Source organism: Mastigocoleus testarum BC008, assembly GCF_001456025.1.
GTDB lineage: Bacteria > Cyanobacteriota > Cyanobacteriia > Cyanobacteriales > Nostocaceae > Mastigocoleus > Mastigocoleus testarum.
This window is the reverse complement of sequence record NZ_LMTZ01000130.1, coordinates 1-57,671: the sequence shown is the minus strand read 5'-3', so window position 1 is coordinate 57,671 and position 57,671 is coordinate 1. Positions and strand designations below refer to the sequence as shown.

General features: G+C 37.6%; 36 protein-coding genes and 1 pseudogene (1 of these 37 running past the window's edge). 18 read left to right on the top strand and 19 right to left on the bottom strand.

All coding sequences use genetic code 11. The annotated features are described in order from the left end of the window. On the top strand, positions 1 to 101 hold the 3' end of the coding sequence (locus tag BC008_RS34565) for a 16S rRNA (cytosine(967)-C(5))-methyltransferase (protein ID WP_027843266.1). Its footprint begins 1,240 nt before the window's first position; only the last 101 of its 1,341 coding nucleotides appear in the window; the start codon falls outside the window, past its left edge; it ends in the stop codon at positions 99 to 101. 155 nt (positions 102 to 256) lie between these two features. Further along, a complete protein-coding gene (locus tag BC008_RS34560) occupies positions 257 to 682 on the top strand; it encodes a tellurite resistance TerB family protein (protein ID WP_027843267.1) in 426 nt (141 codons plus the stop codon). A 346-nt stretch (positions 683 to 1,028) separates the two neighbouring features. Here BC008_RS34560 and psb35 read toward each other — a convergent pair whose 3' ends face one another. Both psb35 and BC008_RS34550 read right to left on the bottom strand, forming a co-directional pair. Beyond that, positions 1,029 to 1,247 carry a photosystem II assembly protein Psb35 gene (gene psb35 / locus BC008_RS34555; protein ID WP_027843268.1) on the bottom strand — a complete coding sequence of 73 codons (219 nt, stop codon included), beginning with the start codon at positions 1,245 to 1,247 and terminating at the stop codon, positions 1,029 to 1,031. Positions 1,248 to 1,331: 84 nt separating this feature from the next. Continuing rightward, a complete protein-coding gene (locus tag BC008_RS34550; protein ID WP_058184237.1) occupies positions 1,332 to 2,786 on the bottom strand; it encodes a BamA/TamA family outer membrane protein in 1,455 nt (484 codons plus the stop codon). 176 nt (positions 2,787 to 2,962) lie between these two features. On the opposite strand from BC008_RS34550, the gene BC008_RS34545 reads away from it, so the two are divergent. Then, complete coding sequence (locus BC008_RS34545) at positions 2,963 to 3,616, top strand: HD domain-containing protein (RefSeq protein ID WP_027843269.1); 654 nt, start codon at positions 2,963 to 2,965, stop codon at positions 3,614 to 3,616. A 775-nt stretch (positions 3,617 to 4,391) separates the two neighbouring features. Then, positions 4,392 to 7,115, top strand: a complete 2,724-nt coding sequence (locus BC008_RS52285; RefSeq protein WP_082650699.1) for an expansin EXLX1 family cellulose-binding protein — start codon at positions 4,392 to 4,394, stop codon at positions 7,113 to 7,115. 126 nt (positions 7,116 to 7,241) lie between these two features. Here BC008_RS52285 and BC008_RS34535 read toward each other — a convergent pair whose 3' ends face one another. Further along, complete coding sequence (locus BC008_RS34535; RefSeq protein ID WP_027846965.1) at positions 7,242 to 8,105, bottom strand: DUF72 domain-containing protein; 864 nt, start codon at positions 8,103 to 8,105, stop codon at positions 7,242 to 7,244. A 305-nt stretch (positions 8,106 to 8,410) separates the two neighbouring features. On the opposite strand from BC008_RS34535, the gene BC008_RS34530 reads away from it, so the two are divergent. Further along, positions 8,411 to 9,175 (top strand): M50 family metallopeptidase, encoded by a 765-nt coding sequence (locus BC008_RS34530; protein ID WP_058184234.1) that lies wholly within the window; start codon positions 8,411 to 8,413, stop codon positions 9,173 to 9,175. Between the two features lie 114 nt (positions 9,176 to 9,289). On the opposite strand, the gene msrA is transcribed toward BC008_RS34530, so the two are convergent. After that, complete coding sequence (msrA, locus tag BC008_RS34525; protein ID WP_027844270.1) at positions 9,290 to 9,763, bottom strand: peptide-methionine (S)-S-oxide reductase MsrA; 474 nt, start codon at positions 9,761 to 9,763, stop codon at positions 9,290 to 9,292. Positions 9,764 to 10,735: 972 nt separating this feature from the next. Between msrA and BC008_RS34520 the strand changes: the two genes are divergently transcribed. Both BC008_RS34520 and BC008_RS49915 read left to right on the top strand, forming a co-directional pair. Further along, positions 10,736 to 12,400 carry a response regulator gene (locus BC008_RS34520; protein ID WP_027844269.1) on the top strand — a complete coding sequence of 555 codons (1,665 nt, stop codon included), beginning with the start codon at positions 10,736 to 10,738 and terminating at the stop codon, positions 12,398 to 12,400. A gap of 501 nt (positions 12,401 to 12,901) precedes the next feature. Next, positions 12,902 to 13,069 carry a hypothetical protein gene (locus BC008_RS49915; protein WP_161938194.1) on the top strand — a complete coding sequence of 56 codons (168 nt, stop codon included), beginning with the start codon at positions 12,902 to 12,904 and terminating at the stop codon, positions 13,067 to 13,069. Between the two features lie 103 nt (positions 13,070 to 13,172). On the opposite strand, the gene BC008_RS34515 is transcribed toward BC008_RS49915, so the two are convergent. Together BC008_RS34515 and BC008_RS34510 are read right to left on the bottom strand one after the other, a co-directional pair. Then, positions 13,173 to 13,742, bottom strand: coding sequence for a superoxide dismutase family protein (locus BC008_RS34515; protein ID WP_027844268.1), 570 nt, complete (start codon positions 13,740 to 13,742; stop codon positions 13,173 to 13,175). A 295-nt stretch (positions 13,743 to 14,037) separates the two neighbouring features. After that, a complete protein-coding gene (locus BC008_RS34510) occupies positions 14,038 to 15,348 on the bottom strand; it encodes an aminopeptidase P N-terminal domain-containing protein (RefSeq protein ID WP_027844267.1) in 1,311 nt (436 codons plus the stop codon). 626 nt (positions 15,349 to 15,974) lie between these two features. Between BC008_RS34510 and BC008_RS34505 the strand changes: the two genes are divergently transcribed. After that, positions 15,975 to 17,162, top strand: a complete 1,188-nt coding sequence (locus tag BC008_RS34505; RefSeq protein ID WP_036266185.1) for an FG-GAP repeat domain-containing protein — start codon at positions 15,975 to 15,977, stop codon at positions 17,160 to 17,162. 504 nt (positions 17,163 to 17,666) lie between these two features. Next, on the top strand, positions 17,667 to 18,863 hold the full coding sequence (locus tag BC008_RS34500) for an FG-GAP repeat domain-containing protein (RefSeq protein ID WP_027844265.1): 1,197 nt from the start codon (positions 17,667 to 17,669) through the stop codon (positions 18,861 to 18,863). 312 nt (positions 18,864 to 19,175) lie between these two features. Here the strand turns inward: BC008_RS34500 and BC008_RS34495 are convergent, their stop codons facing one another. Together BC008_RS34495 and BC008_RS34490 are read right to left on the bottom strand one after the other, a co-directional pair. Beyond that, positions 19,176 to 20,987 (bottom strand): TIR domain-containing protein, encoded by a 1,812-nt coding sequence (locus BC008_RS34495; RefSeq protein WP_058184231.1) that lies wholly within the window; start codon positions 20,985 to 20,987, stop codon positions 19,176 to 19,178. A 616-nt stretch (positions 20,988 to 21,603) separates the two neighbouring features. After that, positions 21,604 to 26,097, bottom strand: a complete 4,494-nt coding sequence (locus BC008_RS34490; RefSeq protein ID WP_058184229.1) for a WD40 domain-containing protein — start codon at positions 26,095 to 26,097, stop codon at positions 21,604 to 21,606. A 1,428-nt stretch (positions 26,098 to 27,525) separates the two neighbouring features. On the opposite strand from BC008_RS34490, the gene BC008_RS49910 reads away from it, so the two are divergent. The 3 genes from BC008_RS49910 to BC008_RS34480 all read left to right on the top strand — a co-directional run bounded on the left by BC008_RS49910 (position 27,526) and on the right by BC008_RS34480 (position 29,420). Further along, positions 27,526 to 27,693, top strand: a complete 168-nt coding sequence (locus BC008_RS49910; RefSeq protein WP_161938193.1) for a hypothetical protein — start codon at positions 27,526 to 27,528, stop codon at positions 27,691 to 27,693. A gap of 126 nt (positions 27,694 to 27,819) precedes the next feature. Then, on the top strand, positions 27,820 to 28,455 hold the full coding sequence (locus tag BC008_RS34485) for a hypothetical protein (protein ID WP_027845201.1): 636 nt from the start codon (positions 27,820 to 27,822) through the stop codon (positions 28,453 to 28,455). 125 nt (positions 28,456 to 28,580) lie between these two features. Then, the gene (locus tag BC008_RS34480) at positions 28,581 to 29,420 is read left to right on the top strand and encodes a nucleotidyl transferase AbiEii/AbiGii toxin family protein (protein WP_027845200.1); all 840 of its coding nucleotides are present in this window, start codon (positions 28,581 to 28,583) and stop codon (positions 29,418 to 29,420) included. 64 nt (positions 29,421 to 29,484) lie between these two features. Here the strand turns inward: BC008_RS34480 and BC008_RS34475 are convergent, their stop codons facing one another. Next, on the bottom strand, positions 29,485 to 30,063 hold the full coding sequence (locus BC008_RS34475; protein ID WP_027845199.1) for a TetR/AcrR family transcriptional regulator: 579 nt from the start codon (positions 30,061 to 30,063) through the stop codon (positions 29,485 to 29,487). Between the two features lie 185 nt (positions 30,064 to 30,248). Here BC008_RS34475 and BC008_RS34470 point away from each other — a divergent pair, with 185 nt between their 5' ends. Beyond that, complete coding sequence (locus BC008_RS34470; protein ID WP_027845198.1) at positions 30,249 to 30,719, top strand: GNAT family N-acetyltransferase; 471 nt, start codon at positions 30,249 to 30,251, stop codon at positions 30,717 to 30,719. A 142-nt stretch (positions 30,720 to 30,861) separates the two neighbouring features. Continuing rightward, the gene (locus BC008_RS34465; protein ID WP_027845197.1) at positions 30,862 to 31,758 is read left to right on the top strand and encodes an alpha/beta fold hydrolase; all 897 of its coding nucleotides are present in this window, start codon (positions 30,862 to 30,864) and stop codon (positions 31,756 to 31,758) included. Here the strand turns inward: BC008_RS34465 and BC008_RS34460 are convergent. The 3 genes from BC008_RS34460 to BC008_RS34450 form a co-directional block, all read right to left on the bottom strand. Beyond that, the gene (locus BC008_RS34460) at positions 31,739 to 33,979 is read right to left on the bottom strand and encodes a caspase family protein (protein ID WP_027845196.1); all 2,241 of its coding nucleotides are present in this window, start codon (positions 33,977 to 33,979) and stop codon (positions 31,739 to 31,741) included. The genes BC008_RS34465 and BC008_RS34460 overlap by 20 nt on opposite strands. 359 nt (positions 33,980 to 34,338) lie before the next feature. After that, positions 34,339 to 36,573, bottom strand: a complete 2,235-nt coding sequence (locus tag BC008_RS34455; RefSeq protein ID WP_027845195.1) for a S8 family peptidase — start codon at positions 36,571 to 36,573, stop codon at positions 34,339 to 34,341. A gap of 409 nt (positions 36,574 to 36,982) precedes the next feature. Then, positions 36,983 to 39,874 carry a CHAT domain-containing tetratricopeptide repeat protein gene (locus tag BC008_RS34450; RefSeq protein ID WP_058184227.1) on the bottom strand — a complete coding sequence of 964 codons (2,892 nt, stop codon included), beginning with the start codon at positions 39,872 to 39,874 and terminating at the stop codon, positions 36,983 to 36,985. Between the two features lie 298 nt (positions 39,875 to 40,172). On the opposite strand from BC008_RS34450, the gene BC008_RS34445 reads away from it, so the two are divergent. The 4 genes and pseudogenes from BC008_RS34445 (at position 40,173) to BC008_RS34430 (ending at position 46,826) form a co-directional block, all read left to right on the top strand. Continuing rightward, positions 40,173 to 42,386 carry a caspase family protein gene (locus BC008_RS34445; protein WP_235595973.1) on the top strand — a complete coding sequence of 738 codons (2,214 nt, stop codon included), beginning with the start codon at positions 40,173 to 40,175 and terminating at the stop codon, positions 42,384 to 42,386. Positions 42,387 to 42,506: 120 nt separating this feature from the next. Continuing rightward, positions 42,507 to 46,250, top strand: a complete 3,744-nt coding sequence (locus tag BC008_RS34440; protein WP_058184225.1) for a CHAT domain-containing protein — start codon at positions 42,507 to 42,509, stop codon at positions 46,248 to 46,250. 36 nt (positions 46,251 to 46,286) lie between these two features. Then, positions 46,287 to 46,466, top strand: a pseudogene (locus BC008_RS34435) (type II toxin-antitoxin system RelE/ParE family toxin); the annotation flags it as partial. Between the two features lie 9 nt (positions 46,467 to 46,475). Next, positions 46,476 to 46,826: a helix-turn-helix domain-containing protein gene (locus BC008_RS34430; RefSeq protein WP_027846998.1), complete on the top strand. Its 351-nt coding sequence runs from the start codon at positions 46,476 to 46,478 to the stop codon at positions 46,824 to 46,826. Positions 46,827 to 46,949: 123 nt separating this feature from the next. On the opposite strand, the gene BC008_RS34425 is transcribed toward BC008_RS34430, so the two are convergent. The 7 genes from BC008_RS34425 to BC008_RS34400 form a co-directional block, all read right to left on the bottom strand. Next, positions 46,950 to 49,883 (bottom strand): CHAT domain-containing protein, encoded by a 2,934-nt coding sequence (locus tag BC008_RS34425; RefSeq protein ID WP_235595972.1) that lies wholly within the window; start codon positions 49,881 to 49,883, stop codon positions 46,950 to 46,952. Next, entirely contained in the window at positions 49,850 to 51,367 is a 1,518-nt protein-coding gene (locus tag BC008_RS34420; protein WP_082650685.1) for a CHAT domain-containing protein, read from the bottom strand. Before BC008_RS34420 ends, BC008_RS34425 begins: the two co-directional genes overlap by 34 nt. A gap of 130 nt (positions 51,368 to 51,497) precedes the next feature. Next, positions 51,498 to 51,647 (bottom strand): hypothetical protein, encoded by a 150-nt coding sequence (locus BC008_RS49905; protein WP_161938192.1) that lies wholly within the window; start codon positions 51,645 to 51,647, stop codon positions 51,498 to 51,500. Between the two features lie 57 nt (positions 51,648 to 51,704). Continuing rightward, entirely contained in the window at positions 51,705 to 52,034 is a 330-nt protein-coding gene (locus tag BC008_RS34415) for a tetratricopeptide repeat protein (protein WP_027845841.1), read from the bottom strand. Positions 52,035 to 52,299: 265 nt separating this feature from the next. Further along, entirely contained in the window at positions 52,300 to 53,145 is an 846-nt protein-coding gene (locus BC008_RS34410) for a hypothetical protein (RefSeq protein WP_027845840.1), read from the bottom strand. Further along, positions 53,142 to 55,670, bottom strand: coding sequence for a CHASE2 domain-containing protein (locus BC008_RS34405; RefSeq protein WP_027845839.1), 2,529 nt, complete (start codon positions 55,668 to 55,670; stop codon positions 53,142 to 53,144). The genes BC008_RS34410 and BC008_RS34405 overlap by 4 nt, the downstream gene beginning before the upstream one ends. A gap of 10 nt (positions 55,671 to 55,680) precedes the next feature. Next, positions 55,681 to 57,671: CHAT domain-containing protein (locus tag BC008_RS34400; protein ID WP_058184288.1), on the bottom strand; the 1,991-nt coding region annotated here is incomplete at its 5' end.

The following is a 57,671-nucleotide window of genomic DNA, read 5'->3' as shown; positions in this document are numbered from 1 at the left end:
GAACTAGGTACAATACATCACAGGGGTACTTGAAAGTATTGCCACACGAAAACAATATGGATGGGTTTTTTATGACACGCCTAAGAAAAAGTAATAGTTAGGTAATTGGTAATGGCTAATTGGTAATGGGTAATGAGTATTTTTTCTTGATTTCCAATTTCCAATCCCTAGTCGCCAATTTCTAATCCCTATAATCCCTAATCCCCATTGTGCCGTTCAATCTCAAATGGACACATTACTACCATAGGAGGTAGTTATGGCTGCTAATTCCACCAACGTCAAACAATTAGTTAAAATTCTGATGGGAGCTGCCTGGATTGATGGCATAATTCAGCCACAAGAGAGGCAATATATTCGCAAAATAGCTCAAGAACAAGGAATAGAATCTGACCCAGAAATCAAACCTTGGCTGTATGAATTAGTGACGGTCAAGCCAGCGGAATGTTACCAGTGGATCAAAGAGTATTTAGGTGACTCCCCCACTGCTGAAGATTATCAAAATCTACTTCAAGCGATCAGTGGTTTAATTTATAGTGACGGAGAAGTTGCGACCGAGGAAGCAAAGTTTTTGGCTAAACTGCAACAATTATCTGATACTAGTAGTTCAAGTGAAGCTGGTTTTAATGCGATTCTCAAACAAATTCAGAAACTATACCGTAGTTGGGTAGAAGTTAATCGCTGAATCTGATTTTTTTTATTTGGGGCTTAGTAAATCGTATTTACTTTGCCCCTACTGACCTATTTACAACATCTCCGATACCTTTTCCTTTTCTAAATCTGCATGCGATGTTGTATTTACAACAAAGCAGCAACAAGAACTTGGCAAATAAAGGAATCATTGGATGTTTTGAGATGAGTTTTGTTCTAATAAGCACAATCTTATAGCGACAAACTTATAGTGACAAAACACAAAATTTGTTCCCAATCAAAACTTTTTCTCAAAATTTGGTTTTAAAACTTGGTCTTAAAACTTGGTCTTAAAGTTCAGATCTTAAAGCTTAGGATCTCAAAACTTCATATCTTAGAATTTAAGATTTTGGTTCGCTGACGCTGCTTTTATCATCTGTTTCAACTTTAGGTACAAAGTCTGGACGGTCTTTACTTTCCCAACCTGCAGGACGTTTGGAATTGTACCAAGCAATTGACCCAATACCTACAGCAGCAATAAAACCAACTACATATACAGCAGTAAAAGCAAGGGGGAAGTTATGTCCAGTATTTGTTGCGACTTCCATTAGTAAATGCATTTGAGATTTTCTCCTCGAAAAACTTAACAGTACTTAATAATGCTATAAAAATAGCCTACCATTTACTGAGAGCACCTCCTAAAATCAAAACCTTTGACCTGTAGTCACCTCAAATCTCATATCCCCTTCATCATTGATCCCTAAATCTCCCCTCAGCAGTCCAAAAGGAGATAGTACGCGCAAACCAACACCATAACCAAAACCACTTCCAGGTTTACCCCGTTTAACTCCCGGTTCCCCTAAAACACTTCCACTGGAACCAAAATCGGTAGCAAAGTCTGTAAATACAACTCCTCCAACAGATCTGAAAATTGGAAAACGATATTCAACTGAAGCTAGACCATAACTGCGAGCACTTGCAACTTTTCCATTGTCATAACCCCTGACAGAGTTAAGACCACCAAGATTAAAGGAATCAGCAGGGGAAAACGTACCGATAATGGTACCAGTCTGCAAGTTTACTGCTAACATTTCAGTGTTTTTACTAGAACCACGACTGCCAATAAATTTTATCGGTAAATAACGGATATAATTCGCCCGCAAACGGTTACTTTTGATTTTACCCAAGCCAATGGGAATTGCTTGTTCGGTACTCAAAGATAATATAGACCCTTGGGTGGGATAATCCCGGCGATCGCGTTTATCTTGTGTTACTTGCAAAGATAAAGTAACTAAATCATCAATTCCCGTACCGCTCACAGATAGGGGACTATTGGTACTATCAACCCGCGCAACCTGATAATCACTATTACGCAAGCTGATTCTGCTGTAGTTCAAACCTAAAGCCCCATCCCAATCATTGAAAGAACGTAATAAAGCTACTGAAGCGCCAAATCTTCCTTCCCGTGCTGTACTACCATCCTGCAGTCTAATATCATCGCTAAAAGTCTCGGAAAAGTTTCGCTGACGAAAAGCTGCTATTCTGTAACCCAAATGGTTTGGTTTTCCTAAACTGTAACGCTTGGTAAATTCGCCGTTAAATTGAATATCTTTTCCACTGACTTGTAACTCGGTTTTCAGTTTATCATTAAGACCATTGATATTTACATCTCGATAACCAATTTGACCGTAAATTCCAATATCTCCACTATTTCCACCCCCAAACATCCAAGAAGGAGTACTGCTTTCTTTAAGAAAGAAAGTAATCTTTACTCCTGTCTCGTCTTCTTGAAGGGAAACTTTAACTTGATCGAACGACTCGAACTTACGCAGACGCCTTAAATCTGTTTTTAATAGCTTTTCACTGAAGCGATCGCCAGTCTTTAATATTAGATTATCAATAATAAAATCTTTTTGAGTACGCCCTGTTATTGGTTGACCTTTTTTATCCTTTGTTAAACCATCTGTATTTACAAATTTAATTTGAATATTTTTAATTATTTTGGAATCTTCTTCAAGTCTTTCAAAGTATTCTTGAGGTATATTTACTTCATTACCTTTTGCTTTGTTCGTTATGGATTCACATAACAAAAAACCAAAAATAAAAACGAGAATAATTTTAAATCGCATTTGTAAACTGTTATCTATATAATTTTTCATTTTTTATTTGTAAATTATTGTTTTCTTATTTTTCTATTATCACTTATCATCACTAGTTTGTCGTTAGTATAGAATTTATAACTATAAAATATAGTGATTTTAACTTCATTTTTATTTATTTCAGTATCCAAAGAAAGATTTGTAAAATATATCCGAAAACAGAAAAATTATAGATTATGCCAGCCTTAGAAGATTTATTTAGTAAATGGTGTAGTTTACTTTTACAACTTGAAATTAAATCCACAAAAATAACTGAAAATACTTTTGCTTTAATAGCCAAAGAATATTCTCAAACAGGGCGTTACTATCATGATTTGCAGCATATTTTTCACGTTCTAGAAACAATTAAAATTTTGGAAAATTTAACTAATCAATTAACCTCTGTCGAGCTTGCAGCGTGGTTTCATGATGTTGTTTACGATTCTAAAGCTCAAGATAATGAAGAAAAAAGTGCAATGTATGCTACTAATTTAATGAAGTCATTAGAAATTGATTCAAATACCATTGCTAATGTAAATAGCCTCATCTTAAGCACAAAACTTCACCAAGCCGATATAAATGATATTGACAGTCAAATTTTGTTAGATGCAGATTTAGCTATTTTAGGTTCTCCGGTTCAACAATACCTTACATACGCGAAAAATGTTCGTCAGGAATATGCTTGGGTTTCAGATCGGGATTATCAGAACGGTAGACGAAGATTTTTGGAACAATTTTTGCAACGGAAACGTATTTACTATACGGATGCAATGTTTGAAAAGCTAGAACAATCTGCGCGTAGTAATTTAACTGCAGAATTGAGGACTGACACGATAAATTTTTCTATTTAGGAAATTTCTAGTCACATGAGCACATTGGTTTGTGCTGTTACTTATTTTACTCATCAATTCAAATACAAATATTAAGTAGTTAATGATACTTAATTCTTTGATTGGTGAGTTTTATGTATAACTCTTTCACCGAAGCAATCTCAGGATAATAAAAATATTGAAATGATATCTTATTCAAGAAAATAACTGGTATTATTATTCAGTCATAAGAATTACTTTTTACAAATAAGTCTTACAGCCAAATGTAATATTCGATTACCCACTTCAAATTAATTGTCACCTTTTTATCACTTTTGGCACCCATTTTTGTCACTTTTCATCCGTACCATTGACGTAATTCTTATTTGTCTAGGGTTTATGCAAGCTCTTGTTTTATTTGGGATTAGAGTTCGCTGACACTAATCCCTTTTCTTAAGGTTTGAGAAAAATCTAGCATCTCATACCTATTACTTATCTAGAAGATCTAATGATTTTCACTTACTACTAACCAGTTGTTAAGGGTAGGTTTAGCTACATATAAACTTTTCCACTATCATTCTTGCTCCATTGTAGAGACGTTAATTTGAAATGTCTCTGTAGAACTTCTTTATTCATGCTTTTGTGTGACTGAAACCCTACGTTCCCAGTCAATGTCGCTGTTTTTAGTGTTTATGTACAACGATACGCTTCATCACGACTTTCAGAGTACCAAACTCAGTTATAGCCACTAAATTACAAGCTCCGAGCAATTTTGTTTGAAACTTTGAGAATTGAAAACCAGATAATTGGAAACTAAATGATGAATAAAACTCAGACCAAACCTAAATTCAACTATGGCGAAGCTCTACAAAAGTCTAATTTATTCTATGTAGCCCAGCGTTCCGGCGATCTACCTAATGATAATCCTATTCCTTGGCGTGATGATTCTGCTCTCAAAGACGGAGCAGATGTGGGTCGCGATCTAACGGGGGGATATTACGATGCGGGAGATCATGTGAAATTTGGGTTTCCCATGGCTGCTTCAATGACCATGCTCAGTTGGGGTGTCAATGAGTATCGTGATGGTTACAAAAAAGTTGGTCAACTCGATGAAACCCTCGATAACATCAAATGGGGAACAGATTATCTTCTCAAAGCCTACGACGATAAAGGAACTGCAACCACAAAAGATGATGTTTTTTGGGGTCAAGTAGGTAGTGGTCAAGCCGATCATGGTTACTGGGGAGCACCCGAGGACATGACAATGGCTCGTCCAGCATTTAAAGTGGATGCGCAAAATCCCGGTTCAGATTTAACAGGAGAAAGTGCTGCAGCGTTAGCTTCTGCATCTATAGCTTTTCGTGGTACTGATGATGCTTATGCTGACAAACTCTTAGATAAAGCTAAGCAGCTTTATGAGTTTGCTGATAAATATCAAGGTGCTTACACTAATTCAATCCAAGATGCTAGTGCTTTCTATAATTCTTGGAGCGGTTACAAAGATGAACTTGCTTGGGGAGCAGCTTGGTTACACAAAGCTGTTAAAGCTGCTGGTGATAGTGACAGTAAATACTTAGATAAAGCAGAAAGTTATTATAACGGTATAAATAGCGGTTGGACGCAAAACTGGGATGACAAAGCTTATGGTACCGGTATTCTGCTAGCCCAAGAAACGGGTAAAACTAAATATAAACAAGATGTAGAAGCCTGGTTAGACAATTGGTCAGATTCTAACGGTGGGATCAAAAAAACTGAAGGTGGTTTAGCCTGGTTAGACCAATGGGGTTCCCTACGCTATGCAGCAAATACAGCCTTTTTGGCAGGTGTATATGGGGACACAGTAAACGATAAAAGTGGAAAATATACCGACTTTGCTGAAAGTCAAGTTAATTATATTTTAGGAGATAATCCTAGAGATTCCAGCTACATGGTGGGTTTTGGTAAGAATTCTCCCCAGAATCCCCATCATCGAGCAGCATCTGGTACAACTAATATTGGTAATCCCGATCCCAACAAATACACCTTATACGGAGCACTAGTTGGTGGTCCTTCTTCAGCAGATGATAATGCTTACAAAGATGAGCGTACTGACTATGTAGCTAATGAAGTCGCCTTAGACTACAATGCAGGTTTGACTGGTGCTCTTGCAAGGATGACTAAGGAGTTTGGTGGAGAAGCATTAACCAAAATTCCTGGTGTCAACCTTGATGGAACTAGTAATCCAACCGATCCAGTCGGTGGTGGTGGAAATCCCGATGGGGGTGGAAATCCCGATGGGGGTGGAAATCCCGATGGGGGTGGGAACCCCGATGGTGGTGGAAATCCTGATGGTGGTGGGAACCCCGATGGTGGTGGGAACCCAACCGATCCAATAGGTGGAGATGTCAAATTTTCTGTAGCCAACGAATGGAATGATGGCTTCACAGGAAATATTAAGCTTACAAACAACAGCGATAAACCTATGAATGGTTGGGAGTTAGAATTTAAAGCTCCCTTCGAAATCAAAAATCTTTGGAATGGTAATATTGAAAGCCACGAAGGAAACAAATACGTAATAAAAAATGCCGACTGGAATGGCATGATCGCACCAGGTCAATCAATTGAGTTTGGTTTCAATGGCAGCAATTCTGATAATATGCAGTTGGAATTGGGTAATGTGGAACTCAATGGAGTAGCAACTGGCGGTAACCCAACTGACCCAGTAGGTGGTGGAACTGACAACCCAACTGACCCAGTAGGTGGTGGAACTGACAACCCAACTGACCCAGTAGGTGGCGGTACTGACAACCCAACAGACCCAGTAGGTGGTGGTACTGATAATCCAACTGACCCAGTAGGTGGCGGTACTGGTGGTGGAGTTGACCCAATTACGGGTGTTACAGATTCAAAAATCCAAGCCGGTACCGAATATGAAGGTGATGGAACTTTTTATGGTGCAACTGGAGGAGGACATTGTAGCTTTGATCCTGTAAAACCAGGGGAACCATTAATGGTTGCTGCAATGAACCATGAACAATACGATAATTCGGAAGCTTGTGGTGCTTATGTAGAGGTATCTGGACCTAAGCAAGCTGAAGGAGCCGACCCAATCGTTGTCAAAATTGTGGATGAATGTCCTGAATGTAAGCCTGGTGACCTGGATCTAAGTCCTGAAGCGTTTGAGTTGATTGGTAACCCAATTGATGGTCGTATTCCCATAAGTTGGCATTTGGTAAATCCTCAAAGTACAGACCCAATTACATACCATTCTAAGGAAGGAAGTACAAACGAGTATTGGACTGCAATACAAATTCGTGATTCTAATGCTCCGATTTCTAAAGTAGAAATGCAAGAAGCTAACGGTAACTGGTCTGAGCTTGAGCGCAAACCTTATAACTTTTTTGTTGATAGCGATGGTGTTGGTGTGGGAGAACATACCTTCCGAATAACTAACACATTAGGACAAAGCATCATGGACACATTTGAGCCTGCTGTCGGTGGACAGGATGTTGTTGGTCAGGTCCAGTTCCCTACAGACCCATTCCCAACACCCATGGTCTAGTTAGTTTTAACTCTTGGGTTGACCTTTGAAGCTTTCAAACATAAGTCATTAGTCATTTAAATATTGGTGGTGGATAGATGTAGAAAAATGTCTATCTTCCACCTTTTACTTTTGGTGCAGTCAATTTCACCACAAACTTAATTGTTTCGGAGATGTGTCTTGATCGTTCCAACTTGGTAAGGGCGGTATTTGAATTCCGGTCTTTCCTAAAATTTCGTGAAAATGACGGGCATTTCTGGGAGAATATTCTTCTTGAGGACAATGAATAAATAAATATATGCGTTTTTCTTCCTCTAACCATTTTTTAATATAGATTGCCCATTCCTCCATATAAGATTGATTTTCTGGTAAATTAGGGTGGGAAATAAATCGAATCAGGCTGAAAGGTGCGGTCACGCTGAAGTCGACCGGAAGTTGGGGTTTTTTACGTTCGGAATGCAACTGTGGATTATCTTCGCAATTATAAATTGGGCGGGTATCCAATAAAACTCTACCCACGCCAAATTTTTCTAGTAAGGTTGTTAATTCTGTAGTGTGGGGCTCTACAAACCAGTTTTGATTGCGAACTTCTATTGCTAACTCAACTCCAGTTTGCTGCCAAGCTTCGATAAAAGTTCTCAAATCGTCGATCGCAGTTGGTGGATAACTTGGTGGTAACTGAGCAAACACTGGTCCGAGACGCTTTCCATCTGCTAATGGTTTTACTCTATTAACAAAGTTAAGTGCATCGGGAATTTTAGGCGAAAGTAAATTATTGTGGGTGATATCTCTGGGTAATTTGAGACAAAATTCAAACTCTGGGGGAGTTTGTTGCACCCAACGAGTTACGGTATCCTGTTTGGGAACGGCATAAAAGGTAGTATTACCTTCAACGCTGCTAAAGCGACGACTGTAAATCTTGAGAAAATCAGCAGCACGAGTACCTTGGGGATAGAGTGTACCAACCCAATCTTTGTAAGCCCACACAGCACAGCCAATAAAAAAATCCACAATCCGATGCCCCTGTCAATAATTCTTTATTTATCGTAGCTTTCCATGGACAGATATGTGCGTTAACTAGGATTTAATCGGGGTAGTTTATGGAAAAGCTAACTCTTCATCAATTACCAATTACCATATGACGCTTACGCGTCACGCCTTGCTAACACTGCGTTAGCAGTGCGGGCGTATACCAATTACCAATTACCAACTCGTTACTCCAAATTTAGCCCCAAGTTATCAAACATTTCTCTTGACATGGGTTCATTTGCACGCTAAATCACATCTAATATAAAGCATAATATCTAAGCAACACGATGATTATAGGAAAATCATTTGTAGATTATTCATGGAATGATATTGTTCAATGGTTAAAAATTGATACCCTCAGTTCTGCCGATCGCCAAGAACTTTTATTGTTATCTATGATTGCTGTCGTAAGCCTAGCATTATGGCAGTTTAGATTAGGAAGAAGTATTGTTAGACCTTATTTTATTTTAGGTGTTTTCTTCCATGAAGTAGGACATGCCATCGCAATACTAATGTTAGGCGGAAGACCTGTAAAAATACAACTATTTCTTAACGGTGGTGGTGTTACACGGAGTTACTATCAATCTTTCGGTAGATTTCGTAGAGCAATAGTTTCAAGTGCAGGTTTTCTGGGAAGTGCTTTAGCTGGTGGTCTATTGATATTAGCTTCTCGCAATCCTAATATAACTAATAATATTTTGATTATTCTGGGAATATTTTCATTAGTCATAACCATTGTTTGGGTTCGGGAATGGCTTGGATATGGATTTATGACGATGATTTTTTGGGGAATAATCATACTTGTGATCGCATTTAGAACACCTCCAGAAGTTCAGAAGTTAATGATTCAATTTTTAGGTATTCAACTTAGTATGATTAATTTTCTTAATATTTGGTATTTATTTGATATGCGACCATCTTCTGATGTGGGAAAAATTGAAAGATATCTATGGTTACCCTATTGGTTTTGGGGAATAATGATAACTCTTTTGTGTGTAGAAATCCTAGTTCAAAGTATTCGTATTGCTTATTTCTCTAATTATTTTCAGTAGCTATTAAGGTCACTTGATATAAGTTAGTTCGATTTTTTGAGTGTGTTATGTGTGGAATTCATAACACACAAATCTTCAAAATTATGATGTTCCATATTTGATTTCACATATTTACTACTTTTGATTTGCTTCTAAATTAGCTTTCTTTTCCAAGTACTGTTGATGCTCTTCTGATGCTAACCAATAAGCTCCTTTGGGTTTAATTTCGGTGACAATTGGTCGCTCATATTTCCCAGATAATTGCATTTTCTGTTTTGACTGTCTTGCGATTGTTGCTTGCTTGGGAATGTGATAGAAAATTACTGACCTGTATTGTTCTCCTCGATCTGGACCTTGCCGATTTAAACTTGTAGGGTCATGAATATTCCAAAATATTTTTAACAATTCATCATAAGTAACTATATTGGGGTCGTACTCTAGTTGTGCAACTTCTGCATGTCCTGTAATCCTGGAAACCACATCTAGATAAGAAGGGTTTTCAAAATGTCCGCCCATATATCCCACAGAGGTGGAAATAACACCTTTTATTTTCTGAAAAGCTGCTTCTACTCCCCAAAAACATCCTGCTCCAAAAGTTGCTTTTTCCATGGTTGTATTATTTAGGACTCAATAAATATCATATCTTGGAGCTTGAACCATTCGTAGTTGCTAATTGCTAATTGCTGACTGGTAATTGCTAACTGATAAGTCAGTAAAGGTAGGAGATTTATCAAATCCTAATTTCTGAATATCTTCTATAAGCCACTTCCAGTGTTTTTGTTCTTCATATGTATGTATGTTTATTAATTAATTAATTCCTGGATTATGTTATTGGTTGGTTCTTACCGAAAACATATTTACATACTTCTGCAAAACCCATAATTAAAGGAGATAGACAGAGAGCAAAAGCCAATTTTTACTTTGTATCTATACTTTTAGGTTGGAGATATTCAAATAGTGGTAACTGGGCAAATTCTTGCCTTATCTTTTCAATTAATATGAATACTTATTTAATTTGAAAATTTCTTTATTATTTTTTCACCAGTACCAACTTTATAGAGTGAGTTGGGTACCAGTAAAATCAGTATCAAGAACGTATCCTAGTCGAGTTTTATTTTGCATCGGAACATCCAATGATTTTTATTTCGTCCGATAATGAAACATTGATTAAAATTAATATTTAATTACTTAAATATATTGAGTTCTATATAGTAAAGTTTAATATTAACCAAAATATATAAAACTTCTTGCTAAAAATTTGTTAATTTTGCAAGATTTTGAAATAATTCATGAAACTGTGTCAGGTAAGTTGATACACAAAACTTTTAAGTTTTGCTTATTTTTTCTTAATAGTGAATAATTAATATGATCTTTATTTGTCAATAAGTTAAAATACTCAATTAATTGCAATTCAAAGTAACAATTATGTAGGATAAATTTTCTATTTGCTCATCTGTTCTACGTTAGGTGAGACAATCTGTAAATAGAGTTTTGGTATAGCGTTTCTGTGTTGTCGTTGTTCCTATTTAAGGAGATGCTGCACAAAGATAATGAATCGCGATCGCAAAAGGTATATTAATCATGGCGAAGCCAGTCATTTTAACAGTTGATGATGACCCAGTAGTTTTACAAGCTATCGCGCGAGACTTGCGCCAAAAATATGGCGATCGCTTTCGAATTGTCCGTGCTGACTCGGGTGCAAATGCTTTAGATGCACTTTCCAAAGTCAAACTGCGTAATGAAACTGTGGCATTATTATTAGCCGATCAAAGAATGCCACAAATGTCAGGAGTAGAGTTTTTAGAAAATGCGGTAGAAATGTATCCCGACGCGAAACGGGCTTTACTTACTGCTTATGCTGATACTGACGCTGCAATCCGTGCGATTAACAAAACCCGCATTGATTACTATTTAATGAAACCTTGGGATCCTCCTGAGGAAAGATTATATCCAGTACTTAATGATCTACTGGATGATTGGTTAGCAGGATTTATCCCTCCATTTGAAGGTGTTCGGGTTATTGGTAATCGTTGGTCTCCTGATTCTCACAAGGCGAAGGATTTTTTAGCACGAAATCAAGTACCCTACGAATGGTTGAATATTGAAGTCTCCGAAGAAGCCCAAAAGTTAGTGAAGTATGCTGAATGTGAAGAACTCAAACTACCTTTGGTACTTTTCCCTGATGGTTCTTCTTTACAACAACCAAGAAATATTCAAATTGCGGAAAAAATTGGCTTACAAACCCAAGCTGAAAAACCATTTTATGATTTGATTATTATTGGTGGAGGTCCTGCTGGTTTAGCTGCTGCAGTATATGGAGCATCCGAAGGTCTACGAACGGTAATGATTGAGAGGGAAGCACCAGGAGGACAAGCAGGAACTAGTTCCCGAATTGAAAATTACCTTGGGTTCCCTGTAGGTTTGAGTGGTGCTGATTTAGCAAGACGCGCTTTAACTCAAGCACGACGTTTTGGCGTAGAGGTTCTTACACCCCAAGAAGCAAAAGGTATTTCTATTCAAGACCAATATCGCATTATTAAATTAGCTGATGGTAGTGAGATAAGCTCCCATGCTGTGATTCTAGCTTTGGGTGTAGCATGGCGACGTTTGAATGTTCCAGGAATTGACCGTTTAACTGGGGCTGGTATTTATTACGGTGCTGCTCAGACTGAAGCTTTATCTTGTAAAGGTGAGGATGTTTATGTTGTTGGTGGAGCAAATTCAGCCGGACAAGCAGCGATGTATTTTTCCAAATATGCTCGTAAAGTAATTATGTTAGTACGGGGCGAGTCTTTAACTAAAAGTATGTCGCAATATTTGATCGATCAAATTGAAAGTACCCCTAATATTGAAGTTCAAGTAAAAAGTAGCGTTGTAGAGGTCAAAGGTGAAAATAGTTTAGAAGCGATTACTATTCTGAATAGTTTGACTCAAGAACAGCAAACAGTTAATGCGAATTCTTTATTTATATTCATTGGCGCTCAACCCAGCACTGAATGGCTTCAGGATGTAGTTAAAAGAGATGAACGCGGGTTTATTTTAACTGGTCCCGATCTAATGCCTAACGGACGTTGTCCCAAAAATTGGAAACTCGAACGCGATCCGTACTTACTGGAAACTAATATTCCCGGAGTATTTGCTGTGGGGGATGTGCGTCATGGTTCCATCAAGCGAGTTGCTTCTGGTGTGGGTGAAGGCTCAATTTGCGTTCAGTTTATCCATCGACATTTAAGTAACTTTTTGTAAAGATACCTTCATCTTTTCTTAAGGAAATGTAGTAAATTCGAAATAAGAATGTAGAGACATTCCAGAGCTTGCGGTATTGGCTTAGATTCTGGTCGTCTCTACAGGGATTTCCGTTTGTATATGGATAAGATGCAGGAGTAATTCGAAATGGATTTTCGATTTTTGGCATTTTGGCAACTATTTTAGTCACCAACTAAATATCCTATATATATCCATGCGTTCTTGTGCAAGTAATGAATTCTCTTTTCCCCGGCAATTTTGTCGGGGGTTTTTATTATAAACTATTTTCAATATTTTGAGTGCGATTCTAGATGATTTTTGTTAAGGATTTCTTATAGGAGATTGGCGGCTGGGGATTGGCGTTAGCGCAAGCGCGTAAGCGTACCGGGTTGGACGCGGTTTGCGCCGTAAAAGCTCTAGGTATTGCGTGACGCGACAGCGCCATATGGGAATACTTCTATTCCGGAGAAGGTGATTGAGTGATAAGGGAGTGTGGGAAGTGTGGGAAGAGTGGGGAGTGTGGGGAGTGTGGGGAGTGTGGGAAGTGTGAGGAGTGTGGGAAGTGTGGGAAGAGTGGGGAGTGTGGGAAGTGTGGGAAGTGTGGGAAGAGTGGGAAGTGTGGGAAGTGTGAGGAGTGTGGCAAGAGTGGGGAGTGTGGAAAGATCTTAAATACCCAATTACCAATTACCAATTACCAATTACCGATCACCCAGCAATATCTACTGAATAACCCGTAATCGGCATTAATCGGCATATTTTAAAATATCAAATCTCAAGTCTGTATCTCAATTACACCGCAAGCAAGACGTTTACCTGCTTTACCCGTAGGCTGGGATTTGAAATCATCTTCCTGTTGATGAACTATAACTGCTTTACCAACAATTGAGTTCTCACCACTGAGTTTTACTACTTTGTCAACGCGGTTATATTTAGCATTTCCTGAGTTATCAGCGGTTATATTACCCAAATCGCCAACATGTCGTTTATCTGCTGGATTATCTGGCGCACCGTGGGGATTACCGTTTGGTGCGAAATGACCACCTGCAGATTTACCATCGGGTGCACTACAATCACCTTTTTCGTGAATGTGGAAGCCATGTTTACCTGGAGATAAACCTGCTACTTGAGCGGCGATCAGCACGCCGTTACTATCAGGTTTGAAATTAACATAACCGCTAACCTTACTGTCTTCGGTTGGTTCAAGGTTTGCAAATACAATCTTATTAGATGTCTTAGTTGTTTCTACTTTTTCAGGATTTTTTGTTTCTGTTCCAGTCTCACAACCAGCTGCAAAAGAAATACAAAATAAGCAAATAATTAATTTAGTCCAAGAAGTCTTCATTTCTGACAACTTAAAATCATTTTTTAAGGTAGGTAATATATATAGCAGGATTTGGGAGCAATAAGATAGGATATGACCTACCGTCACGCTATGCTAATAGCAGTAGATAATGCCTTAAAGCTGATTTCTAGCTGCTCCAACCTCACTGACCCGAAATTTCCTGTACCTAGCTTTTATGCATTCACTGATAAAATAAACTTTTCAATCTCTTCTCCGCAAATCGGAATTTAGGTTTTTCTGTGGAATATTTTACTTGCATTATGCAAAAAATTAGGAATACTACCCACTTTGATGCTTATTTTTCCATGTCTGCAATTTCTTTGGGAACACCAGCAGTCAAAACTTCATGTCCGTTTGGTGTTACCAATACATCATCTTCAATGCGAATCCCGATTCCAACCCAACGGGGATCGATTTCTGGTTGCTCTTCATCTGGTTCGGTGTCTGGTACGATGTAAAGTCCGGGTTCTACTGTGAGTACTTGACCTGGTTGTAAAATTTGCGGGTTGTCCTCACCATATTTATAAACTCCCACATCATGGACGTCTAAGCCCAACCAATGACCGGTGCTATGCATATAAAATGATTTGTACTTTTGTTCCTCAATTAATTGCTCAACTTCACCCACAAGTAAACCTAATTCCACTAAGCCTTCTGTTAACACCTGTACGGCTGTATCGTGAATTAAATTATATGGATTTCCAGGTTTGACTTGAGCGATCGCTTGTTTTTGTGCTTCTAAAACTAGTTCATATAATGCTTTTTGTTCTGCTGTGAATTTACCACCCACGGGAAATGTCCGAGTAATATCAGAATTGTAGTAGCCGTAGGAACAACCAGCATCAATTAATAATAATTCTCCATCCTGCATTTGCCGATTATTTTCAATATAGTGCAGTATACAGGCATTATCAGCAGAGGCGACAATGGAAGGATAAGCCGGTCCCATCCCACCCCGCAGACGAAATATATGTTCCATTTCTGCTTGAACTTCATATTCATATCGTCCGGGTTGAGTAAATTCCATTGCACGATTATGTGCTTCCACTGAAATATCTGCAGCTTTGCGCATTAATTCCAATTCAGCTTCACTTTTGATTAGTCTCATCCCGTGGAGAATTGGACCAGTATCTTCAATTGCAATTGGTCCGGTACCATGTTTCGGGTATATTCGCATTAAGCGTTGCCAATGGTTAAGGATTTTATCATTGAAATTGCGATCGCGTCCCAAATGACAGTAGATGCGATCAGCTTTTTTCAAATATTCGGGTAATTTTTCATCTAATTCTTCAATGGAATATGCTTCATCTGCACCGTAAATTTCCTTTGCTGTATCCACCCCACAGCGATAACCGGTCCAAATTTCAATCTTTTTATCTTTAGGTTGGACGAATAAAACGTATTTATGTTCTGGATGATGGGGTGCTAAGACTGCAACTGCTGCTGGTTCGTTAAATCCTGTGAGATAAAAGAAATCGCTATCTTGACGAAATACATATTCAACATCATTATGCATCACCGCCATCGGTGCGCTACAAAAAATAGCTGTACCATTACCAATTTTTGACATTAATTGCTGGCGACGTTGCTGATATTCTGTATAGATACTCACGTTAATAACTCAAATTATGATGATACTTATTTTGATATTTTAACTTTGTATTATGAACTTTGTATTGACTGTAAATCTACAAGTCATAACTTGTTTCTTTTCTCTAGCAAGGAGCATCTTATTGAAGGCTCTGTCTAGGCTGTTGACTTTGTTATAATTTCCATATTTTATTCATATAACTTTTCTCTTATCTTTTATCTCGTTCCCAGGCTCAGCCTGGGAACCCATAGGAAGAGGCTCCGTTTCTTATCCAGACTGGAGGCTCCGCCTCCAATGAGGTATTCCTTGCCAGAGACAAGGAACAAATTATATCAAAATTCAATAATCTAGGCTTTACCTCATAATTAATATCACCGAGTTAATATGTCAGCTTGAACTAACTTATCTAGGTATTTTGCTTCATTATTTGTATCTATATATATCAAATTTATTCACTATTTTTGATGATAAATTATGCTGAATTTAAGATGATTTTCAGCAATTAAAACTACAGAATAATATGTAAAATATCAACAGTTATTGGGTTAACTTTAAAGTATTTTTTAGATGTTCCGGTATAACAAAAAAAAATCCAAAATGATTATTAATAGATTTATAGCCAATACTTGTGAAAAAAAATTATGCTGGCATTTGGAAACAACTCTGCGAAAACAAACCAAAAATTGTCAACTTCGATATCAACAAATGGTTTTAATTCTCAGAAAAACGATTTAGTAGACACTACTTTAAATCTAAACGGTTCTTCTCAAGCACTTGTAGGAGGAGAAAATGCAAACTCTTTGCAAAATCCTAATCCTGTTTTAAATAATCCTACTGTTAATCCTGATTTTGATGGTGATGGTAATACTGACCTCGTTGGTCGCAATTCACAGACTGGTGAGGTTGCAATTATATTAGCCGATACAACAACTACAACCGTTGGTACTCTCGGTTCCGAATGGGAATATGAGTTTGCAGATTTTAACGGTGATAGTAAAACTGACCTTTTTTGGTATAACAGTCAAACTGGAGAAAGTACTATTTGGGTCATGGATGGTGCAAATATTACTGAACAGCAAGCTTTGGAGCCTGTGAGTGCAGGTTCTAGAGGTAGAATTGGTGATTTTAATGGCGATGGAATATCTGATATTTTGTGGAATAATCAGCAAGATGGTCAGAATTCTGCTTGGATCATGAATGGAACTACGGTAGTCGAGGCTGCTGCTTTACCGGAAACTGGTGCTTCTTGGACTCCCACTGTGGTTGTTTCTGACTTGAACACTAGTACTGATATTTTTTGGCACAACGAATCTACTGGTGAGAATCAGGTTTGGTTGATGAACGGTACCCAAGCAACTCCTGAGGCTTTACCAACCTATGGTGCTGGATGGACTTATGAAGTAGGGGATTTTAACGGCGATTTGCTTACCGATATCCACTGGCATAATGAAGCTACGGGAGAAAATACTCTTTGGATATTGAATGGTACTAATGTCAGCGAAACACCTTTAACAGCATTGGGTTCGGAATGGGAATCAAGTGTTGCTGACTTTGATGGTGATGGTAAAACTGATATCCTCTGGCATAATACCCAAACAGGTGAAAATACTGTTTGGTTATTCAATGGTTCGGAATTTTCTGAATCTCCTCTAAAAACCCTGGGTACAGGTTGGGAATCAAGTGTTGGTGATTACAACGGTGATGGTAGTTTCGATATTTTGTGGCGTAATAGCGAAACAGGTGAAGATGTCGCTTGGTTGATGAGTGGTGGTCAAATTGCTCAAGAGGTTCCATTACAAACTGCTCCTCCAGAATGGTCTCTTAGCTAGTACCGCTGCGCGGAAGTAAAGTTAATTTGGTCGATTTGTTTTGTTCCAAGGCTCAGCCTTGGAACCCATAGTAAGAGGCTCTCTCTGCCTTGTAATTATACGCGAGGTGGGCGATATATCCCATTAATTTGTTTCCCAGAGAATTCTGGAGAGATGTAACATGTTACGTCTCTACAAGTAATCGCAGATTTATTTATCAACCAATATTCAGTCGCGATATCGCAAAACCTAGAATATAAATTCTGCAAACATTTTGATACTTTCAGGACTTACGCAATTGTCACAATATACTGGTGGTGCGTGACACTAAGAACCTTATTAATACGTTCAAGTTTACTCTAAGTGTCACACACCCTACAAAAAAATGTGCTGGTTGCGTAAATCCTAACTTTTTCTAAGTGACCGAGATAAACATTTTTGTCAAATGGATATATGTTATCAATTTACAGAAATATAAATTCAAAACCTTTAAAAATTTATAACTATCGTCCCTAAAAATACCTGATGTCTTCTCTTATTAAATCCCCTTCTACAAATACTGTTTTATCAACGTCAACAAATTTAAATGATGTTGTTTCCAATAAATCTGCTTTAAATACGGATCTGCATTTGACCGGTGCTTCTCAATCTGGACTGCAGGAAAACAATGTTTCTGCAACTGCAAATCAAAACCCCAATCCAACTTTTAGCGACGTTAGCAACTTTATAGATTTTAATGGTGATGGGAAAAATGATAAGTTTTGGCGCAATACCCAAACCGGTGAAAATACTATTTGGTTAGTTGATAATACTAATATTGATGCTGGTTCCATTTCCGCAATTGGCTTGGAATGGGATTTACAGTTTGCTGATTTTAACGCCGATAATAAAACAGATATTCTCTGGCGTAATACTCAAACTGGTGAGAATTTAATTTGGTTGATTGATGGTAAAAGTATTACTTCAGAAATTGCTTTAGATCGTATCGATCCTACTTGGTCTGCTAGCATTGTTGATTTTAATGGCGATAATAGCAGCGATATATTTTGGCGCAATAATCAAACAGGTGAAAATGCTGTTTGGATTATCGAAAATAGTAATGTAACAACAGCGGCTTTTTTGGAAACAACTGATATTTCCTGGTCTTTTAGCATTGTCGATTTTAACGGTGACGGTAAATCAGATATTTTTTGGCGCAACCAAACTGCTGGTGAGAATGAAATTTGGTTTGTTGATGGTACTGATACTTCGGAATTTTCATTGTCTGATGTAGATTCGCAATGGAATTATACTTTGGGAGACTTCAATGGTGATTCCCGTACTGACCTTTTATGGCGTAATGAAACTACTGGGGAAAATACTATTTGGTTGATGAACGGAATTTTATTCTTGAGTGGTTCTCTAGATAATCTTGATGCTTCTTGGAAACCCAGTGTGGGCGATTTCAATGGCGATGGTCAGACTGATATTTTCTGGCGTAATGAAGTAACCGGGGAAAATACAGCTTGGTTGATGAATGGTACGGAAAAAACTACCTCTGCTTTCTTCCCCAGTAACGATCCTGGGTGGAGTCCTTCCCTTGGGGATTACAACGGTGATGGGAAAACAGATGTTTTTTGGCGTAATTCCCAAACACAACAGAACGATATTTGGTTTGTCGATGGTACAACGATTACGGAAGCACAGATTTCTGAAGTTTCGACTGAGTGGGTGGTTTATTAATAGGACTTAGAAATTAGTGAAGATAAGCAATAAGCATTTAGATGTATGCACTCTGCGCTTATTATTACTGCAAATATTCTGAACTTTTAAAATCGGGACTTAGACATTTTTTTGGAGTAATACAACCTCAAAGCTTAACATGTGAAGATTGTACTTAAATCAATCATATATTTTCCTGGTATATCCAGGTTATGACTAACACCACGCTTTGCTAAGAGCTATTTTTTAGGGTTTGAAGCTAATATCTTGTCATGAGTGGATTTGAGGCTTTTACCTCCTTGTTTTTGTCTGAGTCCGACTAAAAGACACACTTTAATTACTGAGTTGTTGTAAATCTCTACCAATGGTATATTTAGCTTTTTCGGAATTTTCTTCGTTTTGTTCAAAGTCAGTATTAACAATTTTTTGGAGGGGTTCTTTATCAGGTTCTGGCATATTTAATTGGAGGGGTTCTTTATCAGGTTCTGGCATATTTAAGCAGATACAGCGATTTAAAAAAGTTAGAGGTAAATCGCACTCATCGTTACTCGTCAAAATTACAATAGGAAATTCTTCACAAATAATTTCTCCTCCTTCGATATCTACTTCTTCATTCTCATAAGTAAACACTTTTACCTTTGGTTGCTGCTTTTTTATCTGGGCTAACTCAGGAATATAAAATTGTCCTTCTGCAAAAATCTTCAAAAGATTGTTCTGTAAATCAATACTACTATTATCAATTTCATCTATTAGCAAAACTCTGGGTTTATTCCTTTTACTTTGGAAAAAAGCTGTTCCTAATGTCCCTAATCGTACATATTTACCAATATCATCAAACTGTTCATTTTCTTGTTGGTTACATTCTAAATTTTGAAAATACCAACCTATTTCTAATTGCCGCCTTACTGCATCATAACTGTAGAGACCTTCTGTTAAAGTAGAATGAGTTGTAATATTCCATCGCAAGACTTTTCCTAAATTCAAATTATGTGCAATCGCGTAAGCAAAATAACTTTTGCCTACTCCTGGTCTTCCTTTTACTATTAAAGGACGGCGCAGGTAAATGGCTGTATTGATAGAGTCTAATTGCTCATCCTGGAGCCGAAAAGTTTCTCCTCCTTTTTCCTCTTGTGTAGCTTTTGTTTGTTGGTCTTTAATTGTGTTAAAAAAATCAATTTTAAATTGTTTGCTATGACTTGATTCTTCGATATCAGTTGTCAATAAATGCCTACGAGCCTCTTGGTATTCTTTTTGATATTTTTGGATTTCTTCTTCACAATTATAATAAGGATTTTGAGTGATTTCAAATATTTCTTTTATTTCTTCTAATATCTGCTTTGTTTTTATATTTTTTGTTTTTCCTAACTCGAATAAACATCTTAAATAAGCATATAAGCGAAAAATAAATTTATTGACTACAACGTTCTTATCAGGCCAAAGATAAGATAGTTTCATCGTCATACAGAAAGCCTTGAAAAAGTTGTAATCAAAAGCTTTTTTATCAGAGCTATTATGATCTAGAATTTTCCTAGTCTCTATATCCTCCTTTACATCCTTTAAAAAATATTTATATGCATAGTCGGCACATTGCCAAAACAAGGGAGCATCTAATTTAGCTAATATTTTTATTAGTTTTTCAGCAAATTCACCACAATTTGTTGTTTTTGCTTTAGTAAAATGAATACTATTATTTGATGAATCATAGATTTCTGAGATATATTTATCGAGTTTAGTAATACTATCATCCCGCTTATAAATATATTTCACCCAGTCAATAGAAGAAATAGCAGGGTGGAATTCGTTAGGTTTATATTCTTCATCGCCAATATCAAATGGAATAATATTATATATTTTGCTTAAACCACACATCAAATGCCATGCATCAATTTCAGCCCGTACCCATTTGGAATTGTTAGATTTTCCTGAAATTGCAAGGAAAAAGTAATCAGATTTTTGCAGTCCCTTAACAAGTTTGACTACCCATTCTGTATTAATTCTCCCCTCCTCTTTTGATAACCACGGTTTAAAGCCTTTTTTTTTAAACCAACTACACAATTTTTTACGATAGATTCTTTCAAATGCATAATCTTCATTTGAGTGGCTAATAAATAATTGTGGTCTGTGATTTTGACGATAGTTGCCCATAATTTGAAGATTCACGACGATATAAATGTTTAATTGACATTCGTGAGAACTTAAGATACGATGATTACTCGTAAAAGCGAGGTGCATGGCGGCTTAGTCCAGTAGGGCTAAGACAAAGTTGGGATAACTATTTTTTGTTTTCCCTTAAGCACGCATAAGCAATGCTATTAAATCTGACGTGACAGAAAACTGAAAAATCGTGTTTTTCACCTCTATCTCGTCCAAACTTTTAAGCATTATTGCTTATTGACAAATACTTTGTCATCTTAACTTGTCACCACTGAGATCAATCTGATTTGAAGCGTAATCATAGCACGATTCTAAACGAAACGCCCCCCCCGCTAACCCTACTTATCTGTTATGTTTATTTCGTGCTTTTTTGTATCTATTTTTCAACACTGTTTGTGCTGCACGCATTTAAAGTTTCGCCGCTGTCTTCGGTCAAAATTATAATTTTTTTAGAGTCCGCAATCATCAAAAATTATGATTTTGGTCATCTAATACAATAAAAACTTATATTCAAATACTCCTCAAATAATTAACCAATCCTTATCTTCTTTTTCATTACTTTTTCAGCAGACCCTAAGTATCAAATCGGAATTACTGGAATACGAGTTTAATCACCCACTATCGCGCCCAATGCTTTGAGTGTAACAATCTCTGCAGTCGTTAAACCTTTCACACCACTAATATTCATGCCTTCATAGGGTTTCTCACCTTTGAGAATTTTTACACATTTACCTGTGTTCGCATCCCAAAATCTCACTGTACCATCTTCACTACCACTAGCGACAATAGAGCTATTTGGGCCAAAGTCTACGGAGCGCACCCAGTTAGTGTGCCCTTCCAAGGTGTAAAGACATTTGCCAGTGCTAATTTTCCACAGCCGCACTGTTTTATCTTCACTACCACTAGCAAGGATATCACCTTGGGAACTCCATGCCAAAGAACGTACTTTGTTTGTGTGTCCTTCCAAGGTGGAAAGACATTTGCCAGTGCTAATTTCCCACAGTTTTACTGTTTGGTCATCACTACAACTGGCAAGAATTTTTGCGTCTGGGCTAAAATTGACGGAACGTACTATACTGGCATGTCCCTTTAAAATCTGGATGGATTCACCACTATTGAGTTCCCACAGTTGAACTGTTTGGTCATCACTACCACTAGCAAGAATATCACCTCGAGGGCTCCATGCTACAGAACGTATCTTATCAGTGTGTCCTTGCAAAGTGTGGATAGATTCACCACTATTGAGTTTCCAGAGGCGAATAGTTAGATCGTCACTACCACTGGCAAAAGTATCACCTTGAGGACTCCATGCTACAGAACGTACCTTATTGGTGTGTCCCCTCAATATCTGGAGGCATTCACCACTGCTGAGTTCCCATAACCTTACAGTTCGGTCTATGCTACCAACAGCGAGGATATCACCATAAGGACTCCATGCTAGGCAGTATATGGAACTGTTATGCCCCTGCAAGGCTTGGAGACATCTATCACTTTTGAGATCCCACAATTGCACTGTTTGGTTTCCACTGCTACTGGCAAGGGTATCACCTTGAGGACTCCATGCTACAGAATATATCGAACTGGTGTGTCCCTGCAAGGTGTAGAAGCATTTGTAGTTGCTTGGTTCCCACAACCGAATAGTTTGATCCCCACTACTACTGGTAAGGGTATCACCTTGAGGACTCCATGCCACAGAATATATCCAATCAGTATGTCCCTCCAAGGTGTAGAGACATTCCCTACTACTGAGATCCCATAGTCGCAACGTTTCATCCTCACTACCGCTGGCAAGGATACCGCCTTGAGGATTCCATGCTACGGAATATATGGAATTTGCGTGTCCTTTTAATATATGAAGACATTCGCCGTTACTGGGATTCCATAACCGCACCGTTTGATCCCCACTGCCACTGGCGAGGGTATCACCTTGAGGACTCCATCCCACAGAATATATTGAATTGGTGTGCCCCTGTAAGATGTGAAGGCATTCGCCACTGCTGAGATCCCATAATCGTATCGTCCGGTCTCTACTACCACTGGCAAAGGTATTACCTTGAGGACTCCATGCCACAGAGTATACCCAATTGGTGTGCCCTTTCAAGGTGTGAAGGCATTCCCTGCTGCTGAGATTCCACAGTCGCACTGTTTGGTCTCTACTACTACTAGCAAGAATTTTCCCGTCTGGACTAAAAGCGACAGAATATACCCAATCGGTATGTCCCTCAAAGGTGTGGAGGCATTCGCCACTGCTAAGATCCCACAGTCGCACCGTTTGGTCTCTACTTCCACTAGCAAGAATCATCCCGTCCGGACTAAAAGCAATGGAAAATACTGAACTGCTGTGCCCAAAACAGGTGAAAATTTCTCTGCCACTAGTAGCTTCCCATAAACTAATCAGACCATTAATATCAGCAGTCGCAAAAACTGTGCCTATTCCCTGTGGAGACTTTGTGTTAACAGGGCTAAATGCTACAGACAAAACAATACCGAAGATTTTAGTAAAAATACAATCTTTTAGACTTGTCTTGACAAAATTAACATTTCTCAAACTTGCGCCACTAAAATCTGCCCCTTTAATCACTAAGCCGCTTAAGTCTCTGCCCTCCAAGGCTCTCTTATCAACCTTGAGCGCCAATGTCGTCGCATTTCCTCCAACATAACCCACCTCATCTTCACTTTTCTCTCTCTTTCCTTCAAGGACCTTAACCAAGGCTTGATAATCCCCTACCATCGGTACCAACAAATCCATCACTGCTTTTGTCAATGGTCTTCTCCCAACTGTCTCGAGCAATTTTTCCAAGGACTCCCTGACAAATGCTTGTAATGGCGCTATCGAGACAATATTCTCCTTTGCATCAACATGACGGCGAAAATAGGACGACCAAGTATAATAAGTCGGTGGGTTATTGTTTAAATATCTTTGTGCCTGAGCCAATTCAGTAAAATCATCAGCCAAAACTCCGAATTCGGCTGCAAATTTATACGCTACAAAAAACTCTAACAAAGATCGATGTGCCGGAGTATAATCACCATCAGCATTACGAATTAGCATGGTTTGCCCCATCATATCGTAATGCCAATGGTCTAAATCCTTCTGTTCCTGAACGGTCGCACCAAATAACCGGCGAATACGATCAGGAAATTGGCGGTAGTTTAGGCTCATTTGGTCAGTAGAGAGCATTTCCCAGGATAATTCACACAGAAAATACAGTTTATCTGCAAGGGAAGTAAAGGTACGTTCGACTTTGATATCCCTCTGCATTTTTTGCTTTACTGCATATAAATACACCCGGGACATATCTACAGGTTTACCAGCTTCGATATCTGGTAATGCTTCCAAAATTAATTCGGTCATTACCGGACGACGAGCTAAATCTAATAATTCCGAGTTTCCCATCACCTTCTCTACCGTTACATCTTGCGCTTGATGGGATAATAGTTGACGAATTTGCTCCTTGTTGAATTTCTCCAGTTCTAATACTTCAAATTGCGGTGTTTCTCCGCTTAAATGTGCAACAGAAGCTTGTAATTCTGCATTTAACAAAGCCCGTCCTTCCCGTGCTTCTGGGAAATGCTCCGTGCGACAAGTTAGAATCACCTTCGCTCCGGGAACCACAACTTTCGCTAATTCCCAAAAATTATTAATCATCTCCTGACGGTCGATCCGCGAAGCCATTTCGTCAAAACCATCGAAGATCAGCAACAGTTTCCCCATTTGATTGAGTTGCTCAAAAGCTGAATATCCGGGTATAGGTATTTCATGCTGACGAAAGAAAAACCTAGAAAATAAAGATTCCACATCTACCGCTTTTGCGTAATCTCTTAAAGAAATCACTAAAGGTAAGCGGGGAAGTTGAACACCTCTGTGTTTTGCATCTCGATATCGTTGTAATGCGACCCAAGCGTAATGTAAGACAAACCAGGTTTTACCAGTGCCAAACTCACCTAATATTGAAATATGCTCCTTGGCTGGATCATCTAACCAACGATCAATATAACCATCAATCCAACCATCTTCTTCTGTATAATAACTAACTCCAAGGCGAGCCTTAGTAACTGGATCTAATTCTTCTTTCCTACAAGCCAAAGGTACATAGCATTTATCGATTCCCCTTTTTTTGACTTCTGCTTCTAACCAATTGAGATAACAACTAAAATCTGCATCTATTGCTACAAGTTCATCAAAGGTAAAACACTCTAAATTGTGATTTTTTTCTTTTCTAATTTCAGAATGCGCCGCTTTACTAATACGTCTGTCGGTTACCAACCAACCTTCATCAGTACGTTTTTCTTTAACTTTTGAGCTTAAAACCCTTACATCTTTAAGACCTAATTCCCCCGTAATTCCACTTATAAAAACACGGTCATATCGGTTACGTCTGACCGGAATATTAATAATCCACTCAAAATAACTATCTTGCCAAACTTCATGTTTCTCAAAATGATAACCCAAGGTGTCAAACCAACCCCTCATCTGTTGAGCTAAGGTGTTTAAGTTAGAACATAGAATAATCTCCCCGGACATTTTCCCAGAATTGCGAGGTGAAAGTGGAGAATTTTGTTCAGTCCTTGTATTAATTAAATTGCGATCAAGTAAGTAACTTTGTGATGGGGGAATTTCTAGTTTTTTTCTTACCTTTTCCAAATTTTCTTCTAGGGTTCCATTATCCTTGAGATTAATCAACTTAAATGTCCAGTAGGGTGTACCTGCTACTTTACCTTCACGATTTCTTGGACGTTGGTCTTTTAATAATTTTAATTCTTCTAAATATCTAATAGAATTTCGTATGTGTTCAATAATATATCTTTCAATATCTTTCTCACTTTTAGCTTTAATTTTAGCTCTAGTACTAGTTATTAATTGCGGATTATTATTTTGAATTAGGTCTTGTAAAACTTTTAATGTCGTACCTTCACATTTCTTACCTTTTTTATCTATGCTTACTCCAGTCACAAGCAATTGGTTCTTACCAATCCATTCAACTTTAATTTCCTGCATTACAGAATACGATTGGTTTTGCTTTGACGCAAATTGTAGTAAAGCTTCAACGAGATTCTCGGCATATTTTTTAGCTAATAATCCTTTACTAACATTAGTCATATTCTTAATTTTTACCCCCAATAATGTTATTTCGCTGTGCGCAAGTCAAAATTCATTAGCGCAGCGCGTCCGTAGGACATAAGTCAAAATTCAAAAATTTGTTAATCATCGGTGTAAAAGTCTTAAAGTCACAGTACGAGTCGGTGGATGCAAAGTTTTGTTCACCCCCAAAATTTCGGGCTAAGTGTGCTTGCTGTTAACTCTGTGGGTTTTTGGTAGCACCTTCGGTAAAAGGAGATTAAATTTCATACAAAATCTGTGACACAACTTGTTCCTTGTCTCTGCCAAGGAATACAGTATTGGAGGCTCCGCCTCCTATATGATAAAGAGGCAGAGCCTCTTGCTATGGGTCCCCAGGCTGAGCCTTGGAACCAGGTAATACACAAAAATTGTATGAAATAAAAACAAAGATTAACGCGCAGCGTATCGTATCAGTTAGGGGTAGACAATAGCAAAGATTGTAGCTATCTTAAATAATCTCACATAGCTCTTTTTATTCTTACTAACCTACTTAGAATTTAATTTAAGTTTGTATAAGAAAAATTTATATTTTGTCATAGATTAAGTTTTGGAAGTTTTTCCTAAGGGCCCAAAACCTTATTGTAAATCATTTTAGGTAATTGCTTTGCAAATCCTCGGCGTTTTTCCTAGGCAAATTATTCTGTACTCAGCATATCAATCAACTTTCTTTCAAGCTTATATCATCAGGTTTTTGTAAGTTTCTTTAGGGAATAGGTGATGACCCTATTTAAAGATTTGCTTATGAATTTCCGAAGCATGATATTGGAAAACAAAGAGCAAAGATTATAGTCTGATGAGTTCAAGTAATTGCAATCATAAGTGTAATCAAGGTTATTGTCCGTTTACTAGCGATCCTTTAGATCCTTACAGACACGTCTGTGTAAAGTGCGGAAAGGATTATTCCTTTCGCAGACATCGATTTAGTAGTTTTTTAATTTTATGTGCGTTGATTGGTTGCATCTTTCTATTAACTAACAATAATTTCCAAGAAACTGAGTTGCAACCAAACACTCAACCCATTTCCCAAGACTCAAAATCGAAGTCTTGAATTGAGAAATCTTGAACTGAGAAATCCCGGACTTGGAAGTTTTGAATTAAAAGTCCCAGTTTCAACTTGTGCTACTAGACACATTTATTGCAAATAGGGACTGAAAACTCAGAATCAATCAAAATTCATTTACCAACATAGCCCCATGAAAACCACAACTAACGAACACAGTTTATTTTTCAGATGGAGTTATAAATCTCTTAAATACTTCTTTCTAGCAAGCATTGCTTTTATCTTTACTTGCATCATTTCCACAAGTTTTAGTATATCGATCATTTCGATTCCAGTATTCTGGTTTACAATCAATCTGCTATGGCGATTGGGAATCGTAGTCCTATTGATGCTGGGGGTCGCAATTTTTGTTGAGTCTTGGTCTTGGCGGTAAAATGTACGTTTTATCTTCCCTTGAAGCAGCGATCGCTGTACTAAATAGCAGAAGTCAGGAGTCAGAAGTCAGAAGTGTAATCCTTTTGGTAAAAGACTTTCAGCTTTTCAACTTTACCTCACTTACTCACAATCCGTTATAAAAAGCATAATTGGAGATGCTTGCAATTCCATTCTCTACGTAGTATTGTTGTAGTACAAAGATTTTCAGGTAAGTAAAAATGTCATTACCAAACTACAAACTTTGGATACTACCCTTTTACTAGCTAATGCAGCCCAGTTATGCAGGTACATTTGAAGCACATATTACTACCAAAGCAGATGATTTAGCCTCACTGGAAAAATTCAATTCGCTGTGCGAAGCTCTCAAAGTTAAGTGCGTCTCGATTGAGTTACCTCAAGGTGTAACTTGTTCTCAGCCCATGACTGCATCCTATCATCATGGCAGTTTAAAAAACGTACTACAAGAAGTTAATGCGATCGCACAAAAATTAGCAAATAGGAATTTTGAAGTTAATCGCATTAAAATTGAGGCGATGGTGAATAACCGAGATGTTCCAGTTTCGGATATTGAAGCGCAGAGATTACCTAAAAGTAATTATTTTGAGTTTCACGTCAAAGTGATTTTGTCCGCAGATAAGAATTTAGAAGTTCTTAGAAGGTATTGTTTGCAGCACGATGCTCATTTATCTAGAAATACTTTTAAGCGATTGGTTGACGGACAACAAGAACGATTTATTACCATGCGAATATATGGTGTGGGATACAGATCTGCTCAAAAACACTTTGATAATTTACTTAGATTACTCAAATCAAAAGGATTCCAACTTTCTCAACAACAAAGAGAATATACTGTGTATGACAGCAACTTAAGTTTAGATGCTGGTTGGATGCAAGTATCTTAAATCAGCAAAATTCCTGTAGGGGTAAATATCTGCAGTTAATTTTTTCAATTAAATTCAAATAGATACTGGTAATACCCAGCCTTACAGGATTCTAAGAAGTTGAACTGAGTCAAGCAGTATGAACGATGAAAGAAATTAAAGACAAATTATTAAAAATTGCTGATATTACAAGTCGTCCCTCCAGTGAGGTGTTGAATTACCACCTACTTGAAAGTATTTTGCGCCGAGTTTCTGATTCAATTTATGTTGATGAATTAGTTTTACGTGGTGGAATGCTTACCCGACTTTGGGTTGAACCAGGACGACGAATTGCTGAAGATGTTGATTTTCTTGCTTTGTACCCTTTCAGTATTGAAGTTACAGGGGAAAAATTCCGACATGTTTTCCAAAATAACAATTTTGGAGATGGAGTAACATTGGATATTTCTTCCTTGGAGGTTACAGGAATTTGGTTAGAAACTGAATTTCCAGGGGTACGAATTAATATCAACGCAGCGTTCGAAGAATATCAGAAAAACATCCAAATAGATGTTGGTTTTGGAGATCCATTAGTACCAGCAGCACAATGGATCGAGTATCCAATGTTGACTACTGAAAAGGTCAAACTACAGACTGCAAGTCCAGAGATAATGTTTGGCTGGAAACTACATGGTCTGGTGGAACAAGGAATCAAGCGGTGGAGACCTAAAGACTTATACGATCTAATGCTATTTACTAAAAAGATCGAGCTAGATGAAACCATAGTTAAATCAGCAATTGCTACAGCTTTCAGCAGTCGTAATACTACTTTAGAAGAAGTTTATTATCTTTTATCTACGCCGCAGTGGTGGGACAAAAGCAAAAATCGCAGTAAATGGAAATGGTATACTCGTCGCCAGAAAGAACAAATAATGCCAGAAGATTTTCTGTCAATTGTGGCTGTAGTGACGCAAAAATGGGAAAGTATTGTGAAATCAATGATTTAGGGCTGACAAATACCTTATTTGTTAGTCTTAAAAGCCTTTCGAAATTTACTGCCAGCACTCAAATTTATTTCAGTAAAGTATTGATATGTCGCCGTACTAGGTACTCTTGTTGCTCTGCAGAAAACTGCTCGGGGTTGATAACGACTCCGGTACCAATTCCATCCACTAAGGCGATGAGTGCATTGGCTTCCAGGGTTAGATCGAGATCGGCTCGAATAAGTTTGGCTGTTTGTAAGTCGGCTAACTCTTTACAAAGAATTTCCTGTAAAAATTGATAACGTTTTTGGTGTTCCTTAATTAGGCGTTCGCGCCCGGTTGAATAGCCCAAAAATGCGGTCCAAACCTTCCAGTCATCTCTATCATTAGCTTTCAAAGGTAGAGCCGAAAAAATAATTTGCTCTAGCCTTTCAACTCCTTTCCGCCCCTCACCACAAACTTTAATATCCTCTAGAACGCTTGCAAATACTAGTTCTAGGGCAAACAAGGTAAGTTCTTCCTTATCTCGAAAGTAGTGGGTGACAACTCCAGTGGAGGAGCCAAGTTCTTGAGCGATCGCCCGCATGCTGGCGCGATCTAACCCTTCGCGGACAATCACCCGCCATGCGGCTTTAGCAACCTCAATACGGCGATCATCATAACTCATAGTTCTCCTTGGTTTGCAACAATATCAAATAATCATGTTGACGTATTATAGCAACAGTTGTTATGTTTTTATGGCTACATAACAACTGTTGTAATTTTTATTTTTACCTAATTCCTGCTGAAGTTTTTTGCTGACAAGACTTGGATATTCTTTGTTATTAATTTTACACTTATGGGGATTTTGTTATGATTCGACCGACCGTACCCAATGACACGAATGCACTACTCGCTTTAGCTAATGCGGCGATCGGTTTTGAGCCGAACGAACTTGAGGAATTGAGCAAAATGCTAACTGATTACTTCAATAGCGAAAATGAGAGCGGTGATTTCTGGTTGACTGATGATGATAATGGAGTAGTTGCAGCCGCCTACTGTGCGCCGGAAAAGATGACAAATGGAACTTGGAACCTACTCTTTCTCGCTGTCCGACCTGATCGCCAAGGACAAGGATGTGGTACGGCGATGATACGGTATGTCGAGCAAATCTTAAGGGAGCGTGGAGGGCGTTTGCTCTTGATAGAAACATTGGCGAGTTTTGAACGCACACGAGAATTCTATTGTAAGTGCGGTTATGAGGAGGAAGCGCGGATTCGCGACTTTTATGAAGCGGGTTATGACAAGATTGTTTATCGCAAGGTTTTGGGCGACGGGGGGTAATTAGATAGCTTTTTTTAATTACCTTTTACACAAAAAATTATCAAGCAAACTGTAGGGGATCCAAAACATTCCAATATTTTGGAGTGGCATTAATTATACAGCTTAGCTAAATTAGGTAAGTTGTTCAACGCATTTTAAATTAATGCATTTTCAATCCAAGCTTATCCTGTTTTCTCAACATGGGATGACGGATAACAACGAACTTATGGAAGCCTTGGCTTATAGAGTAGCTTCACCTCAATCTCTTATTATTGCTCCAAATCTGGGATATATTAAAACTCTTTTTGAGATTGAACCTCTTATTCGTAAAGTTGAAAAAATTACAGAACAAGCACTTAAGGAATATCCTGATAGGGTTGCTCGAATGGTTGCTACATCACTCGGAGGTGTGATTTGGGTAGAAGTATTATCTAGACATCCAGATTGGTGGAATCGATTTGAGTCTCTAATCTTATTGGGTGTTCCTATAGGTGGTGCAGATTTAGCTCGAATTATTAACCCCTTGGGTTGGGATATTGGTATGGCTAAACACCTTGGAAAAAATCGTCGAATTCTAGCAGAGCAAATTACAGCTGTAATTCCTACATTAGTAGTAGCTAGAAATATAACAGGTGGTGGAGATGGTCTTATTCCTATTGAGTCTACCAAGCTTAAACACGCTTATTTTGTGTGTTTGGATGGTATAAATCACTCTGCACTTAAGACACATTCTGCTGTTGTTAAAGAAATTGAAGAATTTTGGTCCCAACCCAGGGAAGCATTACCCGCGTCAGATAATCTCATTTCAGAACTGGTAGAGTATTTCCGTTCGGTACCAGGTATTACTGATGCTAGCGAGCGTGATTTTCCTAAAGCAAAGACTATATTTTCTTTCGCTGATGGAAGTAGTATCAGGATTTGGAACAATCTAGTTGGGGTTAAACATATATTCATTGCTAACAAAGATGGTAAGTGCAAATACGCAGCTTTTGTTGGTTGGATACATTCTGCAGCCCTCGTAGAGGCGATAGATGTAGCAATCAAGTCATTTTTTGTTTAACAACATCAAATGCAATCGCCATCGCTGCAAGTCTATCGGTATCAACACCACGCACCCCTGCTGGTAACTGTATTCCTTCCACATTTAACCCACCACGGGTAGCAGCATCTAAATCTGTAAGTAATTTATCTGTTATATCTAAAACCTCATCATCATTTGGAGCAACTGGTCCACGTGTTGTACCTCCTCTTTTAGCAATATCCTTAAGCACTTTGAGGGAGTTTCGCAATGGGTCAGTACTAGCAATAATTAATGCTTCTGTCATCCCAAATGGTTTCCCAACAGTTAACTTAAAGCCATCATTTTGGGTCGGGATTATCCGCTTTTCACCAGCTGCTAATAACGCTGCACCTTCGGAAACACTCCAATCATTGGGAAATATTACCGCCATTTCACCTGCTGCATCAATAACTAGAATACTAATGTAAAGGGGCGTAGATTCTTTATTTTCCAGTTCAAATGCTACTTGCGTACCAATAGGTAGTTTAGGAATACCGTTCTCTGTAGTTACTGATAATTTTACAGGTATGCTTTGATTCTTATCTTTGCTTACACCCCTGACTGGAAAAGTTTCGCTGATTACTTTTTGGGTATCTGCAATGTTCATTGAAGCGGTAACTTTTATTTTTGAAGTATTGGTATTACCCAACATTTGTTTAACAATTCGCGCAGCTAAAAGCGATTTAAATTTAGGTGTTAAGCGTTCTATTGCTTTTGTAACTGTTTCTCCTGTGTTTCCGAAAGATTTGGGGACAATTTCATCTAATGTTGCTAAAAATAACCCAAAACTACCGATGGGTGGAAGATTTGGTATGGGACGTTTTTCTAATTCCTGATATCTAGCTTGAGTCATCACACCAAAAATATATTGCACCTCTTGTTGTCGCAGGGGTGAAGCTAGTACGCGGTTAATTCTTTGAAAGGCTTGTTTTGCTTGAGCAAGGGTATAACTGTCAAAAGCATCATCAAGTCCGATATTTAACTTTATATTGGCTGGAATACCCCGTATTTTTTCCTGCAATAAGGTTCCTGTTTGTAATTGTGAGGTGTCAATTAAGGTACCTTTCCCAACCAAACCTTGGCGGGATTCTAATTTTACCAATCCTCTTCCTGTACCGTCCGCAACTGTGAAGATTGCATCTTTCTCAAATGCTGTCAGAGATTGGGAATCTACTCCACCTAGCCATAATTCTACTTGGTTGCCATTGACTTTAGTAACTACAGCTTCGGCATAGTTAGTTTTAAAAGAAGTAAAGTAAAGTGATGGGTTGGGTTGTTTTACATTTAATTCCAACTCTGGAATTTGACTATAACCTTTACGATCGGAATATATATTAGTACTACGACTAACATCAACCAATATTCTTTTAACGGATTGATTTTCTGGTTGTTGCCACAGATACTGAGTAAATAGATAAGTAAATGCACCTGCGGAAAAGTCATCGAAGGAAGCATCAAGCGCCAATTGTTCCCGTTTTGCGGAAGCTATAACAACCCCTTTCGCGATATTTTGACGACGTAATTTAATAAATTCTTGGGGAGAAAGATTCAAGCGTTTTAACCATTGACGCTGATATTCCAATTCGTTGGAACTAACTTGTAATTGTTTCCCACCATCACGGGAGCGAACAGCAAAATTACCACGTTTTGCACCTCCAGAATGGCAGCTATCCAACACAAAAGTAACATTTTCTGTTTTCAATGCATACATGAGTAAAAACAGCGTATGTCCCATTATGTCTTGCACCTTACCACCTTGAGAAGGATATCCTGCAGGGAATCCAGCATCAATAGGAACTAAAGTACTGTTAAGTCCATCGGGAGTATCTTTATCTGGATCTGCAACTTGCGAACCATGTCCGGAAAAGTGAAATACTACTATATCCCCAGGTTTTGCTTGTTTAATTAGATGTTCTTCAAATGCAGTCAGGATACCTTGACGTGTAGCTTGTGTGTCAGTGAGGGTAAGTATATCTTTGGGATTAAATCCAAAACGGTAGGTTAATAATTGTTCCTGTAATCTTACATCATTGACACAACCCTCAAGTGGACTTAATCCATTGTTGTATTGATTAATTCCTACAAGTAGAGCTAATTTGCGTCTGAAATTTTTTGCTAGGGTTTTTGCATATTTATCCCCCTGTTGCATAATATCCAACTGACTGATACCAACTGTGGCTAATGCAGAACTAGCAAATTGGATAAAATTACGGCGTTTCATAGGATTTAGATTATAGATTTTCGATTATTTGATTATTTATATTTCTGGGGATTGTGGGGGATATGCAGTTTTGTAAAGGTAAATGTGATAAATTGCTTAAGTTATATCTTGCACCTGTATAATTTGGCGTAATAATTACTACCATCCAACGCGACTAGCATTCACACCCGCCAGAGAATAAATTCCCTGTCAAATAGCATAAGTCCATTAAAATTGACTAAAGATTTAACACTACCAAACAGTATTTTAGAAACTTTCAAAGAAAAAATATACCACTTGTAAGGGCGCACGGTGCGCCCCTACACTAGGGTGTTAACTCTGTGGGTTTTTGGAAGATGAAATTTCATTCAAAATCTTAATTATTTCTTCACAGCCCTAACTGCTGCATCAGCGTTAACAAGTCCGCTACCAAAGAAAAATTGTTTCTCTGTGACCGAAGAAGGTATCAAACCTTTGTTAACCACAGTACGATATGATTTCTTGTCTGGTTCGGAAATCTTCAAATTATCGTAACTTGCAGTAGATTTCAAAATATTAACTAATTGCTCGCGGTTCAATTTTCCATCGGTGTCTTCACCCTTCATTAAAGCTACAACCCCCGCAACTGCTGGAGAAGAGAAAGAAGTACCTTGCATCCACCAATATTTTCCTTTGAAATCAATTGTAGGAGACCAACGCGAGTTAGGAAAAGCTAAACCGTTCCAGAATTTATCCATCCAAGTTCCTCCGGTGGTGGGTATTCCCCCCAACCATCCAGCTGATGTACTCAAATCTCCACCTGGTGCAACTACATCTAATCCTTTACCATAATTACTGTAATAGGCGCGATCGCCAAATAAATTACTCGCACCAACTGATAAAATTCCACTGTATCCGGAAGGATAAGCAACTTGGGTATAGTTTGAATTACCGGATGATGCAACTATGACTAATTTGGGATTTTGCTGTAGTACTTGTGATAATGCAAATTCTTCCACATCGGTTGGTAGGGTTTTACCTAAACTCAAATTAATTACATCAGCACCACGATTCGCTGCATAACCCACAGCTTCAATATATGAAGAAGGAGAAATACTTCCATTTAATCCAAATACTCGCACGGGTAAAATTTTGGCGTTGGGTGCTACTCCCCATATACCTTGGGAATCTTGACCTTGAGAATTATCAGGTTTTGCAGCAATAACTCCACTAACTAAAGTACCGTGAAATTCACCACCGACTTCAGAACGAATTTTCCGACGCAAATACTCTGCTAACTGTTTCTCAGAGGGTCGAAATCTTATTTGCTGTCGTATTTTTGGTGTTAAATATCGTCTGATTAATTTACGGTCAGATAGCTTGAAAGTATCATGTAATTTCCTTTTTAAAGCATTAAGTTCTAAAGGACTGACACTGGTATCAGAATCACCAATTTCACAAGGCTTCTTACTGCTGCTTGGTTGGGAAAAATCCCATCCATAAACTTCTCCAGGACATTTATCTGCAGCCTCTACTTTATATAAACTATTTCGTAAGTCGGGGTGATCCCATTGGATCAGACTATCAATGACTGCAACGACTACACCTTTTCCACCATTACTATTTTTCCAAGCTTCTGTGACATGTAAATCAGTACGAGATGATTTTGATTTTGAACTTGATTTTGAGCTTGAATTTTCTGTAGTTCGTTGTTTCAGACAGTTTTGCAGAGCATTAAAGCCATTAATTTTTTGCGGTAAACATTCTTTGAGGGGAGTACTATTTAAATGCCACTGTAAGCCTAAATAATCTATTTCAGCCTTCCCAGAATTTGTAACATTGGTAGTTGTTTTGTTAATTGACTGGGTACTCAAATCATCATTGAAACCCTCGGAGTTTTGTTCTTCGATATTTTCGATATTAATGAAGCTAGAAACAGACTGGAGAAAATTAGGTACAGCAGAGGTAATACCTTTTACTCCATCAAGTTTACTAGAAACATTTAATATATCTGTACCGGAAGCAACTGTTGATTTAACAATATAAATATTGGGGAAAAAACGTAGAGGACGAATAATTTCTAGATTCTTTTGTTTAAGAATGGATTCTTTATCGCGATCGGAAATGTTTGCTTCAAAGTTAACGATGATTTCGTTAGGTAAAACAATAGTATCTTGACTGTCAGCACGACTTAATATTGGTAAAGAAGCCTTGACGTAATTTTGATTTTGAATTTTCTTCTTAATATCAAAATTTTGACTACTAGTTAAAGTAACAAGGGCGTAATTTTTACCTAAAGGTTTAACTTGTATCTGGGGATTACCTCCACCGCGAGTACGAGTACCTGTTTGTAAATCTTTTTCCAATTGGAGGTAAAGAGGATCGGGACTGCTACCGCGAGTACGAGTTTTCGGTAAAGGTTTAAATTCAACAGCAATCGCATCTTTTTGTTGAGTTAAAGGAATGCGCTGTCCTTTATAAATGTAAAATAATTGGTTATTGTTTGATTCTACAATTTGAGCAGAGGCAGTTTTATTAGAACCTATATAATAGTTGATTGCAAATGGAAATATATTTGTTGAAGCCAAAATACTAATGGCTAAGAAAATTCTAGATACAGTACCTTTGGGATTCATAAGCGATCGGTTTGTGTTGAATAAGAAATATGAGATATTGATTTACACTTTATTGAACGGAAGAACAAAAGGTTTTAAGGTTTTTGCTCTTCTCAAAAAGTAGAGCTTGAGTAAGTCCTGGGTATATTGGTAGCGAGTGAGTGAATGTTCTTTCCCCGCTGATTTATCTATACTTCTCAGTGATGAAGGGGGTATGCAGTTTTTTGGTGCGAGAAATAAACTTGATACCTCTAAAATTTCTCATATGATTGGTGATTGGTTTGAATCTATATAGACGTACCGTAACGCCATATATGCAGCAGATAACAATCGCCAAAATTCACGATAGACTCATAAAATATTCAGTATATAATTCAACCTAACGCATCACTATCAATAAATTACAAAGTAGCAAATGCTAATTAAAAAATCACTCCGCTTCCCCAATCAAAGTAAAAGCAGCCCATTTCCTGGGAGCTTTGGGATATTGTTCCTTCATCTTCAACATCGCTTGACGTAAAGCCTGTGCTTTATCCAGATTCTTTTGATACAAATTTTGGTAAAATTCCGTCATTAATTCTGCGGTGGGTGCGTCGGGAACTGACCACAATGAAACCACTACGCTGGGAGTACCAGCCAGAAATAACGAACGGGATAAACCAATTACCCCATCACCAGTAATTCGACCTCTACCCGTATTACAAGCGCTCAGCACTACCAAATCTGCATTAAGTTTGATGTCGAGCATTTCGGAAGCAGTCAAAAGACCGTTATCTTGAGAGGAAGGTGCAAGTGCGATGGAACTTTGTAATCCTTGGAAACCATCAAATAAGCCGTGGGTAGCGAAATGAATCACCCCAGCTTCAGGAAGTTTTGTTTTGATAGTGGTTTCTGTGGCTTCGTCACCAGTTAAGACTTTGGTATTGAATAGGGGTGCAATAGCTTCTGCTTCTCGTTTGGCTCCTGGTAGAGATGATAACTGTTTTCCTGGTTCACCATATTCGGTATTAAATTTAGGCATGGTAGGATTGCCTACTATCAGAGCATTTTGGCGAGATTTACCTGGTATCCGTTGCTGACTTTTTATTCGTTGTCGTTGCGAGCGGGTTAGTTCTAATACTTGAATTGCGGGTGCAGTGAGAATAGTGTGTTTTTCAATCAGGTATTTATCTTTAGAGTCCATTAATGCAGGGAAGGGAACCAAGAATAAATCACCTTGGGGTACGAAAGTAACCCGTTGATTGGGGTCAGTTGGTAAGAGGTCAGCAATGGGTTTAACTAACAGTTGATGGAGTTTTTGTAAGCTTTCTCGTTGTATTTTTTCATTCACAGGATTTTTGACTTTGACATCAAAAATGCTGCGTTCATCATCGCTAACACCCAAGGATGTACGGGTGGTGGAAACTAATTCACTTAATGTTGTATTTTCTTTTTGCCACAATGGTTTTAAATCAGCTTTGCGGAAGGTGACTTCACCCGTGGGTTTGATTACCCAGATGTAGAGTTGAGATTCTTTAGTTTTGGGTTTACCTGCGATTTTGAATTCATCGTAGATAATTGAATATTGGACTAAAGTGGAATTTTGCTGTTTGGCAATTTGTTTAATTTCAGTAATATTTGGTGGTTTGGGGGATTGTTCTTGAGGGTTGGTAGATAAGCGGGAAGCTAGTAATTCTACAAAAGCCCGTCCCCGTCCCCGTTCGGATATTTCTAAAGCTGCCGTACTTTTGTTTTGAGCGACTAGGACTTGTTGTAAAAATTTATAGGTATTACTTTGGGTTTCAAAAATCGAGACTTTCTCACTATCCTTTAATTCTCGACCCCGGAGAGATTCGTAAACTTTTATGCCTTCAAATAGGTTACTTTCAGCTAAAGTTAGTTTTCTTTGTTTGTAGTAAGTAAATCCTAGATTACTTAGTGCAAAACCCTTACCATTACGGTTTTTAATTTTCCGTGCAATTTTTAAGCTTTGTTGTTGGTTGTCGATAGCTTTGGAGTAGTCTCCCAAGTTACGGTACGCAACTCCGAGATTTCCCAATAATTGAGCCTCACTTAAAGGGTCTTTAATTTTCCGTGCGATTTTTAAGCTTTGTTGATAGTAATTGATGGCTTTAGAATAATCTCCCAATGAATTATAGCTACTACCGAGATTTCCCAGTGATTGACTCTCACCTAAAGGGTATTTAATTTTTTGTGCGATCGCTAACCTTTGTTCATGATAGTAAATGGCTTTGGGGTAGTTTCCTAACTCATCGTAGGCACTGCCAATATTTCCTAGTGCTGCACTTTCACCTAAAGGGTTTTCAATATCTTTTGCGATTTCTGAGCTTTGTTTATGGTACTTAATGGCTTTTGGGTATTCTCCCAAGGAATGATAGATAATACCAAGATTTCCCAACGATTGACCTTCACCTCTACGGTCTTTTATATCCCGTGCAATCGCCAATCTTTGTTGATGGTAGTCAATGGCTTTGGGATAGTTTCCTAAGTTACGGTAGGCAAGTCCAAGATTTTCTAATGCTGCACCCTCACCATTACGGTTGTTAAGTTCTTGTGCGATTTTTAAGCTTTGTTCATGGTATTCAATGGCTTTTGGGTAGTTTCCCAAAGCATGGTATGCAAGACCGAGATTTCCCGATGATTGACCTTCAACTAAACGATTGTTAAGTTCTTGTGCGATTTTTAGGCTTTGTTGATGGTACTCAATGGCTTTGAGATATTCTCCCGAAATATCGTAAGCAATGCCGAGATTTCCTAGTACTTTACCTTCACCTTCACGGTTTTCTATTTCGCGGTAGATTTTTAACGCTTCTTCCCAAGATTGCAATGCTGCTCTAAATTGATTACTTTGATACTGCTCAATACCTTGCTCAAATAACCTATCAGCTTTTGCTTTCTTGGAATTACTTCTAAGTTGCGCCTTTGCAAGCATTGGCTGTACTATTGCTTCTAATTTTGAGTTTTTAATTTCTCGTGCAATGGCTAAAGATTGTTGGTAGTTATCAATTGCTTTGGGATAATCTTGCAATTCAAAGTAAATCAATCCTAAACTAGCTAATGCCCAGCCTTCACCTTTAGGGTTTTTGATTTCCCGGTAAATAATTAATGCTTTTTGAAAAGATTGTAATGCTGCTTCCAGTTGATTTGCTCCAACCTGTTGTATACCTTGATTAAATAATCTATCTGCTTCTGCTTCCCGTGCTTCTGTTGTCTGCGCTAATACTTTATGCACTGGTAATATCGCTGATAAAACCACAGCAGATTGTAAACTTATGGTGACGATAGTTGTGACAGCGACGAGCAAAAGCTTTTTGTAATTCATGATACTGAATAATCTCAACTTACTGTTTTTACATATCTCTCATGGCTGATGAACCTATGCAGAAATGGGTGTTCTTTACCCAGGATTTAAGACCTAAAATCAATGCTTTAAAATGTTTTGTACCAGAATAAACTTAATTTCTGGCATTTAATCTACCAAATCGTTACAATTCACTATATCTTTACAAAAAAATCAGCATAATTACTGAATTTAGGAATCATAATTGAAGCACAACAACTGCATAACCTCCGTTTAGCCAGAGATAAAAATAATTACCAATACGCTGAAGGAGTAACCAATGGCTGACAGTTTAAATTCCCCAACCATGTCTACTATCAAACGTCGTCATTTCTTACAATTCGCTGGCTCCACTTTCGCCACCCTAGCTCTGAGCCAATTTGATATCATCAGTAAAAGCAACCGCTATGCTCAAGTATTAGCAAAGGATACTCCGTGTAAGTTAGCGCTGCTGGTGGGGGTGAATAATTATCCCAATAGCGAAAGATTTACTAATCTCGAAGGGTGTACCACTGATGTAGATTTGCAGGAACAACTGTTAATTCACCGTTTTGGTTTTAATCCCAACGATATTATTAAACTCACTAGCGATGAATCTACCGATAAACAACCTACTCGCAAAAATATTTTAACTACATTTGAAGAACATTTAATTAAACAAGCTAAACCAGGGGATGTAGTGGTTTTCCATTTTTCCGGACATGGTTCTCGTTTCTCTGAGACTAGCGAAACAGTTCGTAATTGCCGAAATAATGAACTAAATAGTACTTTAGTTCCCGGTGATGATGGAGAAGGAAGAGTGACCGATATCATGGGACGTACTTTGTTTTTACTTATGTCTGCGTTGAAGACAGAAAATGTTACCGCTGTGTTGGATAGTTGTTTCTCTGGTGGTGGAACTAGGGGGAATTTTCGCATCCGTTCTGTGTCCGGTGATGGTTTTAGTCCCAGTACGGAGGAAATCGAATTTCAAAAACGTTTAATGAAGGATTTGGGTTTGTCGGAACAGGAACTAGCTCAAAAACGCTGTCAAGGAGTTGCAAAAGGGGTAGTTATCGCTTCTGCTCAAAAGGATGAACTAGCAGCAGATGCTCCCTTCTCCGGTTTTTCTGCGGGTGCTTTTACTTACCTGATGACTCAATATCTCTGGCATAATTCCGGTAATGTTGAAAGTGCGATCGCTAAAATTTCTCCGACTCTGAAATCATATAATCAATATCCTTTGGGAGATGGTAATCAAAGCCAGGGATTTTACTTTATCAATCAAAAAGCACTACCTACTGATGCTGTGATTACAGAGAGTAATGGGAATCAAGTTACTTTATGGTTGGGAGGATGGGAAGGAGGAAGTTTAGACAGCTTTGAAAAAGGTGCTGTTTTGAATATTTTAGATAGTCAAGGAAAACCAGCAGGAAAAGTTAAAGGGGTATCCCGTGAGGGATTGGTTGGGAAAGCAATTGTAGAGAAAGAACAATTAAAAGTAGCTCCCCAAGTAGGAATGTTATTACAAGAATTTAGCCGCGCTATTCCCACAGATTTAAAATTACATATTGGAATTGATTCTTCCTTGGCTGGAGAAGTAGCAGATATCACCAAAGCCTTAACAAAAATCAAACGCATCAAAGCTGTTAATTCAGGTTCGGGAAATATTCCTTATACCGATGAAGTGCATTATATTTTAGGTAAAATGACAGCGGAACATCACCGACAATTTCAGCAAGAAGGATTAAAAGATATTCCCAAAGTAGGTAGTATCGGATTATTTACCCAAGGATTCCAACCATTAGATAAATCTTTATTTAGCCAACCAGGAGAAACGGTTACAAAGGTAATTGATAACTGGGAAGCAAAACTCAAATCATTAGTAGCAATACATATTCTCAAGAAAACCTTAAATGCTAATTCTTCTCTGTTAGATGTGGAAATGGGGATGAATTTAGTAGAACAAAAATCACAACCAATTGCTAGAGTTACGACGGTGAGAGGTGCAAATAATCAGCGACAGCTAAGGCAAAGTAAAACAGGTAATTTACCACTAAATAAACTTTTTGAATTTCAGGTAACTAACCGCACCAATCATGGTCTATATATTACAATGTTACTCATTGATTCCACAGGAGATATTATATTAATATTTCCCTACCAATGGCCAGCTAACGAACAATCAATGCGCTTAGTAGCAGGTCAAACAATGGTAATTGGTAATCCCAAAGAACTGGAATTAAAAGCATTAAAAAAAGGTTCTGGAGAAGCTTTATTAATTGCAAGTCGTTTACCTTTGAAAAATGCTGTAAAAACATTGTCAGCACTAGCAAAAGAAAGAGGTTTGAGAAGCCAACCCATAGATTTAAAAGGAGAAGTGGGAGCAATTGACGATTTGTTGAGTGATTTGAGTAGTGAACGTGCTGGTGGTCTTATTCCTAGCAAAGATAAATCAAAATCTATGGAAGTTAAGCAAATGGTGACTCTTTCCTTATCTTTTGAGGTGGGTTAGTTGTCAATCGCTTCGCGGAAGTCATTAGCGTGGCATGTCCATAGGACATAAGTCAAAATTGCATAGTTTCATCATGACTGAGAAATAAGAATAATTATACAGATGGTTAAGGAGTGATAAATGCGGGATAAGCTCAAATACGATAAAAACAAGAAAGACAATTTATCAATGTTTCGCGATCGCATTGCAGTGATGACAATAATGCTTTCGTTGATATTTACTCCGAATGTGGCGTTTTCGCGGGTGGGGGAAGTAGAGGAAAGGGTTACATTAACAGCACAAGCACAGGGGAGGGAAGAACAGCGAAAAGAATTAATTAGGTTGATTCTACAGGGAATGAAGTTATCGAATCAAGGTAAATATCAACAAGCTTTGGATTTATTTGAGAAAGGATTAATCATTACCAGAGAAATTGATGATAAAGCTTTTGAAGCTATGATCATTAATGGTATTGGCTTAGCCTACTGGAATTTGGGAGAACATGAAAAGGCATTAGATAATTATCAAAAAGCTTTAACTATTGCTCAAAAAATTAGTCATGAAGCTCTTGAAGCTACAACTATAAATAACATTGGGTTAGTCCACGTCAATATAGGACAGCATCAAAAGGCATTAGATTATTTTCAACAAGCTTTAACCATTGTTCAAAAAAATAATCTAACACCTTTTGAAGGTAAAATTAGAAATAACATTGGGGAAGTTTATCGGAATCAGAGAAACAATCAAAAGGCATTAGATTATTTTCAACAAGCTTTAACTATTGTTCAAGCAATTGGTGATAAACATGGAGAAGCTACAACTATTAATAATATTGGGTCAGTCTACGGAAATATAGGAAACTATCAAAAGGCATTAGATTATCATCAAAAAGCTTTAACTATTACTCAAAATAATGATTATGTAGCTCTTAAAAGTACTAATCTCAATAATATTGGAGAAATTTACTGGAATCTGAGAGACAATCAAAAGGCATTAGATTATTTTCAACAAGCTTTAACCATTGTTCAGACAATTGGTAATAAATATGGTGAAGCTACAACTCTCAATAATATTGGGGGAGTTTACAAAAGTCAGGGAGAGTATCAAAAAGCATTAAATCATTATCAAAAAGCTTTAACTATTGCTCAAAATAATGGCTATGAAGTTATTGAAGCTGTAACTATCAACCACATTGGGGAAAATTTATGGATTCTGGGAGAGTATCAAAAAGCATTATATTATTATCAACAAGCTTTAACTATTGCTCAACAAATTGATGATAAAGCTGTTAAAGGCACAACTCTCAACAATATTGGAATAGTTTACCACAAGCAGGGAGAATATAAAAAGGCTTTAGATAATTATCAACAAGCTTTAACTATTCGCCGAAAAATTGATGACAAAGTAGGTGAAGCTAAAACTCTCAATAGTATTGGGGGAGTTTACAACAATCGGGGAGAGTACAAAAAAGGATTAAATTATTATCAAAAAGCTTTAACTATTGCTCAACAAATTGATGATAAAGAAAGTGAAGGTACAACTCTCAATAATATTGGAACAGTTTACAACAAGCAAGGAGAGTACCAAAAAGGATTAGATAATTTTCAAAAAGCTTTAACTATTGCTCAAAAAATTGGCGATAAAGCAAGTGAAACTACAACTCTCAATAATATTGGAACACTTTACGACAATTGGGGAGAGTACCAAAAAGGATTAAATTATTATCAACAAGCTTTAACCATTGCTCAAAAAATTGGTTATAAAGCTGTTGAAGGTGTAACTATCAACAACATTGGGGGAGTTTACCGAAGTCTGGGAGAGTACCAAAAAGGATTAAATTATTATCAACAAGCTTTAACCATTGCTCAAAAAATTGGCGATAAAGCAAATGAAGCTCGAGTTCTCAATGGTTTTGGACTAATTTACGACACTCAGGGAGAATACCAAAACGCATTAGAGTATTTACAACAAGCTTTAACTATTGCTCAAAAAATTGATGATAAATTTGGTGAAGGTAGAACTCTCAACAATATTGGAAAAATTTATGGGAGACTGGGAGAATATCAAAAGGCATTAGATAATTATCAACAAGCTTTAACTATTGCTCAAAAAATTGATGATAAAGCAGGTAAAGGTACAACTCTTACCAATATTGGACAAGTTAACCGGAGTAAAGGAGAATACCAAAAGGCATTAGATAATTATCAACAAGCTTTAAATATCACTCAACAAATTGGCAATAAATTTGGTGAAGGTATAATTCTCAGTAATATTGGAGTCATTTACACGTTTTTAGAGCAGTACCAAAAGGCATTAAATAATTATCAACAAGCATTTACAATTGCTCATAAAATCGGCGATAAAGCTGGTAAAGCTACAAGTCTCCATAATATTGGAGAAGTTTACAACCTGAAGGGAGAGTACCAAAAGGCATTAAATAATTATCGACAAGCTTTCGCTATTAGCGAACAAATAGGCGATAAAGTGATGATAGGTAGAACTCTCAACGGTATTGGAGCAAATTATGTTTTTCAAGGTAAATATTTAGATGCACAAACAAAATTATTCACCGCTATAAAACTTTGGGAATCATTAAGAGAAAAGTTACCATATGAGCAGCAGGTAACAATTTTTGAAGAACAGAATGATACTTATAAATTGTTACAATACGCTTTAGTATCTCAAAATAAAATTGACCAAGCACTAGAAATATCTGAACGCGGTAGAGCCAGAGCATTAGTCTTTTTACTAACACGAAACCTCAACCCCGACAGTCAAATAGATATTAAATCTCCCAACATTTCAGATATTAAGAAAATAGCCAAACAGCAACAATCAACACTAGTTGAATATTCTGTAGTTAACGAATCAATACTCTACATTTGGGTAATCAAACCCACGGGTGAAGTTGCATTCAAAAAAGTTGACCTGAAATCCTTAAAAATTCCTCTCAACGAGTTAGTAAGTACCACTCGTGCATCTATGGGAGTAAGAAGTAAATTTTCAGCAATTGTCAAACAACCTTTAGCCAATCCCCAAGAACAAACCGAAAAATTACAAAAACTCCACCAACTACTAATTAAACCCATCGCTCAACTCTTACCTAAATATGACGATTCCCGCGTTATTTTCATTCCCCACCAAGACTTATTTCTTGCACCTTTCCCAGCTTTAATGGATGCTGATGGAAAATACCTGATTGAAAAACATACTATTCTCACCGCACCTTCAATTCAAGTACTAGCATTAACCAACGAACAACGACAAAAATTAGCTAATAAAAGCGGAGAATATCTAATTGTAGGTAATCCTAGCCCAATGCCACCAGGATTTGAACCCCTGAGTGGTGCAGAAAAAGAAGCAAAGGCGATCGCCAAACTTTTGAATGTTAAACCGTTAATTGGTTCCCAAGCTACTGAATATAAAATTACTCAAAAATTACCATCAGCTAAGTTAATTCATTTAGCTACTCACGGAACCTTTAACGAAGTACAACCTAGAGAAAGTGGGATTGCGCTTGCACCTGGAGGTGGTAGCGATGGAATGTTAACTGCGGGTGAAGTTTTTGATTATAAAATGAAATTAAAGGCGGAATTAGTCGTTCTTAGTGCTTGTGATACTGGAAGAGGAAGGATTACTGGTGATGGAGTAATTGGGTTATCTCGTTCCTTAATTTCTGCTGGAGTTCCCAGTGTCCTGATTTCATTATGGCAAGTTCCCGATGCTGCCACTGCTGAATTGATGACAGAATTTTATACCAATGTCTATGAAAGGAAACTTGATAAAGCCCAAGGTTTACGACAAGCAATGTTAAAGGTAATGAAGAAACACCCTAATTATCCCAAAGCTTGGGCTGCTTTTACCCTGGTTGGAGAAGCGGAGTAATCAATATACAAGGGTGCTGTGAGACTTTGCTTGATAGCTAATGGTGTTTGGCGTGTTGCATTTGCATTTGAATCCAGACGCGATGCAATATTGTTAGTGGCAGGAGATAAATCCGGTGGTAGTGAAAGTCGTTTTTATAAGCAACTAATCAAAACGGCTGATAAAAGATTTGAAACACATTTAACCCAACTGAAAAATCAACAAGACGAAAAGTGAGAATAAGCTATGGGTAAAACTTTAAAAGAAAAATTAGAAGAATTGTCACCAGAACGACGAAAAAAAATTGAGGAAGAGTCACAAAGGCTGATTGCAGAAGAAATGACTCGACAGCAGTTGCGACAAGCTAGAAAGCTAACTCAAAAACAAATGGCTGAACTGTTAGAAGTTGATCAAGGGAATATTTCTCGTTTGGAACAGCGTACTGATTTGATGCTTTCAACTTTGCAGAAGTATATTGCAGCGATGGGAGGTAATTTAAAGCTTGTTGTTGAATTTCCCAACCTTCCACCTGTTACGTTAGTAGGTATTTCGGAAATCGAGGAATCAGAATTAGATGACGTTGAATTTGGTTCTTAATAAGGGCTTAAGTAGTTCATAGGTTAGTTTAAGGAAGCGCAACCCAACACCTGACGGTATATAGTAAAAAATATTTTCTACCCCCTCTCTTCCTAACGACAAATATAAATGCTAATTAAAAAATCACTCCGCTTCCCCAATCAAAGTAAAAGCAGCCCAATCACGAGGATTTGGATGCTGTTTCATTCTCGTCAACATCGCTTGTCGCAGTGCAGTAGCTTTATCAGGATTTTTGCTGAGGTTTTGATAAAAATCCGTCATTAATGATGCTGTAGGTGAATCTGGTACCGACCACAATGAAACTAAAACGCTGGGAACTCCGGAACTAATTAACGAACGAGATAAACCAATTACCCCATCACCAGTAATTCGACCCCTACCTGTATTACAAGCACTCAATACCACTAAATCAGCATTAAGTTTGATATCTAGGATTTCGGATGCAGTCAAAAGACCATTATCTTGAGAAGAGGGTGCAAGAGCAATGGAACTTTGTAATCCTTGGAAACCATCAAATAAACCGTGGGTAGCTAAATGAATTAATCCTGCTTGGGGAAGTTTGGCTTTAATAGCGGTTTCCGTGGCTTCGTCACCAGTCAAGGCTATGGTATAAAATAGGGGTGCAATAGCTTCCGCTTCTCGTTTGGCTCCTGGTAGAGATGGTAACTGTTTTCCTGGCTCTCCATACTTGGTATTAAATGACGGCATAGTAGGATTGCCTACTATCAGAGCATTTTTTCGAGATGATTTTGGTAAAGTTTTGATGCGCTTTTGTTGTTGGCGAGTTAATTCTAATACTTGAATCGCGGGTGCGGTGAGAATGGTGTGTTTTTCAATCAGGTATTTACCTTTAGAGTCCATTAATGCAGGGAAGGGAACCAGGAATAAATCACCTTGAGGAACGAAAGTAACGCGTTGATTGGGGTCAGTTGGTAAGAGGTCAGCGATGGGTTTAACTAATAGTTGATGGAGTTTTTGTAAGCTTTCCTTTTGTATTTTTTCATTCACGGGATTTTTGACTTTGACATCAAAAATATTGCGCTCATCATCACTAACACCCAAGGATTTACGGGTGGTGGAAACTAATTTACCTAATGTTGTGTTTTCTTTTTGCCACAATGGTTTTAAGTCAGCTTTACGGAAGGTGACTTCACCTGTGGGTTTGATTACCCAAATGTAGAGTTTGGATTCTTTGGTTTGTCCTTTACCCGCAACTTTGAATTCTTCACCAATAATTGAATATTGGACTAAAGTAGAATTTTGTGCGTTAGCAATTTGTTTTATTTGGTTAATAGTTGGTTCCGTAGCGGAATAAATATCACTATTAGGGGAGAGACGACTAGTCATTAAATCCACAAAAGCTCTAGCGCGTCCACTTTCGGCAACTTCTAAGGCTGCATTGGTTTTATTTTGGGCGATTAGTACTTGTTGTAAGGTACTATAAATGTTTGCTTGTTTCTCAAAAATGGAAATTTTTAAGTTATTCTGGTTTCCTAGTCTACTCCGCTGAGACTTCCGAACCTCAACTCCATATTTTAAGACTTTTTCGGCTTCTACAAAATTCTTAGATTTGAACAAAGCAAGTCCCAGATTATTCAGGGTACTACCTTCAGCATCGCGATCGCCGATTTTTTTGAAAAGTACTAAACTTTGTTTGTGTAATTCAATAGCTTTTTTATAGTCTTCTAGGGAATTGTAAACAAGTCCCATATTAGTCAGCAAAGCACCTTCACCGGGGTGGTTGCCGATTTCTCTAGCGATTACTAAACTTTGTTGATAGAAGTCAATGGCGTTTTGATATTCTCCTAGAGAGTTGTAAACATTTCCTAAATGACCAAAACCACTACCAAGACCTGCGCGATCACCTATTTCTTTATCAATTGCTAAGCTTTCATGATAAAAACCAATAGCTTTCCGATAGTCTCTCAGGAAATAGTAAGCAGTTCCTAGACCACTCAGCGCACTACTCTCACGAACGCGATCGCCTATTTCTCTAGCGATTACTAAACTTTGTTGCTCGAAGCCAATAGCTTTTCTATAGTCTCCTAGGGAATTGTAAGCACCTCCGAGGTTATCTAATGTAGCAGCTTCACCAGCGCGATCGCTAAGTTCTTTTACGATTACTAAACTTTTTTGGAAAAACTCAATTGCTCTTTTATTGTCTCCTAGAGAACCGTAAGCAATTCCCAGATTCGTCAGGACCCGACTTTCACCTTTATGAGAACCAATATCTTTGAAAATTCCCAAGCTTTGTTGGTAATACTCAATAGCTTTTTTATGCTTCCCTAGTTTATCGTAAGCAATTCCCAGATTCGTCAGCGTACTACCAACACCTGCGCGATTACCAAGTTCTTTTACGATTACTAAACTTTCTTGGAAAAACTCAATTGATATTTTATACTCCCCTATAGAATTGTAAGCAAGTCCCAGATTATTCAGTGCACTACCTTCACCTGCACGATCCTTAATTTTTCGGTATATTTGCAATGCTTGCTTCCAAGATAATAAAGCAGCTTTCAATTGACCTTTTCGGTACTGTCGCTTGCCTTGGTTGTGTAGTCTATCAGCTTTTCGTTTCTGGGGATTACTTCTAAGTTGCGCCTTTGCAAGCATTGGCTGTACTATTGCTTCTAATTCTGAGTTTTTAATTTCCAGTGCAATTGTTAAAGATTTTTTGTAGTAATCAATCGCTTTTGGATAATCTTGCCACACAGAGTAAACCGAACCCAAATTAGCTAACACCATAGCTTCACCTTTGCGGTTTTTGATATCCCGAAAAATAATTAGTGCTTTTTGAAAACATTGTAATGCTGCTTCAAGTTGATTGGCTTTAAAGTGCTGATTACCTTGTTGAAACAACCTATCCGCTTCCGCTGTCCGTGCATCCATCGTCTGCGCTAAAACCCCCGATGTCATCAAAACCATCGGCAACTTAGGAACAAAAGAAGCAGACAAAACCACCAACGAACTAACTAAAACACTCCGCCCAATTTTGTAATAACCCATTCCTATAACTCCCCACATCACAACAAACCAACCAACGTAAAACCAGCCCAATCCCTCGGATTAGGATGCTTTTTCATCGTTTCCAATATCGCTTGACGTAATGCACCTGCTTTACCAGTGTTTTTACTTAAGTTAGCATGAAAAACCGTCATCAATATCGCTGTTGGTATATCGGGAATATCCCACAGGGAACCAATAACACTATCTGCACCAGCAGCGAAGAAAGAACGAGACAAGCCGATTACACCATCACCTGTAATGTGTCCCAAAGCTGTTTCGCAACCTGACAAAACAACTAAATCGGCTTTGAGGTCTAAATTCTGGATTTCTGATGTTCTCAACCAACCATCATCTTGATTGGAAGAATCAAGAGCAATTACATCGGGAGGGTTATTCGTTTTACAGTCATTAGGATAAGTCATTGTTGCTAAGTGAATAATTCTCGCTTGTGACATTTTATTTACAATTGCAGTTTCTGTAGCAGCGTCACCTATTAATGCTTGAGTGTTGAATATCCTTGCAATGTTTTTTGCTTCTTTTTCTGCTCCTGGTAAGTTTAGTACTTTACAAGAATCTCCTTTTGTGAGTGGTTTTTTGGGTGCTGTGGGGTTTCCGACTATCAATAATTCATCATTTGTCATGGTTGTAGGGACAAATGATTTTTCTCCATTACGTGCATTTTTTCGCTGATGAAGTAAATCTAATACTTGAATTGAGGGAGCGGTAGAAATTGTATATTTTTCAATTAAATATTTACCTTTTTTATCTCGTAATGCAGCAAAAGAAACCAGGAATAAATCACTTTGAGGTATAAAAATAACTCCTTTTCCCTGTTGTTTGGGTAATAAATCAGCAATAGGTTGAATTAATACTTGATGAAGTTTTTCCCAATTTTTTATATGATATTTTTCTTTTGATTTTTCCGCTGCGACTCGAATACCTTTATTGTACTCTCTTCTCAGATTGATTTGATTGCGATGTCTAGTAATTAAATCTCCAAGTGAAGTTTTTTCTCTCTGTCGCCAAGCTTTTAAATCAACGCGACGCATGGTAATTTCACCTGTAGGTTTGATGACCCAAATTAATAATTCTGATTCTTGTGTTTTTCTTTTTCCATCAACATTTACTTCTTCAGTCAAAAGTGAATATTCAACCAATGTCACATTTTGAGCTTTTGCAACTTCTTTAATTTGCTCGATTGAAATTGGATCAACATTGATTGTGGGTAATTTTTTTGTGAATAAATCTCTAAATGCACGTTGGCGACTATTTTCGGAAATTTCTAAGGCTGCTTCAGGTTTATTTTGGAGAATTAGAGTTTTAATTAAATTTTGAGATGCTTGTATATTCTGTGAGTGTGAAATCTCAGATAAAATATAATTATTTTGCAAATTTGAACCTATATTTAAATATGTAGGGGATTTGATTATTGGTGATTTGACTATAGCAATTGCACTGGTTAAAGGTAATGAAGGATATATGGTAATACCAACCAAAGTTAATACTATTTTAGTTATTAGTTGCGATAAGCTCATTTTTTGAATTTTTCTCCCATTTAAGAAATCATAAAAATAATGCTTAATTTTTTGGAAATTAGTTATGCTTCGACCCCACAAATATTAAAAGTAATTTGCAGGGTAGTTCAACTAGATTCAACTTCAAAAATTAAGTATTACGTATACGCTCAATTGCATTGCGAGATTTTTGAGCCATTTCTTTATCTCCATCATTCTCAAAGAGACTAGTTGCTATTTGTAAATCTGTAATTGCATTTTCTTTTTTACCTAATTGATAGTTAGTAAATCCTCTGAACAAGTATGCATAAGATATGGAAGAATCCAGTTCTATTGATTTATCTAAATTAGCTTTTGCTTATTGGTATTGTTTTAATTGAAAATAGCTTAATCCACTAAATAAGTAAGCATATTGATTGTTGGGTTGAATTTTTATGACTTCACCGAAAGCCTGAATTGCTTCATTAAATTTTTCTGCTTTAAATAGTTCAAGTCCTTTTTTTAAATAGATTTGTGCTGTCTGTTTATCCTCTCTCGAGTCAGGAGTTTGTATTGGGTCAACTTGCAATTTCTCAATTTGTGGTTTCAATTTCAATTCGATTTTAGGTAAAGTCTGAGAATTTGCTTTTTGACTAACTACCATAAAGCCGAGTAAAACGATTGCAGGTATTACTTTTAAAACTTTCATTTGTGTCTCTCCAGTTAAGTTATTGATAAAGTTAATGAGTAATCGAAATGTATAGTAGATACACTTTTGTGTGCGTTCTAATGATTTATATTTCTCGGTATTTCAGAGGGTATGCAGTTCTGTAAAATTATTTAATTATCTCTCTTGCTTACCCAATTTTTTATATATCTGGGTATTTTGGGGGTATGCAAAAATAGTATTGAATTAGTAAAAAAGACGTAGCAATGCTACGTCTCTACATCAAGTTCTCAAGATAGACAAAATTCTAACGACTTCTGGAACGTCCAATGTTTACAGAAGATTGTTTAGGTTGACATAAGTGATTTGGTAGTTGTTTAATCATTTGTGACAATTTGGGTGATGGATTTGGAACTGAATAAACTTGCTGTAGTGCATCAGACCATAATCCTTTTTGTGCAAAGTACTTAGCTTTACTTAGGGCTATTTTTTCTGCATCTGCACCCTTGTTTTTTTGCAATCTTTCCAAAACCCTCAATTCTACTGCAATTTGATTTCGCTGGGGTGCTTCCATCACTTTAAAGGGAACGAACATGGTTGGATAAGCACTTTCATGTTCGCTTAAAAATACTGACAACCTATAAGTTTTACCAGGTTCCAAGGCTTGACCTGTATAATTTACACTTTTATAGTTTGCACTTGTATAGTTTGCACTTTTACCACTTGAATTTGTGTTGTCCGCACTTTCATTAGTTATACTTTGAGTCCCGGTTACAATTTGAGTCTCTAGATATTCCTTATTACCTGGGATTCCTATTGCTATTTTCTTAATGTCACCTTTCCAGAGAAAGAATGGTTTAGTATTCCAGACAATTCTGGTTTGGGATGGTGCATCCGGGGAAATTAAGCACAGGGGTTTTCCTGGACGAGAACCAGTTCTACGTGGTTTTATCGGTGGTTCTGGGTCTTTAGGTTTGGGTTTGGATTTTGGCTTGGGTTTAGACTTGGACTTAGGTTTGAATATCTGATTCCACAAGCTTTGTATAAGTGAAGTGTTTTGTGCGTGGACAGTTTGAGGATTTAACGAAAATAAATAGATTAAAACTGTAACAGATAAAATTGAACTACGTCGTATCGATGTAATTTTATTCATAAATCAGCCTTTTTCTGATAAAAAGCATGTAGAACGTAAAACCAAAAAGTTATTGTTGGTAATAACCAAGGCAAAATAATCGCGGCTGGTGAAATATAAAGCTGTAAACTAATTAATGCATAGATTGTGGAAGCTATACTTATTAGAATCAAGTTTTGTTGGCGTTGTTCCAGATTTTTTATCAAATAATCAGATGTAAATTTACCCAGTATTATTGCTAAACCGATTGTCCATAAATCAGGAATAGGTACAACTATTCTATTTTTTAGGTAGTGATGGGTCATATATCCGTGAATTTCACCACCTGTAAGGACTCCACGGGTATTGTTTTGATCGATTTGATTTCGCCAGTAACCTAAAGCAGCAGGTAAATCAAAATTATCCTCATTGTTTTGTGCGATTCCAGCTTCGCCATATGCACCTGGTGCAATAATTACAATCTGCTGGGAAAGTTGTTTTTGGAATTTAGTAAAACTTGAATTCTCTAATAGTTCCCAAGCGGAAATAGTTTGATATATCTGGTTTGGAGGTATAGAAAAATCTATAATTGGATGCAACCACATTTGACCCAGATGATAACTATTGGCTGTTAATGGTTGTAAACGAATTTTTGCAGATATCAAATTTGATATCTTCAAATTTGAATATTTGCGATTATTGCCATTAGTTTTAATATGAACGGTACGTGCAGTTTTACTGCGAACGCTTATCTGTTCCCAAAAATCTTGTTTGCTTTCTAATCGCGGTTGTGGTGAATTGGGAGATTTCTGTAATTGATGGGAAAGAGCTAAAACAAATCCTAAAGGTCTGGGTTTAGGGTTATCATCTGAACTGGGTAGTAGTTGCATATAACCAGGTAAAACCTCGATTTCTCCTGGTAAGCTCCAGTTGTAACTCGCAATTTCTTCATGTACGCTCAGCCATGTACCATTAGGATCGCGAGTTTTAGGAAACACAAACCATGTGGGTTGAGATCTAGTGAGTTGAGATTTAGTGGTTTGAGATCTAGAATTCAACCCAGCTTTAATAGAATTTGCCAAAATGCGATCGCTATTTCGATTTGGTCTATCTAATAAATAGTCAATACCAATAACTGGCGCTTTTAATTCTACTAATTTATCTATTAAACTCGCCAAATACTTGCGGTCCATCGGTCGAGGATTAAAAATTCTGGCTTTTTTAATTGATTCATTATCTATTTGCACCAATAAAACAGGAGGAGTTGTTACCGAATTAATTTGACCTGTTAAATTGCGATATATGGCTTGTGCTAATACCCGTCTTTCTAACAACCAACCCTGTACGGGAAGCTGTAAACTAATTAATACTAAAGCAGAAATTGTTACAGCTTCTAAAGGGGTTGGAATTAAACTTTTCAGACGTTGCTTAAATTGAAAAGGCTCGATACGAAATAAAGGTGCTGCGGGATGACGAAATAAAGAGGGAACCAGATAAGAACTTGGATAAGTCAGGTTTTTTTCTACTTTTAAATACTGACTTGCTGCTAACAAGCACTCATGCACATCTTTATATTCAGCTAAGGCTTGGGAAAATTTAACTAAAAAGTCAGTTGCAACCTGATTATGAATCGGTTCTCGCATAATTGCAACTTGACTAATACCTAAATCGATTAATTTATTTGCAATACTCAAACCACTACAGGAATTAAATATTGCAACTTGTAACCCCTTCTCTTTAGCTGTTGTTAAATGTTTTTCTAATTCGCTCAAATATAAAGAAGTATTAGGTGCTATGGCAATTTCTCCGCCAGTGAGATAAGTTTCGTTACTATGTCCGGCAAAAAATAAAATATCCCAACCTTTATCTGAGTTTAGGGCTGAGATTATTTCCTGTTTTAGTTCATCAATATCTGTTCCGACTTTCCAACCAACAAACTCAACATCAACAATTTTATTTAGAGATTTTAAAGCTTTTTTCTCTTCCTGAAAATTCAAGTTGGTATCATCACCTAAAATTGTTAATACTCTAGCTTTACGTCTAACAATTCGCTCCGATGTAGCTTGAATAATATTAATTGGTTGACGAATAACACGGATTTTATCGGCAGCAAATTCTGTACCAATTTCCCATGCTTCCCAGGGTAAATGTGCTAATTCTAGGTCGTTACAACTAATAAAAATATTTGTAATTAAGCCACAAACTGAGTTGATATCTTTACTTTTTTGTTCTTCTAATTCTTTACTTAATGTACTAATCTTAGAACGGATATCATATAAATTACTACTACGTAACCATTGATGAAATTCATATAATAGTTTAGCTTCTGCTTGTACTAATTTTGCTTGCCAATCAGTTGATGGAGGAGCTACAACCCCCTGATTTATAACTTTTCCCCGGAGTTTATTGCTATAAAATTTGCGGTAAAATCGCTGCCATTCTTGATATGATGATGCGATTGATTCAGGATAAGTAATTTGAGCATTAAGTTGTTGACCTTTGCCCCAAGAAAGCTCAAATAAACAGGTTCGATCTACTTTCTGAATTTTCAGATATACATTAATCATCGGTTTTTTGCTACTCGTGATATGTATTTTTCTTCATATCAAGCGCTCTCCAATTACCTGATGGTACAAAACTAGCCCAATAGTAAGGATGCTCGTAACCTGCTGTTGATAATAACTCAAGTTGTGCTTCCCGTAACGCCTCATGTCTACCTTTACCGGCTTTCAAACCTTGATAATACTTCACCATCAAGTCTTTGGTTCCAGCATCGTCCACCAACCACAAGCTCAAAACCTGACTTTGAGAACCAGCCATTACTAAAGCGCGACGCAACCCATACAACCCCTCACCTACTTTCACATCACCCAAGCCGGTTTCACAAGCAGATAGCACTACTAATTCGGTTCCTTTCAAATCCAATCCCACAACTTCAAGAGCGGTGAGTACACCATCATTGCTACTAGCTGAAGCTTGGTTACGATTGTTGAAACCCGCTAAAGCCAATCCCGAACGTAACAGGGGATTTTCCAGTTGGATTTTTTGTGTTGGTTTGGCAATTTTATTTGTAATTAACCCCGCATCAAACGTGGGTAAATCTACTTCAACATCAGGAAGAAAGAAACCATGGGTAGCTAAATGCAGGATACTGGGAGACTGAAGTTGTTTGAGAGCAGTTTCCGTAGCTTGTTTTTTGGAGATAATTTTGGTGTTGGTAAAAATTGATTTAATTTGTTGTGCTTCTTTGGATGTGGCTTCAAGCGCTCCATATTTTAAGCTTGCTAAGTCAGTTGAACGACGATTTCGGGAATCACCGCGAGTACTTGTTGCAACTGTAGTTTCTTTTTGATCGTAGTCGATATCTGCAAACACTACAGGGGTAGAATTATTACTAGCAGACGAATCAAACCGCAACAAATCCCGTCCGCTAGTAAGATATGAAAATGCATATCTCTCTATCAAGTACTTACCTTTTTCATCTCGTAGTGCTTCAAAAGGAATCAGGTTTAATTGTCCGTCGGGGGATAGTAGTAAATGACGCGCATTTCCCAAGTGGGGACGTATAAGCTTCATGACTTGCTCGTCCAAATTGCGAGCAAGCTCATTAAGATACTTCCCGTCAGCAGGTCCAGGTATAACACCGCCACGTTTTTCTGGTGAAGCAGAATCGTTTTTTGATAGTTTACTCTTGCTTAATAAAGCTTTACGTAACTCGAAAACTGACTTGTTAATCGCCGTAGCTTCACCCAAATCAACCCATTTCGGCTGTCCCTGGTTTCGCAATATAGCCGCCGCATATCGGGGCTTACCAAAATATTTATCCTGCTTTTTAGCTTTGGGATTAAATGGCTCATACTGCACAATCTCCACTAATCCTGCATTTTTGGGTATTTTAGCTTGGACTGCTGCTAACTCTACTGGTTCAAATTCGTTGCGGAATTCCGCACTTTTAACATTTATAGCTTCTTCTAACTCTTCTCTTCTGGCTTCTAATTTTTGATATCTAGCTTTATATTGTGCAGGCGTTTGTTTTCCTAACTCTTTGTACACCAGTGCTGATAGCTGCTGCTGTACCTCCAGCCACTCATCAAATAGTTGTTTTGCTTGGGGATTGTTTTTTAGTTGACTGCGTAATATTTGGGTGCTGTTGGTAACTGTGTCGAGTACTCGTCCTTTGCGACGCAGTACGTTAGTTAATGCTAGTCGTATTACTTTCGGATTGTTGCGGGCTTCCCCAAGGGATAGAGAAATAATACGACTAGTTGTGCCTGAAAAAGTTCTGATATAGTATTGCTTTCGTTGTTCTGAAATTCGAGTAAAGATAAGTTTTAGATTTTGTTCTTGAATTTCTGAAGCACGAGTGAAAAAATTAGTTGCATGGGTAATATCACCTTTTAACCAGTACAGTTCTGCCAGATTGTTGAGGATTTGTGCAACGTCGGGATGTTGTTTACCCAGTGTTGTCTCCATAATTGCTAGTGATATAGCAATCGCCAGCTTAGTTAGGACGTAAGGTAAGATAGATCGAGAAGTGATTAGTCTGGACAATTCCAATGGCAAGGTCT

Excerpts from the sequence above, each read along its gene's own strand:
- BC008_RS34530 (WP_058184234.1), top strand. The coding sequence starts at position 8,411 with ATGATTATAGGAAAATCATTTGTAGATTATTCATGGAATGATATTGTT.
- BC008_RS34485 (WP_027845201.1), top strand. The coding sequence starts at position 27,820 with ATGCAGCCCAGTTATGCAGGTACATTTGAAGCACATATTACTACCAAA.
- BC008_RS34420 (WP_082650685.1), bottom strand. The coding sequence starts at position 51,367 with ATGAGCTTATCGCAACTAATAACTAAAATAGTATTAACTTTGGTTGGT.
- BC008_RS34465 (WP_027845197.1), top strand. The coding sequence starts at position 30,862 with ATGCATTTTCAATCCAAGCTTATCCTGTTTTCTCAACATGGGATGACG.
- BC008_RS34455 (WP_027845195.1), bottom strand. The coding sequence starts at position 36,573 with ATGAATCCCAAAGGTACTGTATCTAGAATTTTCTTAGCCATTAGTATT.
- BC008_RS34460 (WP_027845196.1), bottom strand. The coding sequence starts at position 33,979 with ATGAAACGCCGTAATTTTATCCAATTTGCTAGTTCTGCATTAGCCACA.
- psb35 (WP_027843268.1), bottom strand. The coding sequence starts at position 1,247 with ATGCATTTACTAATGGAAGTCGCAACAAATACTGGACATAACTTCCCC.
- BC008_RS34480 (WP_027845200.1), top strand. The coding sequence starts at position 28,581 with ATGAAAGAAATTAAAGACAAATTATTAAAAATTGCTGATATTACAAGT.
- BC008_RS34440 (WP_058184225.1), top strand. The coding sequence starts at position 42,507 with ATGCGGGATAAGCTCAAATACGATAAAAACAAGAAAGACAATTTATCA.
- BC008_RS34410 (WP_027845840.1), bottom strand. The coding sequence starts at position 53,145 with ATGAATAAAATTACATCGATACGACGTAGTTCAATTTTATCTGTTACA.
- BC008_RS34520 (WP_027844269.1), top strand. The coding sequence starts at position 10,736 with ATGGCGAAGCCAGTCATTTTAACAGTTGATGATGACCCAGTAGTTTTA.
- BC008_RS34450 (WP_058184227.1), bottom strand. The coding sequence starts at position 39,874 with ATGAATTACAAAAAGCTTTTGCTCGTCGCTGTCACAACTATCGTCACC.
- BC008_RS34490 (WP_058184229.1), bottom strand. The coding sequence starts at position 26,097 with ATGACTAATGTTAGTAAAGGATTATTAGCTAAAAAATATGCCGAGAAT.
- BC008_RS34515 (WP_027844268.1), bottom strand. The coding sequence starts at position 13,742 with ATGAAGACTTCTTGGACTAAATTAATTATTTGCTTATTTTGTATTTCT.
- msrA (WP_027844270.1), bottom strand. The coding sequence starts at position 9,763 with ATGGAAAAAGCAACTTTTGGAGCAGGATGTTTTTGGGGAGTAGAAGCA.
- BC008_RS34560 (WP_027843267.1), top strand. The coding sequence starts at position 257 with ATGGCTGCTAATTCCACCAACGTCAAACAATTAGTTAAAATTCTGATG.
- BC008_RS34545 (WP_027843269.1), top strand. The coding sequence starts at position 2,963 with ATGCCAGCCTTAGAAGATTTATTTAGTAAATGGTGTAGTTTACTTTTA.
- BC008_RS34445 (WP_235595973.1), top strand. The coding sequence starts at position 40,173 with ATGGCTGACAGTTTAAATTCCCCAACCATGTCTACTATCAAACGTCGT.
- BC008_RS34430 (WP_027846998.1), top strand. The coding sequence starts at position 46,476 with ATGGGTAAAACTTTAAAAGAAAAATTAGAAGAATTGTCACCAGAACGA.
- BC008_RS34475 (WP_027845199.1), bottom strand. The coding sequence starts at position 30,063 with ATGAGTTATGATGATCGCCGTATTGAGGTTGCTAAAGCCGCATGGCGG.
- BC008_RS34405 (WP_027845839.1), bottom strand. The coding sequence starts at position 55,670 with ATGATTAATGTATATCTGAAAATTCAGAAAGTAGATCGAACCTGTTTA.
- BC008_RS34550 (WP_058184237.1), bottom strand. The coding sequence starts at position 2,786 with ATGAAAAATTATATAGATAACAGTTTACAAATGCGATTTAAAATTATT.
- BC008_RS34500 (WP_027844265.1), top strand. The coding sequence starts at position 17,667 with ATGTCTTCTCTTATTAAATCCCCTTCTACAAATACTGTTTTATCAACG.
- BC008_RS34415 (WP_027845841.1), bottom strand. The coding sequence starts at position 52,034 with ATGAAAGTTTTAAAAGTAATACCTGCAATCGTTTTACTCGGCTTTATG.
- BC008_RS34505 (WP_036266185.1), top strand. The coding sequence starts at position 15,975 with ATGCTGGCATTTGGAAACAACTCTGCGAAAACAAACCAAAAATTGTCA.
- BC008_RS34495 (WP_058184231.1), bottom strand. The coding sequence starts at position 20,987 with ATGGGCAACTATCGTCAAAATCACAGACCACAATTATTTATTAGCCAC.
- BC008_RS52285 (WP_082650699.1), top strand. The coding sequence starts at position 4,392 with ATGATGAATAAAACTCAGACCAAACCTAAATTCAACTATGGCGAAGCT.
- BC008_RS34470 (WP_027845198.1), top strand. The coding sequence starts at position 30,249 with ATGATTCGACCGACCGTACCCAATGACACGAATGCACTACTCGCTTTA.